Source organism: Thermoplasmata archaeon, from assembly GCA_036395115.1.
GTDB lineage: Archaea > Thermoplasmatota > Thermoplasmata > RBG-16-68-12 > RBG-16-68-12 > RBG-16-68-12.
Map to the genome: position 1 here is coordinate 1 of DASWDU010000047.1, position 52,793 is coordinate 52,793.

The 52,793-nt window shown below is 66.4% G+C and carries 58 protein-coding genes and 1 pseudogene; 25 read left to right on the plus strand and 34 right to left on the minus strand.

Annotated elements, in window-relative coordinates:
• Window positions 1–340 precede the first annotated feature (340 nt).
• The 4 genes from VF992_11210 to VF992_11225 form a co-directional block, all read right to left on the minus strand.
• On the minus strand, window positions 341–1,318 hold the full coding sequence (locus VF992_11210) for a hypothetical protein (protein ID HEX9341718.1): 978 nt from the start codon (window positions 1,316–1,318) through the stop codon (window positions 341–343).
• 149 nt (window positions 1,319–1,467) lie between these two features.
• Window positions 1,468–2,043: an RHS repeat-associated core domain-containing protein gene (locus tag VF992_11215; protein ID HEX9341719.1), complete on the minus strand. Its 576-nt coding sequence runs from the start codon at window positions 2,041–2,043 to the stop codon at window positions 1,468–1,470.
• Window positions 2,040–2,510 (minus strand): hypothetical protein, encoded by a 471-nt coding sequence (locus VF992_11220; protein ID HEX9341720.1) that lies wholly within the window; start codon window positions 2,508–2,510, stop codon window positions 2,040–2,042. Before VF992_11220 ends, VF992_11215 begins: the two co-directional genes overlap by 4 nt.
• Window positions 2,511–2,714: a hypothetical protein gene (locus VF992_11225; GenBank protein ID HEX9341721.1), complete on the minus strand. Its 204-nt coding sequence runs from the start codon at window positions 2,712–2,714 to the stop codon at window positions 2,511–2,513.
• A 333-nt stretch (window positions 2,715–3,047) separates the two neighbouring features.
• Here VF992_11225 and VF992_11230 point away from each other — a divergent pair, with 333 nt between their 5' ends.
• The 3 genes from VF992_11230 to VF992_11240 are packed head-to-tail and all read left to right on the plus strand — an operon-like array spanning window position 3,048 to window position 6,309.
• The gene (locus VF992_11230; protein HEX9341722.1) at window positions 3,048–4,079 is read left to right on the plus strand and encodes a DNA double-strand break repair nuclease NurA; all 1,032 of its coding nucleotides are present in this window, start codon (window positions 3,048–3,050) and stop codon (window positions 4,077–4,079) included.
• A complete protein-coding gene (locus VF992_11235) occupies window positions 4,076–5,632 on the plus strand; it encodes an ATP-binding protein (GenBank protein HEX9341723.1) in 1,557 nt (518 codons plus the stop codon). The genes VF992_11230 and VF992_11235 overlap by 4 nt, the downstream gene beginning before the upstream one ends.
• A 59-nt stretch (window positions 5,633–5,691) precedes the next feature.
• Entirely contained in the window at window positions 5,692–6,309 is a 618-nt protein-coding gene (locus VF992_11240; GenBank protein HEX9341724.1) for a hypothetical protein, read from the plus strand.
• Between the two features lie 13 nt (window positions 6,310–6,322).
• Here VF992_11240 and VF992_11245 read toward each other — a convergent pair whose 3' ends face one another.
• Together VF992_11245 and VF992_11250 are read right to left on the minus strand one after the other, a co-directional pair.
• A complete protein-coding gene (locus tag VF992_11245) occupies window positions 6,323–6,601 on the minus strand; it encodes a winged helix-turn-helix domain-containing protein (GenBank protein HEX9341725.1) in 279 nt (92 codons plus the stop codon).
• A 12-nt stretch (window positions 6,602–6,613) separates the two neighbouring features.
• A complete protein-coding gene (locus tag VF992_11250; GenBank protein HEX9341726.1) occupies window positions 6,614–7,810 on the minus strand; it encodes a hypothetical protein in 1,197 nt (398 codons plus the stop codon).
• Between the two features lie 116 nt (window positions 7,811–7,926).
• Between VF992_11250 and VF992_11255 the strand changes: the two genes are divergently transcribed.
• Window positions 7,927–8,694 carry a hypothetical protein gene (locus VF992_11255; protein ID HEX9341727.1) on the plus strand — a complete coding sequence of 256 codons (768 nt, stop codon included), beginning with the start codon at window positions 7,927–7,929 and terminating at the stop codon, window positions 8,692–8,694.
• A gap of 61 nt (window positions 8,695–8,755) precedes the next feature.
• Complete coding sequence (locus tag VF992_11260) at window positions 8,756–9,166, plus strand: VOC family protein (protein HEX9341728.1); 411 nt, start codon at window positions 8,756–8,758, stop codon at window positions 9,164–9,166.
• Window positions 9,167–9,170: 4 nt separating this feature from the next.
• Here the strand turns inward: VF992_11260 and VF992_11265 are convergent, their stop codons facing one another.
• Complete coding sequence (locus VF992_11265) at window positions 9,171–9,782, minus strand: LysE family translocator (protein HEX9341729.1); 612 nt, start codon at window positions 9,780–9,782, stop codon at window positions 9,171–9,173.
• Window positions 9,783–9,890: 108 nt separating this feature from the next.
• Between VF992_11265 and VF992_11270 the strand changes: the two genes are divergently transcribed.
• Entirely contained in the window at window positions 9,891–10,628 is a 738-nt protein-coding gene (locus tag VF992_11270) for a sugar phosphate isomerase/epimerase family protein (protein HEX9341730.1), read from the plus strand.
• Window positions 10,629–10,655: 27 nt separating this feature from the next.
• On the opposite strand, the gene VF992_11275 is transcribed toward VF992_11270, so the two are convergent.
• On the minus strand, window positions 10,656–12,752 hold the full coding sequence (locus tag VF992_11275) for a DUF835 domain-containing protein (protein HEX9341731.1): 2,097 nt from the start codon (window positions 12,750–12,752) through the stop codon (window positions 10,656–10,658).
• A gap of 154 nt (window positions 12,753–12,906) precedes the next feature.
• Here VF992_11275 and VF992_11280 point away from each other — a divergent pair, with 154 nt between their 5' ends.
• The 4 genes and pseudogenes from VF992_11280 (at window position 12,907) to VF992_11295 (ending at window position 16,069) form a co-directional block, all read left to right on the plus strand.
• Complete coding sequence (locus VF992_11280; GenBank protein HEX9341732.1) at window positions 12,907–13,188, plus strand: hypothetical protein; 282 nt, start codon at window positions 12,907–12,909, stop codon at window positions 13,186–13,188.
• Window positions 13,175–13,681, plus strand: coding sequence for a GNAT family N-acetyltransferase (locus VF992_11285; protein HEX9341733.1), 507 nt, complete (start codon window positions 13,175–13,177; stop codon window positions 13,679–13,681). The genes VF992_11280 and VF992_11285 overlap by 14 nt, the downstream gene beginning before the upstream one ends.
• A 971-nt stretch (window positions 13,682–14,652) precedes the next feature.
• Window positions 14,653–15,045, plus strand: a pseudogene (locus tag VF992_11290) (DNA polymerase domain-containing protein).
• 88 nt (window positions 15,046–15,133) lie between these two features.
• Window positions 15,134–16,069 (plus strand): DNA polymerase domain-containing protein, encoded by a 936-nt coding sequence (locus tag VF992_11295; protein ID HEX9341734.1) that lies wholly within the window; start codon window positions 15,134–15,136, stop codon window positions 16,067–16,069.
• Between the two features lie 14 nt (window positions 16,070–16,083).
• Here VF992_11295 and xseB read toward each other — a convergent pair whose 3' ends face one another.
• The 6 genes from xseB to VF992_11325 form a co-directional block, all read right to left on the minus strand.
• Entirely contained in the window at window positions 16,084–16,308 is a 225-nt protein-coding gene (xseB, locus tag VF992_11300; protein ID HEX9341735.1) for an exodeoxyribonuclease VII small subunit, read from the minus strand.
• On the minus strand, window positions 16,305–17,540 hold the full coding sequence (xseA, locus tag VF992_11305) for an exodeoxyribonuclease VII large subunit (GenBank protein ID HEX9341736.1): 1,236 nt from the start codon (window positions 17,538–17,540) through the stop codon (window positions 16,305–16,307). Before xseA ends, xseB begins: the two co-directional genes overlap by 4 nt.
• A 79-nt stretch (window positions 17,541–17,619) precedes the next feature.
• Entirely contained in the window at window positions 17,620–17,826 is a 207-nt protein-coding gene (locus tag VF992_11310) for a PF20097 family protein (protein HEX9341737.1), read from the minus strand.
• 49 nt (window positions 17,827–17,875) lie between these two features.
• Window positions 17,876–18,391, minus strand: a complete 516-nt coding sequence (pyrE, locus tag VF992_11315) for an orotate phosphoribosyltransferase (GenBank protein ID HEX9341738.1) — start codon at window positions 18,389–18,391, stop codon at window positions 17,876–17,878.
• A gap of 10 nt (window positions 18,392–18,401) precedes the next feature.
• Window positions 18,402–18,962: a CDP-2,3-bis-(O-geranylgeranyl)-sn-glycerol synthase gene (locus VF992_11320; GenBank protein HEX9341739.1), complete on the minus strand. Its 561-nt coding sequence runs from the start codon at window positions 18,960–18,962 to the stop codon at window positions 18,402–18,404.
• A 121-nt stretch (window positions 18,963–19,083) separates the two neighbouring features.
• A complete protein-coding gene (locus tag VF992_11325; GenBank protein HEX9341740.1) occupies window positions 19,084–19,311 on the minus strand; it encodes a hypothetical protein in 228 nt (75 codons plus the stop codon).
• A 147-nt stretch (window positions 19,312–19,458) separates the two neighbouring features.
• Here VF992_11325 and VF992_11330 point away from each other — a divergent pair, with 147 nt between their 5' ends.
• On the plus strand, window positions 19,459–20,160 hold the full coding sequence (locus VF992_11330; protein HEX9341741.1) for an ATPase domain-containing protein: 702 nt from the start codon (window positions 19,459–19,461) through the stop codon (window positions 20,158–20,160).
• Here the strand turns inward: VF992_11330 and VF992_11335 are convergent.
• Window positions 20,152–20,943 (minus strand): hypothetical protein, encoded by a 792-nt coding sequence (locus VF992_11335; GenBank protein HEX9341742.1) that lies wholly within the window; start codon window positions 20,941–20,943, stop codon window positions 20,152–20,154. The genes VF992_11330 and VF992_11335 overlap by 9 nt on opposite strands.
• Window positions 20,944–21,069: 126 nt before the next feature.
• Between VF992_11335 and VF992_11340 the strand changes: the two genes are divergently transcribed.
• A complete protein-coding gene (locus VF992_11340) occupies window positions 21,070–21,789 on the plus strand; it encodes an ATPase domain-containing protein (protein ID HEX9341743.1) in 720 nt (239 codons plus the stop codon).
• Window positions 21,790–21,795: 6 nt separating this feature from the next.
• Here the strand turns inward: VF992_11340 and VF992_11345 are convergent, their stop codons facing one another.
• Window positions 21,796–22,689, minus strand: coding sequence for a zinc ribbon domain-containing protein (locus VF992_11345; protein ID HEX9341744.1), 894 nt, complete (start codon window positions 22,687–22,689; stop codon window positions 21,796–21,798).
• A gap of 55 nt (window positions 22,690–22,744) precedes the next feature.
• Between VF992_11345 and VF992_11350 the strand changes: the two genes are divergently transcribed.
• Window positions 22,745–23,158, plus strand: coding sequence for a DUF61 family protein (locus VF992_11350; GenBank protein HEX9341745.1), 414 nt, complete (start codon window positions 22,745–22,747; stop codon window positions 23,156–23,158).
• Here VF992_11350 and VF992_11355 read toward each other — a convergent pair.
• The gene (locus tag VF992_11355) at window positions 23,155–23,592 is read right to left on the minus strand and encodes a DUF6015 family protein (GenBank protein ID HEX9341746.1); all 438 of its coding nucleotides are present in this window, start codon (window positions 23,590–23,592) and stop codon (window positions 23,155–23,157) included. The two genes, VF992_11350 and VF992_11355, sit on opposite strands and share 4 nt — an antisense overlap.
• A gap of 161 nt (window positions 23,593–23,753) precedes the next feature.
• Here VF992_11355 and VF992_11360 point away from each other — a divergent pair, with 161 nt between their 5' ends.
• The gene (locus VF992_11360; GenBank protein HEX9341747.1) at window positions 23,754–24,635 is read left to right on the plus strand and encodes an ATPase domain-containing protein; all 882 of its coding nucleotides are present in this window, start codon (window positions 23,754–23,756) and stop codon (window positions 24,633–24,635) included.
• Window positions 24,636–24,638: 3 nt separating this feature from the next.
• On the opposite strand, the gene sepF is transcribed toward VF992_11360, so the two are convergent.
• Entirely contained in the window at window positions 24,639–25,022 is a 384-nt protein-coding gene (gene sepF / locus VF992_11365) for a cell division protein SepF (GenBank protein HEX9341748.1), read from the minus strand.
• A 189-nt stretch (window positions 25,023–25,211) separates the two neighbouring features.
• Here sepF and VF992_11370 point away from each other — a divergent pair, with 189 nt between their 5' ends.
• Window positions 25,212–26,156, plus strand: a complete 945-nt coding sequence (locus tag VF992_11370; GenBank protein HEX9341749.1) for an NAD(P)/FAD-dependent oxidoreductase — start codon at window positions 25,212–25,214, stop codon at window positions 26,154–26,156.
• Here VF992_11370 and VF992_11375 read toward each other — a convergent pair.
• From VF992_11375 to VF992_11385, 3 genes are all read right to left on the minus strand, one after another.
• The gene (locus VF992_11375) at window positions 26,134–26,799 is read right to left on the minus strand and encodes an HAD family hydrolase (protein ID HEX9341750.1); all 666 of its coding nucleotides are present in this window, start codon (window positions 26,797–26,799) and stop codon (window positions 26,134–26,136) included. The genes VF992_11370 and VF992_11375 overlap by 23 nt on opposite strands.
• A 1-nt stretch (window position 26,800) precedes the next feature.
• The gene (locus VF992_11380; protein ID HEX9341751.1) at window positions 26,801–27,301 is read right to left on the minus strand and encodes an RNA-binding protein; all 501 of its coding nucleotides are present in this window, start codon (window positions 27,299–27,301) and stop codon (window positions 26,801–26,803) included.
• Between the two features lie 71 nt (window positions 27,302–27,372).
• Entirely contained in the window at window positions 27,373–29,526 is a 2,154-nt protein-coding gene (locus VF992_11385; protein ID HEX9341752.1) for a tetratricopeptide repeat protein, read from the minus strand.
• Between the two features lie 137 nt (window positions 29,527–29,663).
• Between VF992_11385 and VF992_11390 the strand changes: the two genes are divergently transcribed.
• On the plus strand, window positions 29,664–30,731 hold the full coding sequence (locus VF992_11390) for an NAD(P)-dependent glycerol-1-phosphate dehydrogenase (GenBank protein HEX9341753.1): 1,068 nt from the start codon (window positions 29,664–29,666) through the stop codon (window positions 30,729–30,731).
• A gap of 10 nt (window positions 30,732–30,741) precedes the next feature.
• Here the strand turns inward: VF992_11390 and VF992_11395 are convergent, their stop codons facing one another.
• Window positions 30,742–31,497, minus strand: a complete 756-nt coding sequence (locus tag VF992_11395; GenBank protein ID HEX9341754.1) for an RIO1 family regulatory kinase/ATPase — start codon at window positions 31,495–31,497, stop codon at window positions 30,742–30,744.
• Window positions 31,498–31,763: 266 nt separating this feature from the next.
• On the opposite strand from VF992_11395, the gene VF992_11400 reads away from it, so the two are divergent.
• Together VF992_11400 and VF992_11405 are read left to right on the plus strand one after the other, a co-directional pair.
• On the plus strand, window positions 31,764–32,198 hold the full coding sequence (locus tag VF992_11400) for a UPF0179 family protein (GenBank protein HEX9341755.1): 435 nt from the start codon (window positions 31,764–31,766) through the stop codon (window positions 32,196–32,198).
• A 10-nt stretch (window positions 32,199–32,208) separates the two neighbouring features.
• Window positions 32,209–32,607, plus strand: a complete 399-nt coding sequence (locus VF992_11405) for a hypothetical protein (protein ID HEX9341756.1) — start codon at window positions 32,209–32,211, stop codon at window positions 32,605–32,607.
• Here VF992_11405 and VF992_11410 read toward each other — a convergent pair.
• From VF992_11410 to VF992_11430, 5 genes are all read right to left on the minus strand, one after another.
• A complete protein-coding gene (locus VF992_11410; GenBank protein HEX9341757.1) occupies window positions 32,604–33,047 on the minus strand; it encodes a GNAT family N-acetyltransferase in 444 nt (147 codons plus the stop codon). The two genes, VF992_11405 and VF992_11410, sit on opposite strands and share 4 nt — an antisense overlap.
• Before the next feature lie 60 nt (window positions 33,048–33,107).
• Window positions 33,108–33,611, minus strand: a complete 504-nt coding sequence (locus tag VF992_11415; GenBank protein HEX9341758.1) for an HIT family protein — start codon at window positions 33,609–33,611, stop codon at window positions 33,108–33,110.
• Window positions 33,612–33,614: 3 nt separating this feature from the next.
• A complete protein-coding gene (gene glp, locus VF992_11420; protein ID HEX9341759.1) occupies window positions 33,615–34,862 on the minus strand; it encodes a gephyrin-like molybdotransferase Glp in 1,248 nt (415 codons plus the stop codon).
• Complete coding sequence (locus VF992_11425) at window positions 34,859–35,359, minus strand: molybdenum cofactor biosynthesis protein B (protein HEX9341760.1); 501 nt, start codon at window positions 35,357–35,359, stop codon at window positions 34,859–34,861. Before VF992_11425 ends, glp begins: the two co-directional genes overlap by 4 nt.
• Before the next feature lie 112 nt (window positions 35,360–35,471).
• Window positions 35,472–37,097: a radical SAM protein gene (locus tag VF992_11430; GenBank protein ID HEX9341761.1), complete on the minus strand. Its 1,626-nt coding sequence runs from the start codon at window positions 37,095–37,097 to the stop codon at window positions 35,472–35,474.
• Between the two features lie 255 nt (window positions 37,098–37,352).
• Between VF992_11430 and VF992_11435 the strand changes: the two genes are divergently transcribed.
• Complete coding sequence (locus VF992_11435; protein HEX9341762.1) at window positions 37,353–39,041, plus strand: prealbumin-like fold domain-containing protein; 1,689 nt, start codon at window positions 37,353–37,355, stop codon at window positions 39,039–39,041.
• A gap of 133 nt (window positions 39,042–39,174) precedes the next feature.
• Here the strand turns inward: VF992_11435 and VF992_11440 are convergent, their stop codons facing one another.
• Together VF992_11440 and moaC are read right to left on the minus strand one after the other, a co-directional pair.
• Window positions 39,175–39,429 (minus strand): DUF5654 family protein, encoded by a 255-nt coding sequence (locus VF992_11440; protein HEX9341763.1) that lies wholly within the window; start codon window positions 39,427–39,429, stop codon window positions 39,175–39,177.
• A gap of 41 nt (window positions 39,430–39,470) precedes the next feature.
• Complete coding sequence (gene moaC, locus VF992_11445) at window positions 39,471–39,923, minus strand: cyclic pyranopterin monophosphate synthase MoaC (protein HEX9341764.1); 453 nt, start codon at window positions 39,921–39,923, stop codon at window positions 39,471–39,473.
• A 234-nt stretch (window positions 39,924–40,157) separates the two neighbouring features.
• On the opposite strand from moaC, the gene VF992_11450 reads away from it, so the two are divergent.
• Both VF992_11450 and VF992_11455 read left to right on the plus strand, forming a co-directional pair.
• A complete protein-coding gene (locus VF992_11450; protein ID HEX9341765.1) occupies window positions 40,158–40,460 on the plus strand; it encodes a hypothetical protein in 303 nt (100 codons plus the stop codon).
• Window positions 40,461–41,474: 1,014 nt separating this feature from the next.
• Window positions 41,475–41,816: a hypothetical protein gene (locus VF992_11455; protein HEX9341766.1), complete on the plus strand. Its 342-nt coding sequence runs from the start codon at window positions 41,475–41,477 to the stop codon at window positions 41,814–41,816.
• Window positions 41,817–41,904: 88 nt separating this feature from the next.
• Here the strand turns inward: VF992_11455 and VF992_11460 are convergent, their stop codons facing one another.
• Genes VF992_11460 through VF992_11470 form a run of 3 tightly spaced genes read right to left on the minus strand, consistent with a single transcriptional unit; the run spans window position 41,905 to window position 42,839 of the window.
• Entirely contained in the window at window positions 41,905–42,315 is a 411-nt protein-coding gene (locus VF992_11460; protein ID HEX9341767.1) for a molybdenum cofactor biosynthesis protein MoaE, read from the minus strand.
• Window positions 42,312–42,563: a MoaD/ThiS family protein gene (locus tag VF992_11465; protein ID HEX9341768.1), complete on the minus strand. Its 252-nt coding sequence runs from the start codon at window positions 42,561–42,563 to the stop codon at window positions 42,312–42,314. The genes VF992_11460 and VF992_11465 overlap by 4 nt, the downstream gene beginning before the upstream one ends.
• Window positions 42,564–42,602: 39 nt before the next feature.
• Window positions 42,603–42,839: a hypothetical protein gene (locus VF992_11470; protein ID HEX9341769.1), complete on the minus strand. Its 237-nt coding sequence runs from the start codon at window positions 42,837–42,839 to the stop codon at window positions 42,603–42,605.
• Window positions 42,840–42,968: 129 nt separating this feature from the next.
• On the opposite strand from VF992_11470, the gene hflX reads away from it, so the two are divergent.
• The gene (hflX, locus tag VF992_11475; GenBank protein HEX9341770.1) at window positions 42,969–44,216 is read left to right on the plus strand and encodes a GTPase HflX; all 1,248 of its coding nucleotides are present in this window, start codon (window positions 42,969–42,971) and stop codon (window positions 44,214–44,216) included.
• Here hflX and VF992_11480 read toward each other — a convergent pair whose 3' ends face one another.
• On the minus strand, window positions 44,217–44,594 hold the full coding sequence (locus VF992_11480) for a DUF3198 domain-containing protein (protein HEX9341771.1): 378 nt from the start codon (window positions 44,592–44,594) through the stop codon (window positions 44,217–44,219). It lies immediately after the preceding gene.
• Window positions 44,595–45,188: 594 nt separating this feature from the next.
• On the opposite strand from VF992_11480, the gene VF992_11485 reads away from it, so the two are divergent.
• Together VF992_11485 and VF992_11490 are read left to right on the plus strand one after the other, a co-directional pair.
• On the plus strand, window positions 45,189–46,376 hold the full coding sequence (locus VF992_11485) for a glycine cleavage system aminomethyltransferase GcvT (protein HEX9341772.1): 1,188 nt from the start codon (window positions 45,189–45,191) through the stop codon (window positions 46,374–46,376).
• 228 nt (window positions 46,377–46,604) lie between these two features.
• Window positions 46,605–51,557 carry an LAGLIDADG family homing endonuclease gene (locus VF992_11490; protein ID HEX9341773.1) on the plus strand — a complete coding sequence of 1,651 codons (4,953 nt, stop codon included), beginning with the start codon at window positions 46,605–46,607 and terminating at the stop codon, window positions 51,555–51,557.
• Window positions 51,558–51,576: 19 nt separating this feature from the next.
• Here VF992_11490 and VF992_11495 read toward each other — a convergent pair whose 3' ends face one another.
• Window positions 51,577–52,149, minus strand: coding sequence for a VOC family protein (locus VF992_11495; GenBank protein HEX9341774.1), 573 nt, complete (start codon window positions 52,147–52,149; stop codon window positions 51,577–51,579).
• Here VF992_11495 and VF992_11500 point away from each other — a divergent pair.
• A partial coding sequence (locus tag VF992_11500; protein HEX9341775.1) for an NAD(P)-dependent oxidoreductase occupies window positions 52,064–52,793 on the plus strand: 730 nt, incomplete at its 3' end. The genes VF992_11495 and VF992_11500 overlap by 86 nt on opposite strands.

Here is a 52,793-nt window from a genome sequence, read left to right on the forward strand (position 1 = left end):
AGAAGCTCTTCCGGATGGGGGAGTTCTTCGACAAAGTCATCCTGATCACCCATCTCGCCGAAGTCGCCGACAAGTTCCCGGGCCGGATCCGCGTGACGATGTCCCCCAGCCAGGAGTCGCGGGTGGAAGTCCTCGCATGAGCCCTTTGATCAGGCAGGTGGAGACCGGAAGCACTAGGAGTGGGACAGAGGCTAAAGACAGGTTCACTCGAAGCGGCGTCACAATCCAGGGAGAAGATCCGCGCTCGACCAGAGTCGATTCAATCCCCTGCCTGGCTTGCCTTCATAGGCCACAATCTACTCTCGCCCCACTCTCAACGCACGGGTGTGCCATGAGGATGTCAAAGATGCGCGCCGCGTAGCTCAGCGAGGGCCACCAGGACAACGACAACCGAAACTGCGGCCATGATGGAAAACGGAGTGAGACTGAGACTGTCGTAAGTGGCGACCCCTGCAACTAGGAAGAACGCGTAACCAACGAGCACTAACGCCGACAGGCGTTTTCGCCTGATTTCTTCTTCAACGCCTCGGGGACTGGCCACGTGAGAGCTACCGATGTCCTTTCCATTCTCCCGTGAGAAGAGAACGAAGCCTGCTTGAATAAGCTGGGCACAGCTGATCGCCACGAACCAGCTGAGGAAGAGCGTCGTCTTCACTGCACTGGTGAGGTCCGGGCCACGCCCTGCCTGGGGAGCGACGAGCACCCAACCCACGAAGGCAATCCCGAGAACGACGCTGACCACCAAGAGTCTCTTGACCAGCACGGCAGTTTCGCTCCACACCTGCTCTTCGACAAACGGATGACCTTTTTCGCCCCCGGCATAATCGGCTTGCGTTGACGGTATTTGAAGCGTGGGGGAAGGACCGCGTTGGACGGAGAACGCGAGCCAGCGACCACGAAGGGATCTCCTGGCCCCGACTTGGACCCACAGCGTGATCTTGCGCGTGCGTTCGAGCGCGAACGTGCCGAGTATCAACCCTCCTATCTGCCCCCACATCAACCAAAATAACTCCTCTTCCGACGTCAAGGCGTATCCTTCAGCAGCGAATCGGACTGCAATCCCAGTGCCGAGGACCATTATTACCAGCCGCACGCCCATGCTCGGTTTCAGTTGAAAGACTCCGGCGGAGCGACACCGGACTTCGATCTGTGCGGCGTTAAAGTAGGCGAAAAGACCGGCGCCAAGCACCGAGGTCGACAGAACGGACACCGAGCCAACGAAACCGAACGTCCAATGTGAGAGCCGTACGACAATGAGAATCCAGAAGCCGAGAGAGACCAGACCCGCTCCCAGAACACCCCCGGCGAACTCAGACAAGGCCCGGCGCTCTCGGACGGGCGGACGTTCAAGAGTTGGCCCGGCTCCCTTCGTGGTATCTCTTCGGTGCCGGTGCTCGACCTGGCCTATCATTGATTGGACTTCCATACCTGTTCGCATTCCCGCGCCATGATTCCTCGGTGAGCATCCTAGCGAACGCGTGTGGAGCACAGCTTGATGTCAATCGCGAGTTCCGCAAGCAAACACAATCCGCAACCTGCCAAAAGACGCTTGTCTTTGGTGGAAACAGCCCCCGCGCATGCCGCCGTGCACAAGTTGCAGAGTCCCGGGGGAGTCCTCTCAAGGCATAGAAGGGTCAAGCCGAGGAAGAGTTCTGAAGCTGCTGGAACAGCGATGCCCAGTACAAATAGCAGGCACGCACAGTTCTGGCCAAATTTGCTCCTGACGCAGTCCCAGTTCGTCGTGTAGATTGGGGAGTACCAAACCGGATCGAAACCCACTCCGCCGCTCACGTAGCTGTCGCTCCCTCCCCCGTCGAAGAGGCGACTCGGCAGCCGTCCGCTCGGGTCGATCCGATTGGCCGGGTTGTTGCCGACGTACGCGTAGCGGTTGTAGCCGCCGCAGAGCCCTGCCGAATCGGACGACGTGAACCGACCCGCCGAAGGATCGTAGTACCGGGTGCGGTAGTACATCAGGGCGGCTTCGTTTTCCCGCGACGTGAAGCCGTACGTGTTCGAGGCGCCGCATCCGCTTGACGACTTCATGTCCCCTCCTGCTGGTCGCGCAATCGCTGTCGTCGTGTAAGCCTGAGGCCCAGAATCACGAATGAAAGTACGATACTGGCATTTGCAATCCACACTAACCCAACACTAAGGTGGAGGACATTCATTGTGGACACATACATGCCGGTCAAGAGGCCGTACATAAGCAAAGTCAGCGCCGAGAGCTTTTCGCGGTAAGACTTCTCCGCCCGAGACTCTGGCCCGACAGCCTCAATCCCGTAACTACTCTCGGTTGTGCCGAATATCTTGTCCAAAACGCCCCACGAAATAAGACCCGCGAGGTTCGTCAAGGCAAATTCAATCAAGAACAGGATCGGACCGATTCCGGACCAGATGTTAGAGGGTTCTACCGACCCGGGGATGTAGAGGACCCAAGCGACGAACGGGATCCACAACAGGATAATTGCCAAAAGGAGCTGCTCAACGAGCGACCTCCCTCGTTTCTTCATCTACGAACCCTCATTCGTTCCTCTGGGAATTCCGGTCATATCGCCCCACCTCGCGGTTCGCAATCGTTTGCCCTGAAGGCCGAGGTGCTTCTCGAGCCCGTACGGCGTCGCGGGCTTCCCGTCTTTCCAAGTGTAGTGGAGCTTCCTCAGCACTTCGGCGATGATCTCAACCTTTAATCGGCGGCGGTCGGAGGATTCCCCCATATTCCAACCTCCGAAATATATCTAGAATGGTCATACTTAGGCCTTCCTCTCGCTTGTTCGATTCATTCCTTTCCGCGGAATCGTAGATGCGCCATCTGGAGTTCAGGACTAGCAAGGATCATGATACCGCTCCCATCGCGCCATCTGGCCCATTCTTCCCGCGAGAACAGCCCAACCTGCACACCATGGCGGTGTGTGCGCGTTCACCCTCCTGCTAGGCAGGCTAAAATACCGCATGCGACCCCATACCATATGGAGGTCGCGGTGCTTGCGGCAGGATGGCGGGGCCCCATGCGGCTTCATGAGCCGCCATGGCACCGGGGCAATGCTCGTATGAGCTACGTGGACGACATGCGCCGGGAGCTCGAACTACTCGTGAAGCACCACCGGGACGTGCCGCTCCCGCCGGAGGAAGGGCCAGGCTTCCAGGTTTTCCGCCCGGCCGACACAGCCCGCGACATGATCGCCGTCGACGGCTCGTACTCGTTCCTCCTGAATCTCTCGAGCTGGTGGCTCGCCCTCATCTCCGTCGGCCTGTTGCGGTACGCCTTCGACGGACGGGCGTTCCGACGGACCGACTGGCGGCTCGTGCAGCGGATGGTCGGCGTCTCGACCTTCGAGGATTTCGTCGCGAAGCAGGACGACTTGCATCGCTCGCTCTTCGAATTCACGAAGGAACGGCGGGAGGAGCAGCCCCGGGACATGGTGAACGAATACCGACGGCTCATCGAAGGGCAGACGGCGATCACGTTCGCGGACGACGTGGAAGGGTGCATCGTCGCCGTGGACGGCACATTGTCGGAGTTCCCGAAGCAGTTCACCTTCATGGAGCGTCTCGTGGCCCTGTGCGAAAAGCGTGGCCACGTGCTCGTCGGAATCTCGAAGGACAGCCAGCTCCATTCCTTCGGACACGTCCTGACGGATGAGGACCTCATGGCCCGATGCCAGGACCGCCTCCCGCCGGGCGCCCTCGCATACGCCCGCGCACCGAAAGCCTCCGAGGCCGCGAAGGAGGGCCTCCTCTACGGCGACATCTATTACGCCAGGCTCCATCCCCAGGCGAGGAAGTGGTTCCGCGTGGACGTCGGCACGTTCCGCGACGATCCGAACTTCGTGTTCGGGCATCTGGCCCCGTACGCCCGGAGCCTCCTGTCCGTCGGGTACCCGCTCCCGCTCATCGAGGCGCATCGGATGGCCGTGACCGTGCGGCAGCTCAAGCCCCTGTACGAAGAGGCCGTCCTCAAGGCAGCCTTGCGGATGGGGCTCGACGCCCGCACGGTGCTCGACGGCCTCACAGAGGTGGAGGGCCGCCGGCGGAGCGCGTTCCACGAATACCTCGACAAGGTTGCGAGGGACCTGCGATGAAGATCGGGGAGATCGTCGCCGCGTCCGTGATCGACGGGCTGATCGCGAAGCTCGAGCTGCACAACCCGGAGGAGCTGCGGATCGCCTATCCCGTGATCGTCGAGGGCGCGCGGTACGACTTCTACTGCCTCGTCGAGGACGTGATCAACGAGCCGAGCGACATCGCGGACCAGCTCGCCGGCTCCGCGATCGGCGACGTCGTCGTGCCGCGGCCGGAGACCCACGAAGGGTACGGCGGCCCGATCTTCTACAGCAAGGCGAAGCTCCGGATGATCCAGCTCATCGAGCGGGAGACGAAGAAACTGAGCGAGCCGCAGACGATCCCGCCGTACTTCTCGGCGTGCCGCCACGCCGCCCGCGAGGACGTCGAGCGGATCTACGAGTTCTCCGAGACGTCCTCGACGCTCGGAACGATCACGGGCGTCGAGCCCTTCTACGTGCAGATGGACATGGCGAAGCTCGTCGAGAAGCCCTTCGCGATCTTCGGCCGCACGGGCACGGGCAAGTCGATCCTCAACAAGCTCGTGTGCCTCGGCATCCTCGGGAAGACGCCGGCGTCCGTGCTCATCTTCGACATGCACTCGGAGTACGGCATGTTCAGCGCGACGGACAACACGGAAGGCCTGAAGTTCTTCTTCCCGGGGAAGGTCGAGATCTTCTCCCTCGACCCGAAGAACAAGGAGGCGAAGCCGTTCGTCCTCGATCCGCGGGAGATCACGCCGGAAGACCTGATCGTCGCGTTGCAGGACTTCACGCCGGCCATGGTCGACACGCTGTACGAGATCAACAAGACGCGCGGCGGCGCGGACCTGATCTCCGCGATCCGCGAGGCGACGATGGAGATGCTCGGCCAGGAGCGGACGCACGAGATGTCCCTCCAGGGGCTCAAGCGCCGCATCGGACGGCTCGACCGCCTGCCGTTCCTCCGCGACACGAAGGAGGGCCAGCGCGACGCGTTCCACCACATCCTCGCCGCCATCCGCGATGGCAAGAGCGTCGTCCTCGACTTCGGGGACTACGGGACGGAGCAGATGGTCTACCTGTTCGTCGCGAACGTCCTGTCGCGCCGGCTGTTCGACCTGTACACGGAGCGCAACGAGGAATACCCGCGTCTCGTCCTGTTCCTAGAAGAGGCGCACAAGTTCCTCGATCCGAACATCGCGCCGTTCGCGCCGACGTTCAGCCGGCTCGCGCGGGAGACGCGGAAGTTCAACCTCATCCTCGCCCTCGTGGACCAGAGGCCGGTGCGCATCTCCGACGAGGTCCGGAGTCAGCTCGCGAACCGCCTCGTCATGTCGCTCAAGGAGCCGTCCGACGTCGAGGCGGCCCTCGCCGGCGTGCCGGACAAGAAGATGTGGGAGAACATCATCGCGAAGCTGCCGTTGCGGACCGTCGCGGTGATCGGGGACGCGATCCGCATCCCGACCGTGATCGACGTGCTGCCGTACGACGACCTCAGCGTGCGGGAGCATCTCCTGGGGCCCAGCGTCATCGACGCCGGCAAGCTACGGAAGATCGCGAAGCGCGCCGACGACGTCTTCGGCCGCGGGTAGACATCGGCCGAGAGAACGCCCGCGGTGTCTTTTTATAGGGCGATCCGAATCGTTTCGACGTGGCTGCCTTCGACGTGCCTCTCGTCTCCGGCGAAGCCGCTGTGATCATCGGCATCATCCTCGTGATCGTCGGCCTCGCGCTCGCGTTCTGGGGCCATGGGATCTGGTCGAGCGTCATGTCCCTGATCGGCGCCCTGTTAGGGAGCGCCGTGGGATTCCTATTCGGGACGGGGTTCGGCGTGGTCGCCGCGCTGCTCCTCGCGCTCGTCGGCGCGATCATCGGGTCGATCTTATTCACGAAGCTCGTGAAGGTGGCGCTCGCCTTCGTCGTCGGACTCCTCGCGGGCGCGGCGGTGTACGCACTCCTCCGTGGCCAGGCCACATTCACCCCAGGCCAAATGGACCCGCCGCTCATCGCCGCCCTGCTCGTCCTGGTCGTCGTGTTCGGGATCTCGTATTACTTCATCGACGACTTGATCGGCATCATCACGGCGGCACTCGGAGGGCTGCTCCTCGCGGGCGGCCTATACTTCCTCCAGGGCCCCGGAAGCGGTACGACGTCGGCCCTCGCCGGGCTCGGGGTGTTCGTCCTCGGGGCGGCCACGCAGACGGCGACGATCCGTCGCCGGAAGCGCGCGCGGGCGGCGGCCACGGCTTCCCCGCCTCCTCCTCCGTGAGCCGTCCGACGACTCAGGTCCCCGGCATTCGCCCTTGGACGACCTCGGAAATCCACTGCACGATCTTGCGGTAGGCGTCCTGCCCTTTTTCTGTTAGGCCGACGCGGACGTGGCCGTCGGCGGAGTCCTCGAGATACACGAGCTCCCGATCCTGCATCCAACCCAGGTACCGAGAGAAGATGTCGTAGTTGACGTTCGAGGCGACTTGCAAGTGCGTGCGGAGCATCGGACCGTTCGACCCCCACAGCCGATCGAGGATTCGAGCGACGACGTAGAGGTCGGGGCGGTCCATGGCCGGCATCCCTCACCCCGAAAGGATCCGCCACAGCTCCGCTTCAATCGTCTCGCGGCGCTTCTCCCAATCCCGTCGGTCTCGCTCGTCCTGCCCCCGAACCTCGCGGATCCATGAACGCACGAACCATAGACCGCCGAGGCCGAGGAGGGCACCGAAGCCCCCGAGGAACGCCCGCCACTCCAGGGGTAGCGGCGTAACGATCGCCAACATGGAAAGCATCACCGCGCCGTACGCGAAGACGAACATCGCGAGGCCCGCGACGGGATCGTGCCAGAACCGACGGCGCCGACGAATCTCCCTCCAGTACGGCGAACGAAGAGCCGCCCGGAGGAGAAGTTCGAGGCCGCCTCGCGGCTCTCCCGACGGGGGGGCGCTAATCGCCTCCGCGGCCCAAAGGGCCCGGTAGAACGACGCATCTTGCTCGAGCTCCGCCGCGCGCCCCGAGGTCCCCTCGTGCACGAGCCACAAACCGAGCGCCGCGCCTGCACCGGATACCGCGGTGGCGATGATCGCGGCGGACGCCATCGCATCTGACGACAGGGGCACGTAGAGCGCGAAAGTCACGAACAGGATCGCCCAGAGGACGACGGCGGCGAGGAGCACGAGCCCGATTGCGTTCTGACCGGCCTCCCTCTCGTACTCGAGCGCCTCCGAGGAGAGGCGCTGGGCCTCGCTGAGTCCTTCGATGAGGAGCGATCGCACGTCCGCCGGAGGGAGCATTCCCAAGGGGGGTAGGGCCGAGAGGAGCGGCGCCACTCGGGATCGAGCGAACCGGCGCGCCCGGAAGTGAATGAGCAGCGCGACGACGATCGAGGCGATCGCGACGTAGCCGATCAGCGCGAGGATGAGGACCAGAGCCCATCCCTTGGTCGTCGCGTCCACTTCGTACCGAATTTCCGAGCCCCCCTCCCAGGTTTCGCGGATGTGGAGCTTGAGGGCGGCGAGGGAATCGAATTTCACGCGGAGGACGTCCTTCGCAAATTCGACCGGATAGCCGGTGGCACGAATCCGATATGCGAGGTCTCGCCGCACCGCATGCGGGGGTGCGGGGACCGTGGCGAGGAGCGGTTTCCGAAGGAACAAGACGACGAGCACCCCGAGGAAGAGGATCGGGCCGCCAAAGATCAGGAAAAAGACCGGATCGATCAATGCCGTGGCATCCTTCGAGACCATCGTCCCCGGGCGGCTTGAGAGTAACTCCGCCACGCGGAGTTCCCCGTAGCACTTTCACCCACCTCCCCGCCGCCCCGGACTTTATATCGCCATCCCCATCGAATCCCCGGGGAGGATTCGCGATCGCGCTCGCCGCACAGACCATCGTCGTGCCGGAGGCTCGCGTCGCGGCGCGTCCGGCCCTCACGACCCTCGTTCCCACCCTGGACCGGATCCTCGGTCCGTTCGAGCGGGGCAAGATTACCCTGGTCGACAGCGGCTCCAACTTCGTGTTCCACCTCACGACCCTCCTCTGCGTCCGCGCGGTCATGGAGGGCCACGAAGTCGTCTTCCTCGACGGCGGGAACTCCGTGGACCCGCACGGGATGGTGGCCCTCGGGAAACGCGTCGGGCTGACGCGGGAGGAAGTCCTGCCCCGCGTGCACGTGGCCCGGGCGTTCACGTGCCATCAGATGACGACGTTAATATTGGATATGCTGGATAAAAAAATGGGAGAGACCCGGGCGGGGATGGCGGTCCTCGCGTGCCTGCCGGAGATGTACCTCGACGAGGACGTCGAGGTGGGCGAGGCCCACCAGCTGTTCCAGCGGTCCGTGCGGGCGATCCGGCGCACCGTCGCGGAACGGGACGTCGTCGGCTTGGTGACGAACGCCGGCCTCGCAAAGCTCCACCGGCGCAAGTCGATCCGGCGGGAGCTGTACGAAGGCGCGGACCGGATCGTGCGGATCGCGCACGGGAAAGGCGGCGTCCTCATCCACCGGCTCGACACGGGGACGTCGGAATGGTACGCGTCCGTGCCGCCGGACCAGACGACCCTGGACGACTTCGATTCCGCGCAGCCACGGATCCTCGGCTTCCGGGAGACCGGAGGCTGGCGAGGGATTCGCGAAGGCGGCTACCTGCGCTTCGGATGGTGACCTCGCGCTCGTCCGGGACGTCCGGCGCGCAGGTAAATACCGGCCGCCCGGTGCCGCGGGCATGATGCGGCTCCTCTACGCGGGAATTCGAGTCCGAGACCTCGAACGATCCGTTCGGTTCTACCGGCAGGTCTTGGGCATGCGGGTGTCGCGGAGAGGGACGATGAGCCACGGCGGCATCTGGGTCGAACTCAAGAGCCCGGGATCGCCCCAGCGGCTCGAACTGAACTGGTATCCCCCGGGTTCGCGGTTCCACACGCGGTATCGGAAAGGGGAGGAACTCGACCATCTCGCGTTTCGGGTCACGAATGTGGAACGCACGTTCCGGGAAGTCACCGCGAACGGAGCCCGGCCGGAGGTCCCGCCGTTCCGGGAGTCGAGGTACGCCTTCGCCTTCGTGAGCGACCCCGACGGAATCTGGATCGAACTGCTCGGGCGGGTGCGCGAGTCGCGGAGCAAGGATCCCGAGTGAAAGCTCACACGATCTGGGTCACCGCGGACCAGACGAGCCACGCAGCGAAGGCGACGAGGCTGACGATCGAGAAGACTAGGACGCGGTGGTAGGCCCGCGCGAACCGACGCTGCGCCTCCCGCACCGCGAGGGGGAACGCCGTGATCCAGAGGACGAGGCCGCCGTAGAAGCCCACCAGCACGGGGGGACCGAGCTGATTGATCAGGACGAGGCCGGCGGTCAGCCACCAGAGGATCGGGTAGGGGCTCGTGATGTTCACGGAGAGCCCGGGCACGTAGGATCTCGCGCGTTCCTCCGGTCGCGGCTCGAGGATCGCCTCCGTCCGGCGCCACGCGCGGCCGGCCATCCAGGCGAAGTACGCCATCACGGCGGCGCCGATCAGCGCGACGAACGGCACGTACGGTTCCAAGACGGAGACGGCGGAGCGGGCAAGGACCGCCAACGTCAGGAAGACCGTGTCCGCGGTCGTCGCGCCGAGACCGACGAGGAAGCCGGCGCGCCACGAGCGCGTGACCGTGCAGGAGGCGATAATCGCGTTCACGGGACCCGGGGGCGCGGCGAGGGAGAGGCCTATCGCGACGCCGGCGCCGATCGCGACGAGGACGTCGAGGACCACGCGGACGCATGGCAGCTTCCCCTTTGAAACCGCGGACTCCGAACGCCTCCGAAGGACGGACGGCCTGCTTCGGGCAAGCCTTATACCGGCCGCCACTTTCGTCGGCGCGTGCGAATCGGCGGCTCGACGTACAGCCGCGAGCCGTTCCCGAAACAGGTCGCGGAACTGCGGGAGTCGGGATTCGACTATGCGGAGCTCGACCTGACGTGGGTCTCCCTGGATCCGGCGGCGCTTCAAGATGCGGCGGAGGACCTCGCGGAGAAGATTCCGCTGGAGACGGCGCACCTGCCGCCGTCCCGCTTCCACCAAGCCGACCTCGCTCGGTTCGTCGGGTTCATCGACGCCCTCGCGCCGATCGGCACGCGCATCTTCAACGCGCACTTCATGGAGGCCCGGTCCGCCCCGAGGACGTCCCCGGAGGCGAAGACCTCGTGGTTCGCGGACCTCGTGAAGGCGGCGGCGGACCGCGGCGTCGCGGTGACTCTCGAGAACGTCGACGAGCCCCCCGACGTCCTTCGCAAGGCCCTCGACGCGATCCCCGACTTGCGGTACTGCCTCGACGTCGGGCATGCGCACCTCGACAAGCGGGCCGACGGCGGTCGGACGTACCTCGCGGCGCTCGGCGACCGCCTAGCGCTGGCCCACATCCACGACAACCACGGCGGCCACGGCGAGGTGGGGGACGAGCACCTGCCGTTCGGCCAGGGAGGAATCGACGTGGAGCGGGACGTCAAGGCGCTGAAGGCGCGCGGGTACGATGGGCCCGCGACCCTCGAGATCTTCAAGGGGACGCCGGACGACCGACGGGCGTGCCTCCGGAAGATGCGCCGGTGGACGAGGGAGTAGGGCGAACCTGCGTGAGGCGGCCCCGGCTCAGGTGATCCGGACAACCTCGATCTGCTGCGCGAGCTGCTTGAGCTCCCGACCCTGCAGGACCTCCGGCGGCATCGCGACCAGGAGGATCTGTTGCCCCTTGGCAACCTGTTCGACGACTTCCCGGAGGAACGCCAAGACGGACGGGAAATCGTTGCCCTCGACCAAGTCCTTCAGGCAATCGATGAGGACGACCCCGACGGGGTTCGACCGGAGGAAGTCCCGGACGTCCGAAGCCATGGCGTCCAAGGAGGTCGCGAGGACCAAGCCGCTCCTCGTGCCCCGATTGTCTCCGAGCCAGACGGTCTTCGTGTGCGGCAGCTTGAAGGCCCGTTGGACGTCCATCGGGTTCCGGCGGGTGAGGACCAGGCCCGACCGGCCCATCCGGGTCACGTGCTCGAGTGCCCGCATCCCCGCGGCGGGTTTCTGCTCGTCCACGAGGTACGCGCCTCCCGGCCGGAGATCGCGCACCGAGATCGCGGGATCCGGCGGAGGCGTCCCGCCTTTCGCGAGCAGGCCTCCGAGGGAGGGAAGCCGGCCGGCGCGCGGGGCCTCGGCGGCGGCCGGGCCGGCGTCGGACGAGGTCTTTCGCCGTCGGACGACGAAGAACAGGAACAGGGCGACGGCCGCGATCCCCGCGACGGCGCCTCCGACGACGAGGACCGTCGGCAGGACCACGGCGGCGTCGGTCGTCGAGACCCGAACGACCTCGAGGGTGAGGGTCGCCGCCACCGGGCTGGCGGGATCTCGGTCCCGGAACTCGATGCGGACCGTCCCGTTGAGGATCTCGTCGGGGAGCAAGGCCGCGCTGTGCATCTCGTTGATCGCCGTGAAGACGGAAGTCATCTTCAGGCCCCACGCACCTGCGGTGAAGTTCCAGACGAACACGTCGAAGTTCTCGCCGCCCGCGGTGACGTTCCCCTCGACGTCCAGCGCCGGACTCCCACCGCCGACGCCGGTCACGGTTTGGACGACGTCGAGGTGGTAGGCGACCACCGTCGTCACGACGTCCACGTAGTCGAGCCACAAATCGGACGGGGCGACGTCGGACCCGAGCGCGTCGACGAACCGGATGGACACGTTCCCGGCGTCGAACTCGCTGGCCGCCAGGGCGTACGTCAGGACCTGGTCCACCGTGCCGGTCAGGGTCAGCCGCGGCGTCCAGACGGACGGCGGCGTCAAGACCTGGACCGAGACGCTCTCGTCGGAGACGTGACCCCTCAACCGGAGATTGTGCTGCGGGCCCGTGGCGACCCCGGTCCAGTCGTACCGCAGCGCCAATTCGTAGACGAGCGGCTGGTACGTCGCCCGGACGGCGTTCGCATCGAGGTCGATCGTCTCGGGCGAGCCTTGCGGGCTGTGCGTGATGCTCGTGGCGATGTTTGCCCCGAAATCCGACGGGGTCCACGGGTGACCCGCGCAGGTCGTGAAATCCAGGAATGTGTAGGCGTTTGGATCCGTGCCGGGCAGGCTGCCCGTCGTCTGCGCGGGACACCAGCCCACGCCGCCATCCCAGGAGATCGTGATCGTGAGACGGTCGTTCCCCGGATCGAAGGCTTCGTATCCGACCTCGACGCGGGTGATCGAGGAAGCCGCCGGGACGCTGAAGCCGAAGCCCTGGAAGACGCCGGCGTCGCCGCCCGCTGACGAAGACGCGTAGGCGCCGTCGGACGCCATGCCGTTGGCACAGGCCGTCCACGTGCAGCTGGGGTCCGTTGCGGTCGGGTTGCTCTCGACGACGACCGGGAGGGCCGTCGCCTCGCGATACTGGACGTAGACGCCGTCGGAGCTTTGCACGTCCGCCGGGAAAGTCCCCGCGATCCGGGACCCCTGGCTCAGGTTTTCGATCGAAGGATAGGCGAGGGGATCCGGGGCGACGTCGGCTTCGCGCATCGTCTCGCGCAGGCCATCCTCGGCCTGCACGCCCGCCGGTCCGTCCGTGGTCCCGGCGAGGACCTGTTCCCCCGAGACCGAGAACGCGGCCGCCCTCGCGGGCGGAGCGGAGAGCAGGACGGCGGCCAGCGTCAGGATGACGAGCGTGGCGCTCGCCCGTCCGCGCGAGGACGGGGCCGGAGCTTCCGCCGCCTTCGATGGCATGGGAACCCGTGGGTTCCTTCGAGGCGGTCCGGACCCGCTTAAGGATTCGGCCGTGACTATCAGCCGTGCAACCATGCCATGGGGCGGCGAGTAGTTTCGGTCATCCCCTCCCCGCTCGTTCTTAGGGGCGGCCGTCCTGGCACGCCGGGGACGCATGGGCCGCACGATCCCGACGTACCGGCTGCACCTCGAGTCAATCCTGAACGACTGGATGGACTACCGCCGCGCGCTGCGCGAGAAAGACCGCGAGGCGTTCGACCGCCTGCTGAACAAATCGAGGCAGCACGCGAGCGCCGCGAGCTACTGCGCCCACATCGATCCGTCGATCCTCGCGATCCTGTCGATCCTCCTCGAGATGGAGCGGGAGATCGAGGCCCTTCGAAAGTGGGAATCTTCTTCAGGGATGGGCGAATCGCGGCCTCATGCGGATCCGTGATGCGACGCCGGCAGACCGGGTCGCCCTCGAGCGCATCGCGCGGGAGTCGTTCGACGGCGTCCGCGCCCTCCTGGCGGTGCGGGGTTTGCGGCGCGCGCGGCCCCTCGTCGTCGCGGAGGAGGGCGGGACCTTGGTCGGCTTCCTCGAGGGACGGCTGCTGCGCGGCCGGACGCGGATCGGGCACGTGTACGCCGTCGCCGTCGACCCTCGCATGAGGCGACGCGGCATCGGGCGCCGGCTCGTCGGCGAGGCGCTGCGGCGCTTCGATGCGGGAGGCGCCAAGCGCATCGTCGCGTCGGTGCCTCGGGACCACGAGCCCTCCCGGTCCCTGTTCGCGGCGTCGGGATTCCGCGAGGCGCCCCGCGAGGCCCTGTGGCGCCTGTACCGGTGGCGTGCGTTCCGGATCCGCCTGCGGATGATCCTCGCGCCCCACGAGGTCTTCCTCGTGCGCACTTTCACCGACCCCTCCCCCGCATCGGCTCAAGGCGCCTGAGACGCCTGTCGTGGACCTCCGGGGGAGACGCGACGCACGGGTGGATCATCGACGCCTATGGGGACTACGACCGCGATTCGATGGTCCTCTGGCTCTGGAACGAGCACGGGGCGCACCGGATCGAGGACGCGCGGTCATGGCCGACGTTCTTCCTGCACGCGCCGCCGGGCGAGCTGCCCGCGATCCGACGACGGATCGAGATCCTCGACGGCGTGCGGGAGGTCCGCGAGGTCTCGCGGCGGATCGCCCTCGAGGACGACGAGCCGAAGCCCGTCCTGGAGATCGTGCCGCGGCACTACCGCGACATCCGCAATCTCGCGCACATCTTCGACTCGAACGGCGGGTACGTGGACCATCGGCTGTTCAACGTGGACCTGCGGTTCAGCCAGCGGTATGCGATGGAGCACGACATCTTCCCGATGGGGCTCGTGCGCTACGCGAACGGCACGTGGACCGCGGAGGAAGAGCACTTCGCCCTCGACTACCCGCTGCCGCCGCTGAAGAAATCGCTGCTCGACGTTCACGTGGACAATCCGGCGGGCATCCCGCGGATGCAAGACAAACTCCTCGGGGCGCGCCTCGACGATGCGGACATCGACGGATCCGAGGAGTCGATCCTGCGCGGCATCGATGAGACCGTGCGTTCGAAGGATCCGGACATCCTCATGACGGATGGTGGCGACGCATTCACGATGCCGTACTTAGCGCGAAAGTCGGCGGAACTCGGCGTGTCGATGCAACTCGGACGGGATGCGGACAAGTTCGCGGAGCGCAAGGGGAAATCGTACTTCACGTATGGGAAGATTGTCTACAAGCCGGGCCAGTACATCTTGCGTGGTCGTCTGCATCTGGATCGCGGGCACTTCGCGTATCGGGAGAGCGACTTCGCGGGCCTCGCGGAATTGTCGCGGTTGTCCACGTTGACGCCACAGGAGCAGGCACGACTCACTCCGGGAACCGCCATCACCGCCATGCAAGTCACACAGGCGTACAAGGACGACTGCTTGGTCCTCTGGAAGAAAAACAGACCCGAGGAGTTCAAGACCGCAGAGGATCTCGTGCGCGGGGATCGCGGCGGGTTCATCTTCGAACCCGAGGTCGGATTGCACGAAGGGCTCTACGAACTCGATTTCTACGCGCTATATCCAAACATCATGATGAAGTTCAACATCTCGCCGGAGACGCTGGGTTGCGCATGCTGTGAGCTAGACGGGCGAACGGTACCGGAACTGAAGTACCACCTCTGCACACGCCGCGTCGGGCTGATTCCAAGGGTCCTGAAGCCCGTGCTGGAGCGGCGCCGGTATTACAAGAAGATGAAGAAGGAACCGGGACCCTTGGAGGAGGTTTACCGTGGCAGGGACACGATTCTCAAGTGGCTCCTAGTCACAACATTTCGGTTATACCGGATACAAGAACGCCCGCTTCGGCCGCATCGAGTGCCACGAGGCCATCAACGCTTACGCGCGCGACATCCTCGTTCGCACGATGGAGATCGCGGAGTCACACCGCTACGAGGTCGTCCACGGCATCGTCGATTCGGTCTGGCTGCGGGCCAAGCCCGACGCGGAGGACATCCGCAAGGTGCAGGACCTCATCGCGGGGTCCACGGGCCTCCCGATCGAACTCGAGGGCCGCTACAAGTGGGTCGTCTTCCTGCCGTGCAAGACGACGGGCGTCGGTGCCCTGAACCGCTACTATGGACTTCTTGACCACGATGAGTTCAAGCTTCGCGGCATCGAGCTGCGCAAGCACGACACCCCGGAGTTCATCAACATCTGCCAGGAGGCCATGCTCGGAGAGCTGAGCCTCGCGTCGAACGCCGCGGAGTTCCGCGAGCGCATCCCGAAGGCCGTCGACATCCTCCGGTGGACCGCGAAATGCGTCCTCGACCGCGCGATCCCCGTGCACCAGTTCATCCTCACGAAGAACATCTCGCGCGCCCTCCCAGAGTACGTCGTCCTCACCGCCACCGCGGCGGCCCTGAAGCAGATGGAGAAGCGCGGCTTCACGGTCGAGCCGGGCGAGTCGATCCGGTACGTCCTCCTGAACGCCCGCGCCCGCGACTCCGAGCGAAAGGTGCGCGTCGCGGAGTTCCTCCAGGGGGACGAGGAGCCGGACGCATGGGAGTACATCCGCCTCCTGTGCCGATCCGGACAGACGCTCCTCGCGCCGTTCGGGTACACGGAGGAAAGGCTGGCCGCGATGTGCAAGGATCTCTCCGAGGTCTCGATTACAAACATTCCCGAACGAGCGATCGCGATCCAGGAGGACTACAAGTCTCAGGGGGAGAGCCGCAGCCGCGCCCGCGGCGGGGTCGGATACAAGAAGCCGTGGCGGATCGAAATGGACGAAGCGAAGCCCGGTGAAATTCCGGACGAGTTGTGATCCTGCGTCCCTGCTCACTCGACGGGGAACGGCTCTTCCGTCAGGCCCTCCGCCGCGGCGACGAGCTTCGTCACGCGCTGCTCGGAATCCACGAGGATCGCGTGGCAGCGTCGGTACAAGGCGAGCCCTTCCTCGAAGACGGCGAGCGCCCGGTCGAGCGGCAGATCGCCGCGGGACAGCGCGTCCACCGTGGCCTCGAGGGCCGCGAGGGATTCCTCGAACGTCGGTCCATCGGTCATGGTGCCTCCTCCGGATTGACGCGAACATGAATCCGGCCGTCCTGGAAGCGCACCGCAAGGGCGTCTCCCGAATCGACCTCGGCGGCGCGCGCGACGACGTGCCCGTCTTCCCGCTCCGCGATCGCGTAGCCGCGCTGCAACGTCGCGAGGGGACTGAGCACGTCGAGTCGGCGGCCGAGGGCGTCGAGCCGGTCCCGATGCCGGGAGAGCTCGCGCGGGGCGACGGCCGACAACGCGGCATGCGAACGTTCGAGCAGGACACGGTTCGCCTCGACGCCGCGGCGCAGGGCGCGGGGCGACATCCGCTCTCCGAATCCGGTAACGCGTCCGCGGGCCGCGCCGAGGATCTCCCGGATCTCCTGGAGGAGACGGTGGCCCGCGTCGTTCACCCGCGCCGTCAGTTCGACCGAATCTGGAGAGACGATCTCCGCGGCCGCGCTCGGCGTCGGCGCGCGCACGTCCGCGACGAAGTCCACGATTGTGACGTCGGTCTCGTGGCCGATCGCGCTGACGACGGGCACGCGGCACGTCGCGACGGCCCGGGCGAGGCCTTCGTCGTTGAAGCACCACAGGTCCTCGAGGGATCCGCCGCCGCGCGCGACGATAACGACGTCGACGCGGTCCGCGACGAACGCGAGCGCCCGTCGTAGGCTCGCCGGCGCCTCCGGGCCTTGGACGAGCGCGGGCGCCACGATGACGTGCGCCAGGGGATAACGCCGGCGGAGGATCGTCACGATGTCGTGCACGACCGCGCCAATCTCCGACGTGACGACGCCGATCCGTTGCGGGAACGCCGGGAGGGGACGCTTCCGGGCCGAGTCGAACAGCCCTTCGGCCGCGAGCTTCTTGCGCGTCCGCTGGTAGGCGGCCCAGAACGCTCCGACGCCGGCCGGGGTCGCGGCGTGGACGAGCAGCTGGACGGTCCCGCGGCGCGGGAAGACGTCCACGTCGCCCGACACGACGAGGTCCATGCCGTCCTCGAGGTCGAAGCCGAGCCCTGCGGCGTCGTCCCGGAAGAGGACGCACGCGAGCTGCGACGTCGCGTCTTTCAGGCTGAAGAAGACGTGGCCCGCGGGCGCGCGCTGGAAATTGCTGACCTCGCCGCGCACCAGGATCCGCGAGAGGATCGGGTTCGCGTGGACCGTCTCGCGAATCAGGCGAGCGAGCTGCGTGACCGTGAGGGCGGGCGGCAGCCCCGGACGCGTCTCGTACGTGACGGCGATCGGATCCATGATCCCCCGGCCGATTACGGCCGGAAAGGCATATCAAGTCGAAAGGGGGAGAGGTGGCCGAAAGTGCGCCGTTCCGCCATCAATGCCGGAGCGAGAGGATCCGACAGGAGGCGCAGCGGAACCCGTCCAGGTACACGTTCCCGCCCGCGTTCGTGCCCTTGATCCGCTCTCCGCCGAGGCCCAGGACGGTCTTCTTCGTCGTCCATTTCGCGCCGTCGATGAAGCTCTCCGTGCGAAGATAGCCGGACTCCATCGGGCGTCCGCATTGCGGACAGTTCACACACATGCATCGGCGGAATCGCGTAAGGACCTTTGTCCCGTCCACCGGACGAGGCCTAGCGCGCCGCGAGGAGATCCTTCGCGCCGAGGAGCGCGTGGAGTCGCACGCCGATCTCCGCGAGCAGGATCCGGCCTCCCTCCTCCCGGTCGACGACGCACACACAATCCTCGACGGCCGCGCCGTGCCCGCGCACCCGCTCGATCGCGGCCCGCAGCGTGCCACCCGTCGTGACGACGTCTTCGACGAACAGGACGCGCTCGCCCTTCCCGAGGTCCCCTTCGACGTCGTGCTTCGTCCCGTGCTCCTTCGGCGCCTTGCGCACCATGAGGTACGGCTTGCCGCTCGCCAGGCTGACGGCGGCGGCAATCGGCACCGCGCCGAGCTCGACGCCCGCGATCCGATCCGCCGTGCGGGCATACGGCGCCATGGCGTCCGCGATTGCGCGCAGGAGGTCCGGACGCGTGATCGCCTTCTTGATGTCGACGTAGTATGAGGACGTCTTGCCGGACGCCAGGGTGAAGGTCCCGAGCTGCAGCGCGCCGGACGCCTTCAGCGCCGCGACGAGTGCCACGCGGTCGATCTCACCAGGGTTCATGTTTCTTCCCGATCCGGTATCCGACGACGTTCACGGCCCGATGAAGCGCCGGCGTAATGACGATGATGGCGAGGAGGCCGAGGAGCGCGTCGCCGGAGAAGAACCTCGGCACCGACCATGTGGGAATCGCGAGGCTCAGCAGGAGACCGCCGACGACGAAGTCGTACTGGTCGAGGCCCGGGGCCTTCGCGCCGCGCGGCAGGTGCCTGCGTCGCTTGATGAACGCACCAACGAGGTCGCCGAGCAGCGCGCCGAATGCGAGGAGCGCGGATGCGACGAACGCATCGGCGTACGGTCCGAACGACCAACGCGATTCCGGCGCAAGGGCGTTGAATGGAACCGCCAGCACGAGGCCGAGCAGCGCGCCTGACGAGGTCCCGCCGAGGAGGCCGCGCCATGTCTTCCCGTCGCCGAAGAGTCTCTCGCCGTCGCGCAGCGTCCGCCCGAAGTCGATTGGCGTGCCGCCGCCGAAGACCACGGCCATGGGGTTCGCGACGTACGCGGGGAGGAAGAACCAGAGCGCCTGCGCGATCGCCTCGAGCGCCATCGGGGCGCGGAAGGGACGACACCAGATATAGGTAATCCCATGGCGCGCCGCGGGTGGCCTTTCCTCCACCTACCTCTGTTTAGAGGTAGAAATCCGCGGAGCGGCGCATCGTGCAGTGGTCTCACGCGGTCCGTTCGAGCCGCGCGATCCGAGCGGCGAGGTCGGACTGCACCTTCCGGTGGTAGGCGATGAGCTTCTTCGCGGCCTCCCGACGCGACCCGGCTCCGCGCGCCGGTCCGACGTACTCCTCGCGCCTCTCGCTTCGGCCGTCGCGCCGCTCGTAGTGCCAGAAATACAGGTACTCGTTCCCATCGATCCGTCGCACGCGGAGACCACAGCCGACCCGCATCCGGGACCTCCGTTCTACCTCTGTTCAGAGGTAGATGTGGACGGGAGGGATGAACCTTCCGGTGGGGTGCGCGAACGCCTCTTTTCGGGAGTGATAATCTCCGCAACACCCCTTTATAGCGAGAGCCGGCTCGCTCGCGGGCCGTCCATGGACCGTCTCAAGACGTACGTCGAAGGGTTCGACGACGCCCTCGGCGGCGGCATCCCCCGCGGGTCCGTCGTGCTCGTCGCCGGCACCCCGGGCACGATGAAGACCGCGCTGACCTTCTCGATCCTTTACGAGAACGTCAGGGCGGGCTCGAAGGCGCTGTACATCTCCCTCGAGGAGAGCCAGGAGGACCTCCGGGCGGCGATGACGGACCTCGGGATGACCGGCCTGGACGACATGGAGCTGTACGTCCTCGACATCGGCCGGATCCGGCTCGAGCACAAGGACGAGGAGCTGTCGAAGAACTGGCTCGACGTGCTGCAGAAGTACATCGACCAGCGCGTCCGCGTCAACGGGTTCGACCTCGTCGCCGTCGACAGCCTTGCGGCTTTGTACAGCCTGAGCCACCTCGCGAACCCGCGGCGCGACTTGTTCCACTTCTTCGGGTTCCTCAAGGCCCTCAAGGCCACGTGCTTCCTGATCTCCGACGTCCCGTCCGGGTCGAACGGCAAGCTCACGGCGTTCGAGGAGGAGTTCCTCGCCGACGGCATCCTGTCTCTGCGCCACGTCGAGAGGGGCGAGGCGGACGTGCAGCTGCGCCTGCGGTGCGTCAAGATGCGGCGGGCGCGGCACGAGCACGGCTACTACGCGCTGACGCGGGACGACGGCCGCTTCCGGGTCGCCCGGGCGACGTCACAGTGACGTCTTCTGGAGGAGCCGGAGGAGCGCCTCGGCGTACTTGCCCGCGAGCGTCTCGTTGCCGAACGTCTTCGTCGCCGCGGCCTTGTTCTCCTCGATCGCCTCGACCGTCTTCTCGAGGACCGCCACGACGTCCTTCCCGGGGGCGCGCCGGAACAGCGCGGCAATCGATGCTTCCGCGCCGACCATCACGACGAGCCGGCCGACCGGCAGGTGCAAGACGTACGTTCCTTTCGAGCGCCGCCCCGACTCCCGCCGGACCATGTCGGCGACTTCCGGTTGGTCGAGATAGGCGGTCGCGCCGGCCTTCGCCAAGACGTCGCGGCCCCGCCGCAAGATGACGAGGGCGAGCGCGTTCGACTCCTGGTCCCGCGCGAGATCGGACCAGAACGCCGCCTGGAGGGACAGCGACCGCAGACGCCGACGGAGGGCGGCCATCGCCTCCCGGTCTTGGGTCCGCGCCAGCTCCCGGAGCGCCGCCTCGAACTCCTTCGCCTCCCTCGGATGCAGCAGGTGCCGGAACGTCTGGAACTCCTGGCTCAGTGCGTCGAGCTCGGTCGAGGCGCGCGGCCGCGGGGCCTCCGGCATCGGGATCTCGGGGGACCCATCATCGGCGGACAAGGCAGGGATCTCCTGTTCGATCAGCTCGACCGCATCGGCCAAGCTCTTGTCGGGATGGCGGAGCATCGCCTCCGTGACGATCTTGCCGTGACCCTTCAACTCCCAGCGGAGCAGCTTGAGGGCCGCCTCGTCCCGCTTGGCCATCCCTTCACGCGCGGTCTGCAACGCCCCCGGGCTACAAAAGCATTCCTTCCGCGCAGGCGGGAGATTCCATGTTTGTCACAATTGAATATCTCCCTCGATAACGAGGACGCCAGGGCTTTATAACGTGTATCTCGTCGTGCGGATGCAATGGACGTAGAGGTCCCTATTCTCGAGACGTATGTCGACGGGTTGGACCGTGCACTCGGCGGCGGCATCCCGATTGGGAGCACGATCCTCGTGGCCGGTACGCCGGGCACGATGAAGACGTCGCTCATCCTGTGGATGATGCACGAGAACGCCCGGCTGAAAGGCACCAAGTCGCTCTACGTCAGCCTGGAGCAAGACATGGACAGCCTGCGGGCCGGGGCGCACCGGATGGGGATGAAGGGCCTCCACGAGTCGACGGTCTACATCCTGGACATGGGCCAGCTGCGGCGGGGCCTGCACCGCGCCGAGTCGTCGAAAGACTGGTTCACGATCCTCCTCGAGATCATCAAGGAGGCGGTCAACTCGAGCGGATACCAGGTCCTCGCGCTCGACAGCCTCGAGGCGCTCTACGCCCTCTCGGAGATCAAGACGCCCCGGAGGGAGATGTTCCACTTCCTCGGATCCCTGAAGGAACTCGGCTTGACGACGTTCCTGATCTCCGAGACGCCGTTCGGCTCGGGGCGGCTCGCGCAGTGGGGGGAAGACTTCCTCGCGGACGGCATCCTCAACCTGCGGCAGGTCGAGGTCGGGGAGACGGAGGTCCAGTTGCGCCTGCGGTGCGTCAAAATGCGGTGGATGAACCACGACCACGACGCGCTCGCGCTGAACCACGACGGGCAGAAATTCTTCGTCACCCACGTGATCTCCAAGAAGAAGTAGCCGGCGTCAGACCGGGTTGATGGGCGGCGCCGTCGGCGGCGCGGGGGGAGCGGAAGTTGGAACGGTCGGCGGCGCCGGGACCTCGCCTCGGTCGATCCGCCTCCACGCGAGGTAGTACGCCGCGGCGTACAGGACCGCCGGGACGACGCTCAGGAGGGACAGCCCCATTCCCGCCCCGCCCACCGCGTCCCCGAGTTCCGCCGAGTCGACCGTGCCCGTCGTGACGATCTCGTGCGCGACCTGCGAGGCGAGGGTCGGGACGAGCGGGAGGGTCGCCGCGAGGACCGCGATCTGCACGCCGACGGTCGCCCCGTAAGCGGCCCAGAGGACGACGCGACCCTCCGTCTTCTGCAACGCGTACGTGAAGAACACGGACGCGAGCCCGCTGACGAACGAGCCGGCGGCCGCCACGATCAGGAGGTTCGTGAACGCGTTGCCCAGGAGAAGTGTAAGCTGCGCCTCGGTCATCCCGGGCCGCACCTCCCCCACGGCGACGACGAGGATGACGACCGCGCCGATGACAGCGGTCGCGAGCCCGACGCAAAAGAGGACGACCGACACGACCACTTTGCGGCGATGCGCCGTCCCGAACGCCTTCCGGCCGACGATGACGAGGATCGCGCCGATCAGCGTGAGAATCCCTCCGATCGCCCCGAGGAGCGTGACCGGGATCCACGACAGCAGCACGCCGGCCAGGAGCACGAGGACGCCGGACTTCGTCCGGTCAATCTGCGTTCGACGTGCGGCCTCCCATGGCGGGGGGCCGACTGCGGATGGCGCGATCGCGCCGCAGTTCTCGCAGTACGTCCAGCCGGGCTCGTTCTCGAACCCGCATATCGGACAGGGAATCGACGCCGACACCGCTCCCGCCGCGCGGGACGGATGGCCCGGCTCCCGCAAAACCCTTTCGTGCGCAGGGAAAGGTTTTCAACGCGGACCGGCCTCGGATGGCGTCATGGAGAGTCCGGGGAGGGTCGATCGGTGGATCGCCTTCGAGCTGGGCCGGCTGAACGCCGGTCTCGTCGTCGAGAAGAAGAGCCTCGCCCGGCTCCTCGGCGAAGCGAATCCCGCGTGCCGCACCCGGGAGGGGGATGAGCACCCGTTCGACCGCGCGGCGCTCGACCGCCTCGCGGCCGTCCTCACGCGGGACGAGGCAAACGCGTTGCGCCTCCCGATCACGTTCCTCGTTTCCGGCGACTTGGACGATAGCGCGATCCTGACGGACGCGCTCGCCGCGAAAGCGCTGCGGGCGGTCGAGACGTTCGAACGGGCCTTCCCGTTCCGCGAGGGGCGGATGATCGTGCCCCATTCGCTCGCCCTGGACGTCGTGCGCCGCCACGGCGGGACGGTGCAGCTCGCGTTCGGCTAAGGCCCTTTCGGAGGCCCCGGCTTCTCCTTGCGGGATGCCCAGAAGTCCTCGGGCACGTCGTCGTAGATGGACCCCATCTTCTCGGCCTCTTCCTTCGCCTTCTGCGCCTCGACGAGCTCGGCGATCCGGTCCTTCCGGAACATCCAGTAGTGGATCCGCCACTCCCGGCCGTCGTAGAGGGTCGTCTCCTCCCGCTCCGTCGTCAGGATGCCGGAATCCTCGAGCATGTAGAACGCGTCCCGGTCTTCCGGCTCGAGGACGTTGTCGATGATCCGCTCCGAGTACCCGAAGAAGTTGAGGACGTGCTGGGCCATCGCGCGGGCCTCCTCCTCCTTCATGCCGGTCCGGTCGATCGAGTTCTTGATCGCCCGCGTGAGGTCGTCGACGGTCAGTGTGCCCGCAGGGCCTCTTTCCGACTTCGTCTTGATGGCCATGGGTCGCCTCGACCGCGCTTATGGGAAGTCCACCCTATTTAAGGATTCTGCGCCGCCGCTGCCCATTGATTCTCACGCACGGTATCGAATCTGAGAACGGGACGTCGACGGGCCGGAGCCGCCAAAAGATTAACGCGCGCGGCCCTCATATCGTATGCGGGATGGTGCACGGTGTGGACGTGGAGTGGGTGCAGACGGGGCAGGGCGGGGGCGTTTCGAAACAACCGGAGGAACTCGAGGGGGAGCTGAAAGAACTCCGGGACGAGGTTCGCCGGCTCCGCGAGCAGGTCGCCGCGTTCGCGTCCGCGACGAAAGGACTTGCCCGGGGGGACGAGCGCCTGCCGACGTTCGTCGGGCGCGTCGACGCATCCTTGGAGGGCGGGGTCCCGAAAGGCGCCGTGATCGCGATCACCGGCCCGGGCGGCTCGATGAAGACGTCGCTCGCCCTGTACATCCTCGCCCGGAACCGCGCCGCGGGTCGCCGCGGGGTCTACGTGACCGTCGAGGAGAGCCGGGAGTCGATCTTGCGGACGATGCGCCACCTCGGCCTCGAGACGGACGAAGACTTCATCGTCGACATCTCCCGCCTCCGCGTCGAACGCGAGGGCGCGGAAGAGATCCGCGACTGGCTCCGCGTCCTCCGGGACTTCCTCGTGCGCCGGAACCAGCGGGAGCCGATTTCCCTCGTCGTCATCGACACGCTCGACGTTCTCGCGTCGATGGCCCATCTGACGGACGTTCGGAACGAACTGTTCCACTTCTTCCACTTCCTCCGGTCGATGAGCGTCACGACCTACGTCGTCGCGGAGGTGGACCCGGTGCGGCCCGGCGTCGCGCACGACGTGATCTTCCTCGCCGACGGGGTGTTCGAGTTGCGGTTCAGCGGCGCGGGCGAAGGGAAGGTCCAGCTCCTCTTCCGCTGCGTGAAGATGCGCCACACGAACCACTCCCGGGACTACTTCGTGCTCCGGTACGACAAAGGCTTCGCGGCTCGGCCGTTCGAGACGGCGAAGCCGTCGCGGTGGGGCCGCGGGCGCGGATGAAGATCAGAACGCGCCCTTGATCTTCGCGCGGTCGATCTTGATCCCGGCGGGCGTCGCCATGAGGATGTTCTTCCCCACGACGGCGACGTCGCCGCCGCAGTCGCGGACGGCGCTCTTCAGCTCCGCCGTTATCCGCTTCAGCGCGAGCTCGTCGCTCGCGAGGCTCGTGTAGTCGATGAGCAGGATGTTCCCGTTGTACACGTGCGTCGTCAGGTCGCCGACGTCCTCGTAGCGGTAGACCTCCGCGACCTTGACCAGGTGTTCGACGGGCTCACCCAGCGCTCCGCCCTCGCCTTCGAAGCTCAGCTCGGCCAAGTCGATGTATGTATCCGCCTCCGCGGCACCGCCTTCGGCCAGTCGTCTAAATGGCTTTTTGATAAAGGCCATCCTACATCCCTTCTGCGCCGCCCCATAGTCGTGCCCACGAATTTAAATGTATCGCGGGGACGTCTTCGATGTGACAACGGGAGGCAGGAATTATCGATATAATCATAAGATAACCATGACCTTCCCTGCCACGGAGAGGTCCGGGGTCATAACGTTTAAGAAGGAAATGCCTCTGTCGACTTCCCGCCCATGGCCTACGACGTCATCGTGGTCGGCGGCGGTCCCTCCGGGCTCACGGCCGGCGTGTACGCCCGGACCCGGAAGCTCTCGACGCTCATCTTGGAGGCGCAGGCGACGGGGGGCCAGCTCGAATGGCTCTATCCGACGAAGTCCGTCTACGACTATCCGAGCTACATCGCAATCGAGGGGGGCGAACTCGGGCAGCTGTTCGTGCTGCATTCGCGGGAGAGCGGGGCGGAGATGCGGGCGGAAGAAGTCGTGGACATCCAACGCCAGCCGTCCGGTTTCAGGGTCGTGACCCGCCAGGGGAACACCTACGAGGCCCGCACGATCATCCTCGCGATGGGGATGGGGCTCTTCGAGCCGAAACGGCTCGGCGTCCCCGGCGAGGCCGAACTCGAGGGGGCCGGCGTCGCGTCGCGCGTCCGGGACTGGCGCGAGTACAAGGACAAGCGGGTGCTCGTCGTCGGCGGCGGCGACAGCGCGCTCGAGATCGCGTTGGAGATCGTCGCGACCGCGAAGGAGGTGCTGCTGGTCCACCGCCGCGCGGAGTTCCGGGCGATGGAGAAGAACGTCGAGGCCGTCTTGGCGAGCCCGGTCCAAGTGCTCATCGACTCCGAGGTGACGAGCATCGAGGGACGCGACAAGGTCGAACGCGCGGTCGTGTACGACAACCGCACCCTGAAGAAGAAAGTCCTCGACGTCGACGCGGTGATCGTGAACATCGGCTTCGAGCCCAAGATAACGCCGCTCCCGAAATGGGGGATCGCCTTGGAGGGCGAGCGGCTGATCAAGGTCCGCGCAGACATGTCGACCTCGGTGCCCGGCATCTACGCGTGCGGGGACATCGTCTCATATCCGGGCAAAGACAAGCGGATCGTCACGGGATGCGGCGAGGCCGTGACCGCCGTGATGTCCGTGTACAAGTACCTCAAGCAGCCGTACTGGGCGTGAGGGCCCGCAAGAGCGGCGGGAGCGAGTCCGGCGTCTCGATGAGGTGGTCCACGCCCGCGGCCTCGAGGCTCGCCCGCGTCCCGTAACCCCAGGTCACGCCGACCGTCCGGGCGCCGGCCGCCTTCCCCGCGCGCACGTCGGCCTCCGTGTCGCCGACGACGACGCACTCCTCCGACGTCACCCCGAGCCTCGCGGCGGCCCGGAGGACAGAATCCGGCGCGGGCTTCTTCCGGGCGACGGAATCTCCGCCGAGGACGACGCCGAAGGACGCGAACAAGCCCGTGACGCGCAACGCTTCGACCGCCGTGTCGGTGCGCTTGTTCGTGACGATGCCAAGACGCCACAATGTCAAGGACGCCAGCATCTCCGCGATCCGTGGGTACGGCCGCATGCCCTGCCGCACCGACGCGGCCTCGATCCGCTGGAACGCTCGGACCGCGCCCGCGAGCTCCTCGCCGGCCAAGGCGCACCGCTCCGCGTAGATCGTCTCGATCGGGGTACCGATCCATTGGGCCGCCACCGCACCGGGGAGGCCGGTCTTCCGGATCGCGGCGAGGCCGCCGTCGAACGCCGCCACCCACGCGTCCCGCGTGTCGAGGAGCGTCCCGTCGATGTCGAACAGAACGGCGCGCACCGGGCGCACGTCAGGCCTCCTCCTCCCCGAGCCGCCAGATCTCGTCCCCGACGTGGTGGATGGTCTCAATCGCCTTGCCTTTCTCCTCCCGCGCCATCGTCGGCCCATCCATCCGAGCCCGGCCGACGGCGAGGGGCCGGCGGTTCTTCTCGTCCTGCACCCAGACAATGTCGCCCTCCCGGATCGACGGATCCGCGTCGACGATCCCGGGCGCCATCACGTCGGCGCCGTTGTAGATGAACCGGACGGCGCCCATGTCGACCGTCACGGCGCGTTTCGTGCCGGGGAACGCGAGAAGGCCCCGGACCGTCGGCACGATGCCCTTGTCGAGCAGAAGTGCAAACGCCTCGTTGTCCCGCAGCAGGAGCCGGTGCGGGCCCGCTTCCGCCTCGTCGATCGGAGCGTCGTCCGCGGGCACCGCCATCCCGAACTCCGAGGCGAGCCGCGCGGTCCAGTCGGTCGCCTCCTTTCGGCGGAGCCGAGAACGCCGCCGAATCTTCAGCGCGACCATCGGATCTCCGGGAAGCCCGGGAGGCAGATAACCCTTCTCCGGTGATATCTATCCATGTACGTGAATCAAAATCAGTCCATCGCGACGGCTTCGGATTGAAGGCGGATCGCTCGGGTGTGGGAGGGATCGAGCCGCAAGGCGTGGTCGAGCATCCTCGACGCGCGGACCCCCTGCCCTTGCGCGCGCCACGCGATCGCCGCGTCGCACCAAGCGTCGGCGTCCGCCGGATTGAGGCCCAACGCGGCGTCGTACGCCGCGATCGCCTCCTTTGGTCGACCGAGCTCCAAGAGCTGGCGCCCCTTCCGGCGATACGCGACGTCGCGGCCGTCCGTCGCGGTGCGGATCACAGTGTCGCAATCGGCGAGCGCTTCCTCCGTCCGGCCGAGCGCCGCGTGCAGGTCCGCCCGGAGCAGGTGCGGCTCCGCCTCGGACCCTCCGACCGCCGCCAGCGCCGCCAGGGCCTCATCGAGACGGCCGAGCGACTGCAAGGCGCGAGCCCGCTCGATGGAGGCGTCCGGTCCCCCGCCCAGTTCGACGGCGCGCCGCAAGAGGTCGACCGCGTCCGACGTGCGGCCAAGGGCGCGGGTCGCGCGGCCTGCCGCCAACCACCCGCGCGGATCCTGCGGATGCTTCGCGCGCGCCTCGTCCGCCGGCACGAGCGCGTCCGCCGCCCGCCCCGTCGAAAGGAGGAGGCCCGCCAACCGCGCGAGGGCGTCGACGCCGGCGCCTCGCGCCGCGGCCGCGGAATACGCCTCGATCGCCTCCTCGGTCCGCTCGAGGTCTTCGAGCAGCCGGCCTTCGCCGTACCACAGCTCGGCGTTATCCGGCTCGAGGTCGAGGGACCCTCGGAAGCACCGAAGCGCCTCGTCGTAGCACCGTTCCGCCTCGAGCGCGTTCCCCATCTCTTCGAGGATCGCCCCTCGGAAGACCCACGCCTCGTCGTACTCGCCGCTCAAGATGAGGGCGTTGTTCAGCGCGTCCCGTGCCTCCTCGAGGCGGCCGAGATGGTGGAGCGCCTCCGCCTTCGCCATCCACGCGTGGTCGTAGTTCGGGTTCAGCTCGAGGCTCTGGCCGATCAGCTCGAGCCCCTCCTCGTGGCGACCGAGCGAGTCCAGCGCGTGGCCTTTCGCGTAGAGCGCGTAGTCGAAGTCCGGCTTGATCTCGAGGCTCTTGTCGTGGTACGTCAGCGATTCCGCATGGCGGCCCATCTTGTTCAGCGCGTTCCCGATGTTGTTCCACGCGATCTCGTACTTCGGGTTCACGTCGAGCGCCTTCTCGAAGTACGGGACCGATGCCTCGTACCGCCCGAGGTTGTACAGCGCGTTCCCCAAGTTGTTCCACAGGACCTCGTCCCCCGCGTCGAGGGCGAGCGCCTTCTCGTACGCCGCGACGGCCTCCTCGAGGCGGTTGATCCCGTGGAACGTGTAGCCCTTGTTGTACCACGCCTGCTTGTACGCCGGGTTGATGGCGAGCGCGCGGTCGTAGCATGAGAGCGCCTCCTCGTGGATCCCGAGCATGAAGAACGTGAAGCCCTTGTTGTTCCACGCCGCTTCGTTCGTCGGATCGACGGCGATCGCACGATCGTACGCCTCGACGGCCTCCTCGTACCGCTCGAGTGCGTACAGGGAGTCCCCGAGCCCCGTCCATGCCGCGCCGTCGTCCGGATTCAGGGAGGTCGCGGCCTTGTACGCCTCGATCGCGTCGTCGAGCTTGTTGAGCTCCGCGAGGAGCTGCCCCTTCCGCGCCCATGCGACCGCGTTCGCGGTGTCGGTGCGCACGAGCGCGTCGTAGGCGAGCAGCGCTTCTTTCGTCCGGCCGAGGCGGGCGAGCACGAGCGCCTTGTCGTACATCGCGTCCGGATAGTCCGCCTTGATGGCGAGCGCGCGGTCGTATGCCGAGAGCGCCTCCTCGAACCCGCCGAGCTGGGCATGTGCGTTCCCGAGGTTGTACGCCGCGATCTCGTACGCCGGGTCGACGCGCAACGCACGCGTGTACGCATGGATCGCGTCCCCGTGCCGGCCAAGGCCGTCGAGCGCGACGCCTCGGTTGTTCCACAGGACTTGGTCTTCGTACCCGAGGGCGACCGCGCGATCGTAGCACTCGAGGGCGACCGCGAATTCGCGCGCGTCCGCGTGTGCGTTGCCTCGGAGGAACTCCGCCTCGCCCCGGGCCACGTCTTGTGTCGGGGAGAGGGCGGCCAGCGCGAAGGCCAGGGGGAGGGCCATCGGCGACGCATCAGCCCCCGGGCCGATTTAAGCGTTCCGCGGTTACGGTCAGGGATGAGAGCATCCGTGGACCCGGGTCGTCGGCTTTAAGTAGAGACGCCTCCTTGGAGAGCGTTCGGGGCGACCGCGTGTCGACGATAGACGTGGAATCCTTCTCCAAGACGAAGGCGATGGAGCTGCCCCGGAACGTCGTCGTCGGACACGACGCGGTCCATCAAGTCGGCGAGGTGTGCCAGTCCCTCAAGCTCGGGAAGCGCGCGCTGATCGTCGCGGACGAGACGACGATGAAGATCGCCGGCGCGATTGTCGAGAAAGAACTCGGGGCGCGCAAAATCAAGACGGCGGTGTTTCTGATCCCCGACGCGACGACGGCGGAGGTCCGCGAGGCGGAGGAGAAGATCCGCAAGGGGACGTTCGACTTCGCCCTCGGCGTCGGCGGCGGCCGGTCGATCGACGTGGCGAAGTGCGCGTCCTACAACGCGGGCGTGCCGTTCGTCAGCGTGCCGACGGCCGCGAGCCACGACGGCGTCGTGTCGTCGCGCGCCTCGATCCTGAAGGACGGGGAGAAGGTGAGCCTCGCGGCGCAGACGCCGATCGCCGTGATCATGGACACCGCGATCATCGCGGAATCCCCGTTCCGCCTCATGGCAGCGGGGTGCGGGGACATCATCTCGAACCTCGTCGCGGTGAAGGATTGGGCGCTCGCGCGGAACCTGCGGAACGAGTACTACTCGTCGTACGCGGCCGCGCTGAGCGAGCTCGCCGCACGCCTCATCATCGAGAACGCGTCGACGATCAAGCCGCGGCTCGAGGAGAGCGCGTGGTTCGTCTGCAAGGCCCTCGTGTCGAGCGGGGTCGCGATGTCGATCGCCGGTTCCTCCCGCCCGGCCAGCGGGAGCGAGCACAAGTTCTCCCATGCCCTCGACCAGCTCGCGAAGAAGCCCGCGCTGCACGGCGAGCAGTGCGGCGTCGGCACGATCATGATGATGTACCTCCACGGAGGGAAGTGGGAGGAGGTCCGCGAAGCGCTCTTGGCGATCGGCGCTCCGACGACCGCGCGGTCGCTCGGGGTGACGGACGACGAGGTCCTCCAGGCGCTCGTGCACGCGCACGAGGTCAACAAGGAACGGTACACGATCCTCGGGGACGAGGGCCTCACCGCCGAAGCGGCGGAACGCCTCGCGAAGATTACGAAGGTCATCTGAGTGAAGTCCGCTACCTCTCGCTCGAATCGCCCTCGAGGACCTTGAACCGGTCGAGCGATGCGACGATGCCGGCCGCGATGCGCTCGACGTCAATCGAGAGATCGTACCTCCGGAAGTACGCCTGCAGCGCGCTCAGTCCGTGGATGAGGGCGTCTCGCGCCCTCGTGAGTCGAACCCAGGGCGCCTCCCCCGTCCGATCCACTCGGATCGCAGCCGAAAAATCAATGAACCATGAACGTCCGGCGTGCACGAGGATGTTGTACGCGCTCAGGTCCGAATGCACAATCCCCGCGCGGCCGAGCGCGGCGACGCCTTCGAGGACCGCCGTCAAGAACGGCTCGGGCGAATCGAGCTCTACATCGTGCAGGCGGGGGGCCGGGCCGTCGTCGTCACCAAGATACCGCATTGACAGGAGGTTCTCGACGCGCCGGGCCGGGGCGGGGACCGGGGCGCCTCCTTTCCAGGCCTGCCGCATCATCTCGAACTCGTGCGCCGCGAGCCACGACATCGTGTCGACTTTGATCGGACGGCCGCCGCGGTGGGACGTTCGGTAGAGCCGATACGCCTTCACCGCAAGCGGCGCGCCGTTGTACGCGCACAGGTACACGTCCGCCTCCTTGCCCGCGCTGATCATGCGGAGGACGTCCGTCGCAAGGCCCGCGTCGAGGATGGCGTCGGCGGTCCCGCGGTAGCCGCGCTCGCGCAACTCGATCGTCCCGTGATCGATTCGCCATTGGACGCTCGCGTCGAGCGGATCGTTCGACATTCGTTTCTATTTCGTTGGTCATGGTGGCATTCGCAAGGCGCGCACACGAACGCCGGTCGCCGTGACGGGGATCACGCGGCTCCCGGCGCATTCGGGAAAACGGAATCGGACATCATCGCCGGGAACCTCCTGGTCGCACGGACCGGCGCCGTCCATGGAGCTCCGCCGCATCAACCTATCGGAATGGAAGTCCGGCGTCGAACGTCCGGTTCGTCGACGGGACCCTTAAGCCGAGGGCAGCCGTTGTCTCCTCGGAGGCCGCCGTCGTGGTCCAGATCACGCTTGTCGGCGAGAGGCAGGCGGTTGTGGGCCACGAATTCGTGTACCGCGGACCGCAGCCGGCGTGCAGGCCGTGCAAGGTCCGTGCGGCGTGCCTGAACCAGGACGTCGGACGCCGCTATCGCATCACGCAGGTTCGCGACGTCGCGCATCCGTGCCTCCTGAACGAGGAGCTCGCTCGAGTCGTCGAGGTCGAGCCCACCTCCCCGGAGTGCAGCGTGGCCGCACGGACCGCGGTCGAGGGCGCCGTCCTCGCCTACAAGAAAATCGTGTGCGCCAACGCCGCGTGCCCGAACTTCCGGACGTGCCATCCGATCGGCATCGAGCCGGGAACTCGGATCCGCATCCTCGAGGCGGGACGGGAACTTGATTGCCCCCTCGGATATTCGATTGTCCCCGCGAAGGTCGCGTACGCGGATTGAGGCGAGTCCCGTGAAAGCATCCCTTCCCCGCCGCATGACGCTGCACGCGATCGAGGCGGCCGTCCTGACGCGCGGCTACCGGCCGAAACGGGAGACGTTCGACCTCGTCGCGTTCAAGGCGCTGTACAACGGAAAGCGGTTCCACATGCGCCTCGAGACGCACGGCCTCGAGCGGGTCCCGAAAGGCTCCGAAATCGACTTGCACGTCGACTTCATGCGCGAGCTGAAGAGACACCACGGCTCCGAGGCGGAGTCGGAGGAGATCGCGGTCGAGATGGCGGAACTCCTCGGCGCCTTGAAGGAACAGGACCCGGAGCGCGCGAAGCCGAGGGTCCGCTGTCCGGAGTGCGGGAAGGAGTTCGGCCAAGAGGCGTTCCGTGCGCACCGGACGATCATCCACGGCCGCTAGACGATGTCCTTCCCGTACACCGTGCGGCCAGCCGTCCGAAAGCCCAACGACTTCCAGAAGGCCGCCGCGGCCGCGTTCGTCGGCGTGACCTCGAGATCGATCCGCTCGACGCGCATCGCCTTCGCTTCATCCAGGAGTCGGGTCGCGAGGGCTCGGCCGACGCCTTTCCGCCGCATCGCCGGGTCGACGAAAAAGTCGTTGACCACCAGGAGACGTCCGTGCTCCGCAGACGGAGAGTAGACCGCCAAGGCGACCCCCACGACCGCCCGCTTCTCCCGGGCGACGAGCAGCACCCCGCCAACGCGGTTTCGCAGGACCTGCTCGACGCCCCACGTGATCCGCTCCGGACGCGGCTTCACGCCCTCGGAGGTGATGTAGGCCGCGATCAGGCGCTCGACGTCCGCGCGGTCCGTCGGATTCGCGCGCTCGATGAGGACCATCGCGCGCCGGGCACAGCCGCGCGGGACATAAGCGTTTGGGCGCTCGCATCCGGAGAGCCGCTAGCGATGGGCCGTCCGCGCTGAGTGGGATCCGATAGCGGCTCGCCGAATCGCGCGGCCGATCCGGGTCCTCTCCGCCTTCGACCGCACGAAGGATGCCTCTCGTGAATCGATCGGTCGACCCACGAAGGGATCCGCCTGGAACCGCGGATACAGGTGGACGTGGAGATGCGGAATCGTGTTCCCGTGAATCTCGTAGTTCATCTTGACGGGCGCGAGGAGGTCCGCGAGGGCCTTCGAGACGAGCAGGACATCCTGCCAGAATGCGAACCCGGCCGCGACCGGCAATTCGAACGGTTCGACGACGTGACGCTTAGAGACGACGGCGACGTACCCGGGCAACGCGGCCCTTGGCGGGGCGCTGACCCAGGCCGAAGACAGGACGGCGACGACATCGAGGGGCCGACCTCGCCGACAGATCGGACAGTCCGCCTTCTTCCGACCGACGGATGAGAGACCTCCGCCCCGTCGTGTCGGCTCTTCTCTGGCCTCGTCCAGTTGCATCCCTCAGAAGAGGACGACTCGGACAATCTCACCCTTCTCGATCCGGTCGACATCCGCGGGAATCTCGACGTAGCCGTCCGCATGGGCCATCGATGTGATCGCGCCGCTCTCCTTGTACGCCGGCACCGCCTGTCCGTCGACGATGCGGACGGTGTGGAACTCGAGGCGACCGATCTTCGAGGCGAGTCGCATTGCCAACGGCACCTCGATCACGGTTTCCCGCGCGGGCGGCAATCGCGCGATGCGACGGAGCATCGGGGCGAGGAGCACGTAGCCGTTCGACAAGCACGAGGTCGGGTTCCCGGGGAGCCCCAGGACCGCCGTCCCATCCACGAGGCCGAGGGCGGTCGGCCGCCCGGGCTTCACCGCGATCCCATGGAACACCAGATCGCCCATCGATTCGAGGGCCTCGGCAACGAGGTCTTTCTCGCCCACGGACGAGCCGCCCGAGACGACGACGAGATCGTTTCCGGCCGCTTTCTTCAGCGCGGTCCGAAGCGTCGCCAGCCGGTCGGGCGCGCGCCCCTCCAGCTTCGGTTCCCCGCCATTTTCCCGAACGACGCCGGCGATTGTGTGCGAGTTGACGTCGTACACCTGGCCCGCTCGAAGCGACCGACCGAGCGGGACGACCTCGTCGCCCGTGACGAGGATCGAGACGCGTGGCTTCGCGTACAGGCGGACCCTCGCATGGCCGATCGCCGCCAGTGCGCCGATTTTCGCGGGGGTGAGGACCTCTCCGGCGTGGACGACGGTGGATCCGCGTTCGACGTCGCTTCCCCGGCGCGAGACGTTCTCCCCCGGTTCGACCGATTCGCGCACGGTCACGCGATCCCCATCTCGCTCCGTGTCCTCGATCATCACGACGGCGTCCGCACCCCCTGGCATCGTCGTACCCGTGGCCACCTTCGTGCATCGGCCCGCGCTCACGACGGCGCGGGGCACGCCATCCGCATGGTGGGTCTCGATGCACCGGAGCGCAACGGGGTGGGCCGTCCCGGCACGGACCGAATCCTGCGCCCGGACCGCGTATCCATCCATCGCCGCGCGATCGGCAAGGGGCACGTCAATCGCCGAGCGCACATCCTCCGCGACGACTCGCCGCAACGCGTCAGCGAGTGGCGGCGTCTCGGTGCGCTCGATCGGCCGCACGAGATCCACCGCAATCCGAATCGCTTCGTCCAGGGAAATCAACGCCTTCAGCGGTCGCGCGGCATGGCCCGCGTGGCTTTCGTGATCGTGAGCTCGCTTCAACGCTCCATCACCCCGACCGCATGCCCGAGCTCCGGGAGGATGAGCTTCTCGATTGCGAGACGACACGCGTCCGGGGAACCGGGGAGACAGAACACGAGCCGGCCGTGGTAGACGCCGGCGACGGCACCGGAGAGCATCGCGGCGCTTCCGATTGCCTGGTATGACAGCGAGCGGAACAGCTCGCCGAATCCGGGCAACGTCTTGTCGAACGTCGAGAGGAGAGTGGGGATCGTCACGTCGCGCTTCCCGAGCCCCGTCCCGCCGTTCGTCAGGATGGCATCGCAAGTCCACGACGCTTGCTCGACCGCATCGAGGATCGGCTTCGCTTCGTCCCTGACGACGACGTAGAAGAGGACCGAGTGACCGGCGCGGAGCAGGAGGTCTCGGATGAGTCTCCCGGACTCGTCCGTCTCCGTGGTCCGGCTGTCGGACACCGTCACGATGCCGCACTTCACGGAGGCCGGCGCGTGTTCTTTGTGCTTCGCGGGGACCGCCATGGACAGGATGCGCTGAGAAGACCGGCGACGGTCTAAAGGTTGGCCTTCCAAATTAACCTTGAACAAGGTTAACTCTTCGGAGCGGCGGGGAGGACGGCACGGCCCGCCCGGACTAGGCCGCGAGCCGGAGGAACGGCGCGACGCGGTCGGCCACCGCGGGATCGTCGAGGGAGGCGGCGAAGGCCGGCAACGAGGCAAACGGCCTCGCTCGAACGATGCGCGCGGCGCGCTTCGCCCCGATGCCCGGGAGGGCGGAGATCGCCGCGAGGGGCGCGCGGTTCACGTCGAGTGGGTACTCGACGGCCGTCAGCGAGCGTTGGCCGTGGCTCGTGACGCGTACGTCGACGAACCGGTTGAGCGGCGCGTCGTAGGGCAGCCCGACGAGGATCGGATACGTCCCGATCTGCCGGCCGTAGGCCACGTGGCCATCTTGCAACTCCAGGAAGATGTCCCGAAGGACCGTCCCTTCCGGGACGACCCGTTGCAGCATCTCGTGATCGATTCCGGTCCGCACGGCCTCCTTGAATCGCCGGAATTCGCGATACAGTCCCGTCGGCTCGAACTCCCGGCGCACGGGCCGCACCTGGCGGATGTTGATCCGTCGAACCCAGAGGTCCTCCTCGAGGAGCCGCTTCAGGAAGGCGAGGTTCAGCTCGAACGTCTTCTTCGTCTCGCCGTCGAGGCCCGCGACGAAGTTCAGGCCGGGCAGGAGACGCGGCATGCCGTTCTCGCCGCGCTCCCGGCCCACCGCGTTCACCATGCGGATCGCCTCGAGGCATCCGTCCGCATCGATGTTCAGGTTGTTCGCCTCCGTGACGCGGGGATCGGCCGACTCGAGGCCGAACGACAGAAGCGTGCCGGGGGTTGAAAGGCGCACGAGGTCTCGCATCGACTCGATCGCCTCCTCCGGATGCGCGATCATCATCGCGGGATCGCCGTTGTCCGTGTGCAGCACCTTCAGGTCCGGCGCGGCGGCGCGAATTCCCTCGAGCAGCCGTCGAATCGCACCCACGTTGATCTGCGGTGTCGGCGAGGATCCGAGTCCGATCGCCTGATAGCTGAAGAAATCCGCCTGGCCTCCGAGGCGGAAGTTCACCGCGCCGAGTTCGGCGAGGCGGCGGACCTCCGCGACGACGCCATCGACGGGACGGAACTTCGGCTTGCCGTACATCGGCTCGATGCAGAACGAGCAGCCCTTGTTGACGTACCGGACGCACCCTTTGGACGTATCGAGCTCGACCGTCAGCGGCTCCGGGAAGTCCGGGTGGGCTCGGATCACGTCCGCCCCGAGGAGCGCCCAGCGGTCCCATTCCTCCACGGTGCGGTCGCGGTGGGTCCACTCGCCGGTCCGCAGCCAATCGAAGACCGCCGTGTCGATGTCGCGCAACGCCACCCAGTCGAACGGCTCGACGAGCGCCTCATCGTAGTAGCGAAACCGTGCGAGCGGGCCGCCGAAGACGCGCGGTCCTTCGAACGCTCTCGCGTGTCGGACGATCTCCCGCTCGCTGATGGGCAAGCTGCGGAGGTATTTGCCCGGCACGATCGGCCCCGAGAGGACGACGAGCAAATCGCCTCTCGGCGAGGCGCCCGCGCGGACCCGATCGATCGTGACGTATTCCCAGTCGTGCCCGGCGTCGTGGACGGCGCCTGCGACGTATCTCGGGTACGGCGAGATGTACGGCGGCACGCCGAAGTTCGAGGGCTCGTCGACGTAGCCGTCGAGGATCACGACCTTCATGGAGGCTTTGCCATTCCCGTTGGCGTACTTAAGGCTGAACTCGGCCTTCCGGGCCCGTCTCCCGGCGAAGCAGAGGCCGGCGCCCGTCGCCGCCATCGGACCGCTTGGAACCCCCGCAAAAACTGTTCCAATATGACGAAGTACCCACCGACCCACCTATCACGTCCTCGCCGGCAGTGACTTCTCGCGTTCGCTGTGGGAGAGGAGGGGAGCTTCACGTCTCTACGAGAGAAACTACGATTCGGCAATCGAAGCGTGGGCAAGGGCATACCGATCGCAGGAATGGCGGGCCTCATTGCGGTGGCCCTTGTGGTGGCCGCCCTCGCCACGCCGCCACCGTCGCCGGCCGTCGACTCGAGCCTGTTCGAACTCGGTCCCGTGCAGGGCGCGGACATCGTGTGCGCGGCCCCGGATCCACCGCCGGACTGGGGATGTATCTTCGACGCGAACGGGAACGCCGTGAACCTGTTCGGGGGCGACGTCGCCGCCTTCTTGAAGGACGATCAGTCCCAAAGCGGGGCCTCGGACCGAACGACGTTCTCCGGCGCGGGCGGTTCGAACAAGAACAACGATCCCATCAAGAAATGGCACTGGGACGCCGGCAATGTGCCCGCGAAGGACGACTTCTCGAACGCCTACGCGTGGGCGACCGTGAACGCGGACGGGCACCTCATCGTCTATTCAGGCTTCGAGCGGATCGACGCGTCCGGCGACAGCCACGTCGACATCGAGTTCTTCCAGGCGAGGGTCGCGTTGGATGAAGCACTCCCGTGCGACGATCCCGGCGCGGACCCGACCCCGTGCAATTTCGTCGGGACTCGGACGGTCGGAGACATCATCGTCTCGATGGACTTCACGATCGGCGGCGATTTCGGATCCTTGTCGATCCGGGAGTGGGATGGCTCCACGTACGTCGAGATCGGCTCGCTGGGCGCCGAGGGATGCAACGCCGCGGACACGATCTGCGGATTCAACAATGGCGGCGACATCAACGGCGGCCCATGGCCGAACTACGACCGGCACGGGAACGAAATCACGAACCTGCCGAAGAACGCCTTCACGGAGTTCGGGATCGACATCACCGCGGTGGCCCGGGAAACCCCGTGCATCTCCGTCGTGATGGGGAAGACGCGGAGCTCGCAGTCGTTCACCGCCGAGCTGAAGGACTTCGCGCCGCCGACCGCGTTCCCCGTCTGCAGCCTCACCTGGCACAAGGTCGACAACAAGGCCCAGCCGTTCGGCGGGGCCACGTTTGAGCTGTGCCGGACCCACGACTACGTCAACGGCCAGTTCGTCGACATCCGGGACGTCTGCGTGACCGTCGTCGACAACACCGACGGCGACTTGGACGCCGGCGACGTGGACATGGACGGCGCGCCGGGAGAGTTCCAGGTCAGCGTCACCGTCCTCGGGAGATACACGCTCCGCGAGACGGTCGCGCCGCCCGGCTACGGCCTCGATCCGGACACCGTGACGGTCGACTTCATCGGCACGGCCCTGCACGTCGACGTCGGGGAGGCGTTCGTGGACGAGCGACCGATCCTGAAGCTGACGGAGTTCGGGTACACGAACACGCCGACGGGAACGCCGACCGGGGGCGTTGTCTCCGGGACGACCGTGTACACGGTCACGCTGAAGAACTTCGGTGGCGCGACCGGGCTCGTGTCCGGCACGCTGACCGTGACCGTGTCGAATGCGGGAGGCGGGACCTTCAGCTGTTCCGGGAGCGGGGTGTCCGGCTGCACGCTGACGTTCTCCGGGGTCTCCTTGGCCCCGGGAGCGGAGGCGACGTTCAGCCTGACGCTCGTGTACAGCGACATGGCCGACGGCGCCGTAGTTTCCGCGAGCCTGTCCGCGTCGTACACGACGCCGCCCGACACGACGGTGGTCCGGGTGCCGTCCGGGGTCCCCGCGACGATCTCCTTCACCGTACAGGCGGACTGAGTCCGAAACGAAAGGGCGCGCGACGCGCGCCCTCTTTCCCCTTTTGAACCCGGCGTGTCCAGTCGTCGAGGGCTTCGACGGGACGCGTCTTGGACGCGGACGGCCCTCGGGTCCGTTCGGTTCGCGTCCCGGACTACTTGCTGCCCCACCGGCCGATGACGATGATGAGGCCAATCATCACAAGCGTCAGAACGAGCGCAGTCACAAGATAGCCAACCCATCCGATCGGTGTGATCGTCTGAAACGTCGTGTCGACTCCCGCCACCTTGAGCCCGCCCGTTACCACGTTGTTCCACAACAGTGCGATCACGAACCCGAAGGCGGCCGCCAACGAGGTCGAAATCGTCTTTCGCACTTCCGACATTGAGACTTTTCGTTCCTCCGCCATGGTGGATCCCCGGCCCCGGATTGGTGGGGGGAATCTAAGGCCTACGGTCTCGCCTTCCGATCGCCCTTCTCCTTCGACACGACGCGGACGTCCTCGATCCGTGCCGTCGGATACTGCCCGCCGCGGTCCTTCTCGAGTGACTTCACCATGTCCCATACGGTCAGCAGCGCGACCGCGACGCCGTAAAGGGCTTCCATCTCCACGCCGGTTTTGTACGTCGCCTCGACGGTCGTCGTCGCGGTGATCCGATCGCCTCGCACGTCGAACGTCACGCCCGCCGCGGTGATTGGAATTGGATGGGTGTGAGGGAGGACCTGCCATACGGTCTTCATCGCCTGGATCGCGGCAATCTCCGCGGCCGCGATCGGATCGCCCTTCTCGACACGGCGAGCCCGGACCGCGCGGATCGTCGCGGGCTTGAGTCGAATCGAACCGGAGGCCACGGCCCGCCGGCGCACATCCGGCTTTCCCCCGATGTCGACCATCTTCGCCATTGCGCGGCGCGACGGGGGCGATGGACCATAAACGTTGGCGAGTTCGAGATCCGGGCCTCTTGCGGTCCGCGGCGTTTGTCAACGTGCCGCTCCGCTGGCCCCGCGCGTTCGGGCCGGCCACGCGTGCGTGAGCCTTTGTCAACCGCCGCACGTCGGACGTGGCAAGGATTAACTACGATCCCGCCGGCTCCCGACCGTCGCGCGCCCGCAAGGGCGCCGCACGGGATGGGAAACATGCGGAAGCTGTTGCGAATCGTGGGAGTGACCGTAGCCGTCGCGATGGTCGCCGTCGTCGTGGCGGTCCTGCTCCGACCAACGAACGGACCGGCGACGACCGCCGTCGTGGACCAACCGAACCCGACGACACCGACGCCGACGGAGCGGCCGGGTCACGGGCACCATGCGCACGATGCGCACTGCCTGAAGGCGAGCCATCACACCCCGGACCACGCGCGGGCCCATGGGGCGCACGGGCATCGGCACCACGCCCACGCGGCTTGCGCGGCCTCCGTCATCGCGGAGCTCGTGCGCCTCTGAGCGCCGGGCTCTCGGGATCCTTACCCCGCCAGGGGGCGCGGCGCGGGGCCGTCGAGGCCCCGGGCCCTATTCGCGTCGGCCGCGTCCTAGGTTTGCGAACCCGGCCGACGTTACGGAACTCAGGTAGGGTTTTCCCCAGCTCGTTGGAGAACCTCTCGAAGGTGGTCGGATTGATCGCTAGACGGGCCTTCGAGCCCGGTAATCACGAGCGTCGTGAGAGGCTGAAGGCGAGGGTTCAGACCCGCACGAGAGCCGGGAACTCCCGGCATCAGCCAAATGCGGATGCCGCGATCGAGTTCGACTGAAACCTGCGTGTTTCGGAGCCAACGGGACTTAGGGTGCGAGCGGGTGGGTCGTACGCCAAGGCCCGCTTCACGCACCGCGGTCTGGATTTGTGGAAGGAGCTCCTCGAGACGCCGCGGGAGGCGAATCCACCATGCACCCCGCCATCCCGAGTTAGGACCTGTGAAGTACAGCAATAGGCCGAGAGGGATTCCAGCGAGAGCTAGAACAAGGAGCGGGACCAGCCACAACCGGCCTCCAAGCTCGTAACTCACCGCTGTCGCGAGGAGAAGAAATCCCGTAATCAGAATCGCCGCTAGGGACATGCGTCGAGCGGCCATCGGATTGTTGTACCGCCACCTCGACATCCCAAACCTTGCGCCAGGGACGGTCACTTCGGTCCTTCCGTGAACGTCCGTTGTCCGGATAAGCATCAGCCTCCCCACATGATGATTCGGCACAGCTCCTTTGTCAACCGGACCGCGCCCGTCTGACGCAGATTCTGAGGTGCGTCACACGCGCGCGCGAGGACGTTGTCAAGTCGCGGCGTCGGACGCGAAAACCGTTATGTACCATGGCCGGGCCTTTCGACGGCCGCGTGCGGAATGGGATGCACGTGCACGAAGGGATGGGACGGATGATCGCTACGCGGTCTTCGGACAGCGAGTCCTTTCAGCCCGGCATCGCGACCTGCGCGACACGAAACCCCAAGGAGAACAAAGAGGTGAACACATGACACGGCGAAAGCTAGCAGTGGCCGTGATCCTGGCTGTGACCGTGGTGGGGGCCTTTGCGGCCTACGCCTTGCGGCCGACCGCGACGTCGACGAACGTCGCGGTGAACGAGCCGAACTCGGACACCGGGAACACGGGAACGGGCGACGGCACGACGCCGAGTACTCCGCCGACACCGCCTCCTACGAGGGCGAGCGAAGGGCCGAAGCACGCGATGTGCGTCCACATGAACGACCACATCCCGGAGCAGGCCCGGACCCGCGGCGCGAACTGGTATCGGTTCTACGACCAGGCGGCGTGCAGCGCGACCAACGCGCTCGCGAGCCTGATCTCCTTCTAGGCCGAACGCAGGGCGGAAACCTCTTTCCCCCTCACGGGGGATCGTGGCGCGGGGTCGACGCGACCCCGGCCGAATTTCCCAGGCCACCCTAGGTCCGGCGCTTCCGGCGGGACGGCGGCCGCCCCGGAGCCGCGGACGATTCGGTCTTCCAGATCGGGACGATCCGCTTGACCTCGTCCATCGCCCACGCGCAGGCGGCGAACGCCGCGCCCCGATGGGCGGCGGAGCACGCGATGACCACGGAGTCGTCGCCGACCGGCACGCGGCCGACCCGATGGACAATCGACATCTCGAGGACGCCGAACTTCGACTTCGCTCGATCGGCGAGGGCTGCGAGTGCTTTCTCGGCCATCGGCTCATAGACCTCGTAGTCCAGCGCGCGGACGCCGGCGTCGGCCCGCACGGTCCCGAGGAACACGACGACGGCGCCGGCGTCGGCCCGGCGGACGCGGTCCACGACCGACGCCACGTCGATGCGAGACCGTTGGACCGCGATCACGTCCCGCCCCCGCTGACGGGCGGCATGACGGCGACCTCGTCGCCGTCGTGCAAGACGACGTCCGGGGAGGCGTAGCTCAGGTTCACCGCGAGGAGCATCGCCTCCGTGTGGCCGGCGAGCCGCGGGTACGTCCCCACGAGGGCGTCGACGAGGTCCCGGAGCCGCGCGCCTTCCGGGAGGGTCCAGGGGAGCGCGCCTTCGCCGGCGATCTCGCGGTACGTCGCGAAGAGCCGGACCCGCACGCGCACCGCCCGATGCGATGACCGCCGCGCGTATAAGGCCCTCGTCTACGGCGGAGGGAGCCGCGCGAGGATCTCCGCCCGCCGGCGCCGCACCTCCGCGCCGAGCCGATCAAGGTAGGCGTCGAGGGCCTCGACGAGCCGCTGCCGCGCCGCCTCGGACCGGGCGGAGCCGAGGTATCGGAACACCTGGACCCGTCGGCCGCCCCGGTCCTCGTAGTGCCAGAAGTAGAGGTAGGGCCGACCGCGAATCTCCTTCGTCGTCAGGCCACAGCCGAGCTGCACGCCCACCGGGATGGCTTAACCTTACTTAGGGTTAACAGGACCGCCCGGACGATCGGGAGGCGAGTGGCCCCCCCACCCCACGATTTCCGCTGGAAACCCTTTTGGGGCCCTGGGGTGTTCTGAGAGCCGTTGGACGTCCTCCTGGTCTCCCTCACCCCTGCGGTCGAGGAGATCACGGCGCTCCTCGCCTCCGCCGGTCACCGCATCGTCGAGACAATCGTCCAGCGGCGGGACCGCCCGGACGGCCGCACCTTCGTCGGTCGGGGGAAGCTCGACGAAATCCGACAGCGCGTCGAGACGGGCGGCGTCGACGTCGTGGTGTTCAACGGCGAGCTGCGTCCGACGATGCATCACATCCTCGAGCGGGACCTCGGCGTCGAGTGCTACGACCGCCTGCGGGTCCTCCTTGAGCTGTTCGCGCAGCGCGCCACGAGCCGGGAAGGCAAGCTGCAGGTCGAACTCGCGCTGCTGCAGTATGAGGTCCCCCTGCTGCGCGAGTGGATTCACGAAACGGACATCGGCGAGCGACCCGGCTTCATGGCCGGCGGCGCTCAGCGGGTCGACGCGTACTACGAGACGGTCAAGCGGCGAATCAAGAGGATCCGCGACGAGCTCGGGACGATCCGACGCGAGCGCGACGTGCGGCGGGCCGTGCGCAAGGATCGCGGATACCACCTCGTCGCCCTCGCCGGATACGCGAACGCGGGCAAGTCGTCCCTGCTGAATGCCCTGACGGACGAGCACGTCCTCGTCGAAGACCGAATGTTCTCGACGCTCGCGACGACGACCCGGAGCCTCGTCGGGACCCGCAAGCGGATCCTGCTCACGGACACGATCGGTTTCGTCGACGGGGTTCCGTTCTGGATGGTCGAGGCGTTCAACGCGACGTTCGAGGAAATCCTCCGGGCGGACCTGATCCTCCTGCTCATCGACGCGGTCGACTCGGACGATGAGATCCGCCGGAAGGTGCGCCTCGCGGCCCGGACCCTCTTCCCGAACGTGTCCGCCGACGTCGTCGTGCCGATCCTGACGAAGACGGACCTCTTGCCGGAGGCGACGGCGATGGCGAGAGCCCGGCTCCTCGCGGAATCGGAGTTCCACCGGGCCGCGCTCCCGATCTCCGTGCGGACGGGCCAGGGCCTCCCGGAGCTCCGAGCCGCGATCCATCGGGCGTTCGTCTATCCAATCGAACTGCACCTGGTCTTGGTCCAGGACGCCGGCGCGGGCGGGAAACTCCACTGGCTGTACGAGCACACGGAGGTCGTGTCGGCGGACCACCGCGGGGACCGAATCGATGTCGTCGTCCGGTGCCGGCCTCGGGACCGCGTGACCGCGGAGTCGCTCGGGCGGGTCGTGCTCGCCCGCGCCGTCGGGTGATTAACCGCGGATTCGGAACTCTCGCTTCTTCTCGAGAAACCGTCGCTCGTACGCGGACGGCAGGTGATCGTACGTCAGCTCCTCGAGGCGCTTCATGTTCTTCACGAAAGCCTCCTTGGACGTCGTCGTGACGAGCCGTTCGAACTCCCGCTCCTTCCGGATCGTGTCGACGAAGTAGAAGCCCCCGCCCAGGATCGCGAGCAGGCCGAAGAACGCCTCCCAGACGACGTACGGGCCGACGGTCTGGTGGATCGACTTCAGCCAGTCCGGGCTCTGCGTCGGGATGAGGTACTGCGTGAAGGACAGGACGACGCCGAGGACCCCGAGGGCGAAGACGAGCGTGCTCAACTCGTAGCGCAGCTCGCGGAAAAGGCCCATGGTGGCCGTCGGCATGAGGGGGCCGTGCATAAGCTTTGCCGGGAGGGGTTCTGTAACGTTGGGGTTACGGACAACCGCGACCGCAGCGTCACTCCACTCCGCATCCGCTCCTCCCGTGCGCCTCTGGCAGCGCCAGATCGGTCGCGGAGGGGACTCATCGCATCACAGCGGAGGGCACCGGGGTGGAACCGTACACCCCTTGGCCTCCTCGTCGGAGGCCGGGTTCATTGGTGGGCCCACGAATGGGCCGTCGCTCCTCCGAGATGCGACGCCATCGTCGCACCCCGGGCCCGTCAGTGTTCTGCGCAGGGCGCGTCATGCCGGCCGGGCCACTCGACGGTGGTCTTCCACCGGAGGTTTCGGTGGCCTATCCTGGACTAGCCGTATCCATGGACGTATCGGGAGGGGGTCGGTGAAAGTGAATAAACGGACGGAGTTGCAATCGATTAATCTCTGGCGCGCCGGGACGTCCGGGGCGCGGATCCGCGATGCGGTCGTCAACCGCGCGCGGAATTCTGCTCTAGGTGACCGCTCGCGTTGTGACAGGGCCCCGGGAGGGAAGGCTTTCATCCGTCCCACGCCATCGGGAGGCGGATGGCGCTGCGGACGCCGCTATACGAGGCGCACCGGGACGCCGGCGCGCGCCTCATCGAGTTCGGCGGATGGGAGATGCCGCTGCAGTACTCCGGCATCGTGGACGAGCACCTCACGGTCCGCCGGGCCGTCGGCCTCTTCGACGTCAGCCACATGGGCAAGCTGTTCGTCAAGGGCGAAGCCGCGCACACCGCGCTCAATCGGCTCAGCGCGAACGCCCTCCCGACGACGCCGGGTCGGGCGCGGTACACGCATCTGCTGCGGGACGACGGCACGATCCTCGACGACGTCATCGTGACGTGCCTCGCCCCGGACCGATACTTCGTCGTGTGCAACGCGGGGCCTCGCCCGGCCGTCGTGGAGTGGCTGCGCGCGCGCCTCTCCGGCGTGAGGCTCGACGACAGCACCGAGCGGATGCTCTGCCTCGCGCTGCAAGGCCCGCGTGCGCCGCAGTTGCTGCAGCGCTTCACGTCCGTCGACCTCGCGGCGATCCGGTCGTTTGGCGCCGCAGCGATCGACTTCGTGCCGCCGGCGCCGTGGGGGTCCCGGCCCCGAGCGGTTCCACCGGAAATCGAGGGGTGGGGGTCCCGGCCGTCGGACGGCCCCGCCAATGGGGCGCGCGGGGACCCGTCCGTTTCCGCTGGACGGGCCGCCTTCCTGGTGACGCGGACCGGCTACACGGGCGAGGCGGGGTTCGAGCTCTTCCCGACCGCCGCTGAGGGTGCCTGGGTCTGGTCGTCCCTCCTGTCCGCGGGCGCCGACGTGGGCCTGAAGCCGATCGGGCTGGGCGCGCGGGACACGCTGCGGCTCGAGAAAGGGTACCTGCTCTCGGGGCAGGACTTCGACGGCCGGCAGACGCCCCTCGAGGTGAACAGCGCCTGGCTCGTCAAATGGGACCGACCCTTCGTGGGCCGCGAAGCGCTCGAGGCGCAACGGACGCGGGACGACTACCCACGGCTCGTCGGGGTGCGCATGGAGGATCGCGGGATTCCGCGGCACGACTTCGCGGTCGTTTCCGGTGGATCGCCGATCGGCCGGGTCACGAGCGGGACGAGGTCGCCGAGCCTGCGCGTGGGGATCGCGCTCGCGTCCGTCGATCGCGATCACGCCGCGCCAGAAACACGCCTCGAGGTCGACATCCGCGGGACGCCGCATCCGGCGAGGGTCGTACCCCTTCCCTTCCTGTGAACGCGCCTAGGGCGGGGCCTCTTTCACCGCCCCCCTCGCTAGCTTCATATCGAGCGGGACTGTAAGGAACGTTGGTAACAGATGTGGTAACAGCTATCGCTACTGTTGGTAACATACGTGGTTCAAAAAGTAATATACCCCGTGGCATCCTTGCGCGCGCTCACCCCCAGGGATGGTATCCCCGAGTAGACTACACGGCGTCCGGTCCCGCGAGGGGAGGGTTTCCCCATGGAAGAAGTCAAGGTTTCTGAGTCGAAAGCCATCGAGATTGTCGCGGGCGAGCCGGATCCGAAGCTGACCGAGAACGCGCTCCGCGTTCTTCAGAAACGGTACTTGAAGAAAGACGAAAAGGGCCGCGTCACTGAGACGCCGAGAGAGCTCTTCGCGCGGGTCGCATGGAACCTTGCGCAAGCGGAGCGGCTGTATGGCGCGGACGACGCGAAAGTCGGGGAGACCGCGAAAGGTTTCTATCGCCTGATGGCGAATCTCGACTTCCTCCCGAACAGCCCCACGCTGATGAACGCAGGGCTCGAGTTGCAGTTGCTCTCGGCCTGTTTCGTCCTCCCGGTGGATGACAGCCTCGTCGGAATCTTCGAGGCGTTGAAACAACAGGCTCTGATCCACCAAGCTGGCGGGGGAACCGGTTTTGCCTTCTCCAGGCTTCGGCCGAAGGGCGACTTCGTGAAATCGACGATGGGGGTGGCCTCCGGCCCCGTTTCCTTCATGAAGATTTTCGACTCGGCGACTCAAACAGTCAAGCAGGGAGGATGCATCTCCGTGGACAGCCTCCTCCGAACGTCAGAGGGACTCAAGCCGCTCGGGAGACTCCTGAACAGCCCACCCCTCGGCGAGAACTTCACTCGCGATCGGGTCTTCGATGGAACCGGCTTCTCGCACGCGCTCGTGGCGCAGGACAATGGTCCGGCGGAGATTTTCTCCGTCGAGACAGAACTCGGTCTCCGGATCGGCGCGACCTACAACCACGCATTTGCCGTCGTCGACGAGAACGGCGAGGTCGTATGGCGGGAAGCGCAAGATCTCCGAGAGGGCGACTGGCTCGTCATCGTGAAAGGAGGGCACCTCGGGTTCAATCGGTCCCTACCGCCGCTCGGCCCCCAGCACCCGAACGCTACCCGAATCCGCGTCCCCTCCGAGATGAACGAGGATCTTGCGGAGCTCCTTGGGCTGTACATGGCGGACGGTTGCACCAGTTCCGGCGGGCGCTTCATCATCACCATCGGGACTGTGGATATCGAGGTCGTGGATCGCATCCGGATCCTCATGGAGAGGAACTTCGGACTCGCCCCGAACCAGATCAAGGAAGGCGAGGGAGGCGGCTATGTCGACATCCAGTTTCAGTCGCGCGATCTCCTTCGATGGATGGAACGGTTGGGCTGGGTGAAGGGGTATTCCCCGAACGCGTTCATCCCGGCAGAAGTACTGGGTGGGTCGGCCGACACCGCCCGCGCGTTTCTCCGAGGTCTATTCGAAGGGGACGGCCACATTCACTCGGGAAGCGGGTATCCGTGTTTCTCGACCACGTCGGAGCGCCTTGCAATCGAGGCGCAGCAGCTCCTCCTATCCTTGGGGATTGTCGCCCGGCGCGGAGCGATCGCGAGTAGCCGCCACAATTCCCTCGGCCACCGCCCAGTGCACACGCTCACGATTGTTGACGAGGACAGCGTGCGGACATTCGCGGGGGAAATCGGGTTCGTCTCGGACCGGAAGCAGGACCACTTGGAACTTGGCCCAAGACCGAAGGTCAACACCTCCGACATCATACCAAACCAGGGCGCGGTCCTGCGGTCGTTGTACACTTTCGTTGGACGAGGGAGCGGACCCGGCCGTTCTCGGCGTGGCGCCGACCGGAGGCTGTACCGGGCCCTCATGCACTACATCAGCGAGGGACACGCGCGGGCGCTCCCCCGGAAGCGCCTCCTCGCGTTGATGAAACGGTTCCCGGTGATCGCGGCGAACGACCACCTCCGACAGATGGTGAATCCCTCGCGAGTGTACACTCGCGTAACTGGCATTCGGCGGGATCACGCGCCGACTGCCGACCTCGAGGTCCCCGGTCCCGCCAGTTTCGTGGCGAACGGCATCCTCGTTCACAACAAGAGGCGGGGGGCCAACATGGGCATCCTTCGCATCGACCACCCCGATATCCTGGGGTTCATCACTTGCAAGGACCGGACTACAGAAATCACGAATTTTAACATTTCCGTGGCGATCACGGACAAGTTCATGGAGGCCCTGATGACCGGCACGAAGTACGACCTCGTGAACCCGCGGGACAAGACGGTCGTCGGTCAGCTCGATGCCCGCGAGGTCCTCGACAAGATTGCGTTCCAAGCATGGAAGAACGGGGAGCCGGGACTCTTCTTCATCGACGAGAACAACCGCCGACAGCCCACGCCGAACGTCGGAGACATGGAGGCCACGAACCCGTGCGTGACGGGCGACACGCTCGTGTCGACGGAGCGGGGACTCATTCCGATTGCGGACCTCGCGGAACGCTATCCGAACGGTGGGATCTCCCTCGTTACGGATCGTCGAGTGCCTGCCGAGGTCGTCACGGAATCGAACGGCATGTTGCTCGCGAGCCGCGACGAGGCGGAACGGGGAACGCGGCTTGGACCAATGGTGGCCGCTTGGAAGACCGGCGTGAAGCCGGTCTGGCGGATTGCGACGAAGTCCGGGTTTGAGCTCTCGGCGACGGCGGACCACAAGGTCCTCACGACGCAAGGATGGATTCCGATCGAAGACCTCATGCCAGAGGTTCACAAGTTGCTGATCCAGTCGGGTGAAGGGAACTTCCCCGGGGATCGACATCTTCCATTCGAGCCAGCGAATGTTCACGTCGGCAGGAACGGAAAGACGACAATCCTCAATCTCCCGACCGAATGGTCCCGAGAACTCGGCCTCGTGCTCGGCTGGCTAGTGGGAGACGGATGGTTGCGGTCCGGCGACAAGAACTGCCGCGTCGGGTTCACGTTCGCGAACAGCGACGCGCCGATGTTTGCCACCCTGCGACCGATCCTGAACCGCTGGTATGGTCGCGAGATTCGCGGAGTCAAGCGGGAGAATGGAGTCTACCATCTCTCATACCACTCGCGGTTCTTCGTCGAATTCTTCGAGAAACTGGGAGTGAAATCGGTTGATGGTGCAGAGAAGGAAGTCCCCCGATCCTTGTTCACTGCTCCCCGCGAAGCCGTGGTTGGATTCCTCCAAGCCCTGTTTACCGCAGATGGCACTGTGAGGGATCATCGCAACTGCAACAGCTCTGGAATTGCCTTGACATCGAAGAGCCGCGGACTCCTGCAAGGTGTGCAGCTCCTTCTCCTTGCTCTCGGAATCCGCTCCCGGATACTGGATCGGAGTCGTGCGCCGCGAGTAGCATTGTTCGAATATCTAGCGAAAGACGGGAAGCGCCGAGAGTATGGCTCGGATGGTGTGTTGTGCGAACTGTTCATTTTCGGGGAGTCGAGGCGGCGCTTCGAACAGTCCGTTGGCTTTCTCGATGAGAAGCAAGCGCAGCTCTCTCACGTCCGATACCCGCGGTTTTACGAGACCAAGTTCGAAGACATTCTATCTGGGAAGCAACTCGTGGGGGATCGCCAGGTTTTCGATCTCACGGAAGCTGCTTCTCACTCGATGATCTGCAATGGGATCGTCGTTCGACAGTGCGGCGAACAGCCGCTCTTGCCCTACGAATCGTGCAACCTCGGATCCATCGACCTGCAGCGACACATGAAACACAACGCACGGGGGAAGTGGGAGCTCGACTGGAAGAAGCTTGAGCGCTCAATCCGCACATCGGTCCGCATGCTCGACGATGTCATCGACATGAACGCCTACCCGGTCAAGGAGATTGAGGAAATGACGAAGGCCACCCGCAAGATCGGCCTTGGCGTCATGGGCTTCGCGCGCATGCTGTTCATGCTCGAGGTCCCTTACGACTCCAAAGAGGGAGTCGAATGGGGCCGCAAGATCATGCAATCTATTCAGGAAACAGGATATAATGAGAGTGCGAAGCTCGCCGAGGAACGCGGCGTATACCCGGCGTGGGAGGGAAGCCGCCACGAGGGGAAGGGGCTGCGCCTCCGCAATTCGTACGTCACGACGGTCGCTCCGACGGGTACCCTCTCGATGATCGCGGACACCTCTGGCGGCTGTGAGCCCGAGTTCAGCCTGATATGGTACAAGCGGGTCATGGACGGCGAGGAGCTCCCGTACTTCCTCGACTACTTCGAAGAGGTCGCGAAGCGCGAGGGCTTCTGGCGGGAGGATCTCGTGAAGAAGATTCTCGACAACCACGGATCCCCGCGAGGCCTCAGGGATGTCCCCGAGAAGTGGCAGCGGGTCTTCGCCGTGGCCCACGACGTCGCGCCGGAGTGGCACGTGCGGATGCAGGCCGCGTTCCAGGACTACTGTGATGCCGCGGTGAGCAAAACGATCAACATGCCGCGGGAGGCGACCGTCGAGGACGTTAAGAAGGCGTATCTCCTGGCGTACGAGTTGCACTGTAAGGGCATCACGGTGTACCGCGACGGTTCCCGAGAGGACCAAGTCCTGAACATCGGCGTCGCCGAATCGGAGAAGCCGAAAGAGGTCCGCGTCGAGGTCCCGGCGGAGCCCGTCGCCCTGCGGCCCCGCGCCCGCCCCGACGTGATCACGGGCCGCACGCAGAAGATCCTCACCGGATACGGCGCCCTGTACGTCACGGTCAACGAGGACGAGAAGGGCCTGTTCGAGGTCTTCGCGCAGATCGGCCGTGGGGGCGGCTACACCGCTTCCTTCACGGAAGGGATCGCGCGGCTCGTGTCCCTGTGCCTGCGGTCCGGCGTGCCGGTCGACGAGATCATCGACCAGCTCGAAGGCATCCGCAGCCCGCGGATCGCCGTCGACCACGGCGAGCGCGTGTACTCGATCCCCGACGCGATTGCGAAGGCGATCAAGCGGCACATGGGAATGCACAAGGTCGGGGTGCAGCAGGCCGTCGAGACGTTCGACGAACTCGGCGGAGCCGTCGAGACCGATGTCGAGCTGGAGAAGGAGTCGCGCGACGCGGCCGAGTTGCTGCGGAAAGGCTTGAACCCGGAATGCCCGGAGTGCGGCAAGCCCCTCGTATTCGAGGAAGGCTGCGTGAAGTGCCACTCGTGCGGCTACTCCGAGTGTTGAACGCGGGGCTCGGCGGGGACTATTCCTGCAACAGCTCGATCCAGATTCCGTTCGGGTCGCGAACGTAGGCCTCGCTCCAATCTCCGATCGAATACGGCTCGACGACGATCTCCACGCCCTTCTTTCGGATGTCCTCGACGGTCGCCACAACGTCCTCGACCTCGAAAGCGAGGTGATCGAGATCTTCGCCGTTCGCGTACGGGGCCCAGAACCGGCTGCCTTCCGAGTAGAAGTTGAGCTCGAGTTCCTGCTCCGAACCCGGACTTCGTAGGGTCGCGACTTCGCCGTTCGTCGGAGCGGTCGCCAGACGCTCGACGAGCGTCATCCCGAGGACCCCGGTGTAGAACCGGATGGATTCGTCCATGTCTCTGACCCGGATGCCCGTGTACAAGAACCGGAACGGCAAGAGGCCACCGAGGGCGGAATGAGCAAGGCGTTCATAACGAATGGGAACGTGCCGCTCACGTTCCAAAAGGGCCAAGTCCCACGGACGCCTGCATGACGGCATGCCGTGGGTCCTGTTCATCTCCCCGATGGACGCGGAGCGCCGCGACGTCGCCAGCCGCAAGGCCCTGGGTGCCTTCGAGCCCATGATGCTCGAGGATCTCCCCGAAGGCGAGCGGGACGCGGTCTGGGCGACGGCGGACGTCATCGTCACGATGGGCTTCCCCCGGGAGTTCCCGCCGGACTTCCGGACGAAGGCGCCCCAGGTGCGCTTGATCCAATCGCTCGTCGCCGGCGTCGACCACCTGCCGTTCGATCGGTTCCCGGCGGGCGCCATCGTCTGCGGGAACGCGGGGGCGTACAACGTCTCGGTCGCGGAGCACGCGATGGCGCTCCTCCTCGCGGCGGCCAAGGACGTCCCGGCGCGGACGGACGAGATCCGGCGGGGCGTCTTCCGTCAGGGCGTCACGAACAAAGGCCTCGCGGGGTCGACCGTCCTGATCGTCGGGATGGGCGGGATCGGCACCGAGATCGCGCGGCGCTGCAAGGCGTTCGACATGCGCGTGGTCGGGGTCACGCGGACGCGCCGCTCAGACGCCGGCGCGGCGGACGCGACGGTGACGATCGAAGGCCTGTCGAACGAACTGCCCTCCGCGGACGTCGTGGTCCTCGCCTTGCCCCTGACCCGCGCGACGCACGGCCTCGTGGACCGCCGCTTCCTCGCGTCGATGAAGGAGGACGCGATCCTCGTGAACATCGCCCGGGGCAAGCTCATCGTCGAGGACGACCTGT

What these genes read in the sequence shown, in the direction of transcription:
- VF992_11495 (HEX9341774.1), bottom strand. Translation starts at nt 52,149, where the DNA reads ATGGGCTCGAAGGCACCCAGGGCCTTGCGGCTGGCGACGTCGCGGCGC.
- VF992_11220 (HEX9341720.1), bottom strand. Translation starts at nt 2,510, where the DNA reads ATGAAGAAACGAGGGAGGTCGCTCGTTGAGCAGCTCCTTTTGGCAATT.
- VF992_11245 (HEX9341725.1), bottom strand. Translation starts at nt 6,601, where the DNA reads ATGGACCGCCCCGACCTCTACGTCGTCGCTCGAATCCTCGATCGGCTG.
- VF992_11425 (HEX9341760.1), bottom strand. Translation starts at nt 35,359, where the DNA reads ATGGCGGTCCCCGCGAAGCACAAAGAACACGCGCCGGCCTCCGTGAAG.
- VF992_11370 (HEX9341749.1), top strand. Translation starts at nt 25,212, where the DNA reads ATGGCCTACGACGTCATCGTGGTCGGCGGCGGTCCCTCCGGGCTCACG.
- VF992_11440 (HEX9341763.1), bottom strand. Translation starts at nt 39,429, where the DNA reads ATGGCGGAGGAACGAAAAGTCTCAATGTCGGAAGTGCGAAAGACGATT.
- VF992_11355 (HEX9341746.1), bottom strand. Translation starts at nt 23,592, where the DNA reads ATGGCCATCAAGACGAAGTCGGAAAGAGGCCCTGCGGGCACACTGACC.
- moaC (HEX9341764.1), bottom strand. Translation starts at nt 39,923, where the DNA reads ATGGCGAAGATGGTCGACATCGGGGGAAAGCCGGATGTGCGCCGGCGG.
- VF992_11260 (HEX9341728.1), top strand. Translation starts at nt 8,756, where the DNA reads ATGATGCGGCTCCTCTACGCGGGAATTCGAGTCCGAGACCTCGAACGA.
- VF992_11230 (HEX9341722.1), top strand. Translation starts at nt 3,048, where the DNA reads ATGAGCTACGTGGACGACATGCGCCGGGAGCTCGAACTACTCGTGAAG.
- VF992_11455 (HEX9341766.1), top strand. Translation starts at nt 41,475, where the DNA reads ATGACACGGCGAAAGCTAGCAGTGGCCGTGATCCTGGCTGTGACCGTG.
- VF992_11340 (HEX9341743.1), top strand. Translation starts at nt 21,070, where the DNA reads ATGGACGTAGAGGTCCCTATTCTCGAGACGTATGTCGACGGGTTGGAC.
- VF992_11380 (HEX9341751.1), bottom strand. Translation starts at nt 27,301, where the DNA reads ATGGTCGCGCTGAAGATTCGGCGGCGTTCTCGGCTCCGCCGAAAGGAG.
- VF992_11280 (HEX9341732.1), top strand. Translation starts at nt 12,907, where the DNA reads ATGGGCCGCACGATCCCGACGTACCGGCTGCACCTCGAGTCAATCCTG.
- VF992_11350 (HEX9341745.1), top strand. Translation starts at nt 22,745, where the DNA reads ATGGAGAGTCCGGGGAGGGTCGATCGGTGGATCGCCTTCGAGCTGGGC.
- VF992_11235 (HEX9341723.1), top strand. Translation starts at nt 4,076, where the DNA reads ATGAAGATCGGGGAGATCGTCGCCGCGTCCGTGATCGACGGGCTGATC.
- VF992_11395 (HEX9341754.1), bottom strand. Translation starts at nt 31,497, where the DNA reads ATGTCGAACGATCCGCTCGACGCGAGCGTCCAATGGCGAATCGATCAC.
- VF992_11215 (HEX9341719.1), bottom strand. Translation starts at nt 2,043, where the DNA reads ATGAAGTCGTCAAGCGGATGCGGCGCCTCGAACACGTACGGCTTCACG.
- VF992_11385 (HEX9341752.1), bottom strand. Translation starts at nt 29,526, where the DNA reads ATGGCCCTCCCCCTGGCCTTCGCGCTGGCCGCCCTCTCCCCGACACAA.
- VF992_11480 (HEX9341771.1), bottom strand. Translation starts at nt 44,594, where the DNA reads ATGGGCCTTTTCCGCGAGCTGCGCTACGAGTTGAGCACGCTCGTCTTC.
- VF992_11410 (HEX9341757.1), bottom strand. Translation starts at nt 33,047, where the DNA reads ATGGTCCTCATCGAGCGCGCGAATCCGACGGACCGCGCGGACGTCGAG.
- VF992_11325 (HEX9341740.1), bottom strand. Translation starts at nt 19,311, where the DNA reads ATGCGGGTCGGCTGTGGTCTCCGCGTGCGACGGATCGATGGGAACGAG.
- VF992_11330 (HEX9341741.1), top strand. Translation starts at nt 19,459, where the DNA reads ATGGACCGTCTCAAGACGTACGTCGAAGGGTTCGACGACGCCCTCGGC.
- VF992_11320 (HEX9341739.1), bottom strand. Translation starts at nt 18,962, where the DNA reads ATGGCGCTCGAGGCGATCGCGCAGGCGCTCTGGTTCTTCCTCCCCGCG.
- VF992_11275 (HEX9341731.1), bottom strand. Translation starts at nt 12,752, where the DNA reads ATGCCATCGAAGGCGGCGGAAGCTCCGGCCCCGTCCTCGCGCGGACGG.
- VF992_11415 (HEX9341758.1), bottom strand. Translation starts at nt 33,611, where the DNA reads ATGCAACTGGACGAGGCCAGAGAAGAGCCGACACGACGGGGCGGAGGT.
- VF992_11285 (HEX9341733.1), top strand. Translation starts at nt 13,175, where the DNA reads ATGCGGATCCGTGATGCGACGCCGGCAGACCGGGTCGCCCTCGAGCGC.
- VF992_11360 (HEX9341747.1), top strand. Translation starts at nt 23,754, where the DNA reads ATGGTGCACGGTGTGGACGTGGAGTGGGTGCAGACGGGGCAGGGCGGG.
- VF992_11450 (HEX9341765.1), top strand. Translation starts at nt 40,158, where the DNA reads ATGCGGAAGCTGTTGCGAATCGTGGGAGTGACCGTAGCCGTCGCGATG.
- xseB (HEX9341735.1), bottom strand. Translation starts at nt 16,308, where the DNA reads ATGACCGATGGACCGACGTTCGAGGAATCCCTCGCGGCCCTCGAGGCC.
- VF992_11310 (HEX9341737.1), bottom strand. Translation starts at nt 17,826, where the DNA reads ATGTGTGTGAACTGTCCGCAATGCGGACGCCCGATGGAGTCCGGCTAT.
- VF992_11490 (HEX9341773.1), top strand. Translation starts at nt 46,605, where the DNA reads ATGGAAGAAGTCAAGGTTTCTGAGTCGAAAGCCATCGAGATTGTCGCG.
- VF992_11225 (HEX9341721.1), bottom strand. Translation starts at nt 2,714, where the DNA reads ATGGGGGAATCCTCCGACCGCCGCCGATTAAAGGTTGAGATCATCGCC.
- VF992_11485 (HEX9341772.1), top strand. Translation starts at nt 45,189, where the DNA reads ATGGCGCTGCGGACGCCGCTATACGAGGCGCACCGGGACGCCGGCGCG.
- sepF (HEX9341748.1), bottom strand. Translation starts at nt 25,022, where the DNA reads ATGGCCTTTATCAAAAAGCCATTTAGACGACTGGCCGAAGGCGGTGCC.
- VF992_11430 (HEX9341761.1), bottom strand. Translation starts at nt 37,097, where the DNA reads ATGAAGGTCGTGATCCTCGACGGCTACGTCGACGAGCCCTCGAACTTC.
- xseA (HEX9341736.1), bottom strand. Translation starts at nt 17,540, where the DNA reads ATGGATCCGATCGCCGTCACGTACGAGACGCGTCCGGGGCTGCCGCCC.